This window comes from Enteroscipio rubneri (assembly GCF_002899715.1).
In the GTDB taxonomy this organism is placed as follows: domain Bacteria; phylum Actinomycetota; class Coriobacteriia; order Coriobacteriales; family Eggerthellaceae; genus Enteroscipio; species Enteroscipio rubneri.
Genome location: NZ_PPEK01000001.1, coordinates 519,045 through 576,715, shown reverse-complemented (window position 1 = coordinate 576,715; position 57,671 = coordinate 519,045). Strand labels below are relative to the sequence as shown.

The window sequence follows — 57,671 nt, the reverse complement described above, 5'->3', positions numbered from 1 at the left end:
GTGGTAGACGTTTTGCAGATCTTCGAGCTCCTCCAGCCTGTCGATGAGGCGCATGACCTTCTTCGCGTCGACCACGCTCACCTGGGCGGGCGTGGTGGGCTCCATCGTCATCTCGGCGCCCTTCACCTCGATGCCCTGCTCCTCGAGAGCCTTCTTCACGGCCATGAGGTCGGTCGGAGCGGTGTAGACGATCCACTCGTCCTCGGCGTCCTCATAGTCGTCGCCGCCGGCCTCGGCTACGGCCATCATGAACTCGTCCTCGTCCGCCGCGGCGCCGTTGGGGCCGATGGGGTTCTTCTTATCGCCGGTCTCGATCTCCTTAGCAACCATGACCTGGCCCTTGCGCTCGAACATGAACGCTACCGAGCCCGACGTGCCCAAGTTGCCGCCAGCATGGCTGAATGCGGCGCGCACATCGGCGGCAGTGCGGTTGCGGTTGTCCGTGAGCGCCTCGCAGTAGATGGCGACGCCGGCCGGGCCGTAGCCCTCGTAGATCACGGTCTCGTAGTTGGCGGCGTCCTTGCCGGTGCCGAACGCCTTGTCGATAGCGACTTTGATCTTGTCCTTCGGCAGAGAGTAGCCCTTGGCCTTCTCGATGGCGGCCGCGAGCGATGCGTTGTTGTCGGGGTTGGGATCGCCGCCTTCTTTCGCAGCCACCGTGATGTTGCGGCACAGCTTGCTGAACAGAGCGGAGCGCTTCGCGTCCACAGCAGCCTTACGATGTTTGGTTGTAGCCCACTTTGAGTGCCCTGACATATACGTCCCTTCCGTTGGTGCTTTTGCCAGCCGTTTATTTTAGCATACCCCTTCAAATCCCCCGGTCGCTTTCGCATGGTCTTCAAAAACGCGGAAACGAATTCGGAGCCGGTTGGACTCAGAACCCGAAAACTCGCAACCATCGGACGGACACGCGCGACGGAGGCGAGCGAACGGGCCGGAACGCCCACCCCGCACGCCCGGATGGCTCGCGGCGCGAGCCTTCTCTCCGGATGATCCCCAACGCGCTTCCAGCGCAGATCCCAGCGGCCGTCGATGCCTTGCCCGCTGTCCCCTCGCGCGCTTCCAACCCCTTTCCACCACGGATCCGTCGCAAATCAAGCGCGTTGTCAATGGGAGTAATATCAAAAAAATACCTGATCAAATACGCTATTTTGATATTGAAGAAAATTCGGGAACGTGATATTTTCACCCTATGGAACCGGCCCCTCTTCTCATATGCGACGCCTCGGCGCTCCTCTATTGGCGCTCCGTCGGAGCTGGCTCAGGCCCTCCTCCTCGTGCCATGCGTGCAATGCGCGCACCGGGAAACGGAAACGCGGGCAAACCAAGCCTTGATCGCATCGCATACTTCCTGCGCAGATATCCCGCACTCGCCCGCGAGCCGCTCCATCTTCTCGTATCGAGTGGCGAAGCCCGACTCCGCTGCAAGGGAATCCGGTGCTTCGTCCATGCGGGCGCATTCCCTTCCCGTTCTTTTTCCGAGATCGAAAAGGACATATTTGTGCTTTCGCCCGAGCTATGCTTTCTGCGCCATGCCTCCAAGCTGTCTCTTCCACACGCAGCTCAACTGGGTCTTGAGTTCTGCGGAGCCTACAGCTTGTCAGCTGGCGAAACGAGAAGCGCGCGAAAACGCGCTCCGATCACGAACACAGCCTTCCTCAAGTCATACGTCGAGAATTGCACCGGCGAGCGAGGAATCGCCGAAGCTCGACGCGCATTGCGATATGTTGAAGACGGATCGGAATCGCCGCGCGAAACGATGGTCGCTCTTTTGCTCGATCTGCCCGCTCGCCTAGGTGGCTGCGGAGACCCTCCACCGAAAATGAATTATGCGATTCCTCTGCCCAAGAACGCCCGCAAGGCAACCGGAAGGCGTTCGCTGCGATGCGATCTGCTTTGGCCGGAAGAAAAACTGGCCATCGAATACGACAGCGACCTCCACCATACCGGCTCTGAACGGATAGCCAGCGACGCAACGCGCAGAACTGTCTTGACTCATCTTGGCTTCGAGGTGGTGACGGTAGCCAACCGCCACATGCACAATACCGCCGAGTTCGAGGTGGTGGCCCGCCGCGTCGCACATCGCCTTGACAGGCGGTTTCGTCCTGATCGATCCTGGAGAGCAAACCATATTGAACTTCGCCGCCAGCTGCTTGATCCCCCTTAAGCCAGCACGCCACTTGCTGCTTTCCGCGGCTTCACGCGTCTGAACCATCTTCCATACGACTGCACTGCCGAAAAAGATGCCGGTTTGGCACGAAATTGCGCCCTTGGACATCCTCTACGTGCATCTCAGAAGCATCTCCCCAGGTCGTTTTTTGATTTACCAGGACAATCATGAGATTTCGTGCCAAACCGGCGTCTTTTTCGGCAGCAACTTGCCCTGCGCTTTAGCATGCTAAAGCGCAGGGAGCGGAAGAGGGAGCGGAAGAGGGAGCGGAAGAGGGAGCGGAAGAGGGAGCGGAAGAGGGAGCGGAAGAGGGAGCGGAAGAGGGAGCGGAATGCACGGCTTAAGCCAACTGCATACGTCTCGAAGCGCTTGCCGGCGCAAAAGCCCGTGGGCTGGGTTTCTGTTGACACCGCTACAAGCCCGGCGCATCATGTTCTAATGCACACGAGCGAGACGGCGACGCGGGCGAACGTCACGGCTGCCGCCGTCCATCCCGAAGGAGACCGACCACATGCGCTACATCCACTGCCTGAACAACATCTCCGCCAAGGGCACCGACCTGCTCACCGACGCCTACGAGCTCACCGACGACCTTTCCCGGGCCGAAGGGATCCTCGTCCGCAGCGCCGCCATGCACGATCTGGAGCTTCCCAAGTGTCTGCGAGCCGTCGCGCGCGCGGGCGCGGGCGTGAACAACATTCCGCTCGAGCATTGCTCGCAGAAGGGAGTTGTCGTATTCAACACGCCGGGCGCCAATGCGAACGCTGTAAAGGAGCTCGTCATCGGCGCGCTCATGCTGGGCAGCCGCGGCATCGTAGAAGGCATCGAGTGGTGCCGCGCCAACGCCGACGACCCGAACATCGCCAAGGCGGTCGAGAAAGCCAAGAAACAGTTCGCCGGACGCGAGATCCTGGGCAAGAAGCTGGGCGTCATAGGCCTGGGCGCCATCGGCGCGCAGGTGGCGAACGCGGCCGTCGACCTGGGCATGGACGTCTACGGCTACGATCCTTACGTCTCCCTTGGCGCGGCGTGGAGCATGTCGAGCGCCGTGCACCACGTCACCGAGCTCGACGAGCTGCTGCGCACCTGCGACTACTTCACCATCCACGTGCCCGCCGTCGAAGAGACCATCGGCATGATCGATGAGCGCGCCTGCTCGCTCATGAAGGACGGAGCGGTGTTCCTGAACTTCTCACGAGACACCCTCGTGGACAACGACGCCATGGCCGCCGCGCTCGAATCGGGCAAAGTCCATGCCTACATCACCGATTTCGCCACCCCCGAGGTCATGCGGATGAAAGGGGCCGTCGTTCTTCCTCACTTGGGCGCGTCCACTGAGGAAGCCGAAGAGAACTGCGCGATGATGGCCGTTCGCCAGATGATGGACTACCTGGAGCGCGGCGCTATCGTCAACTCCGTGAATTACCCCGCTTGCGATCCCGGCCCCATGCCGGAGATCGGCAGCCGCGTCTGCGTGCTGCACGAGAACGTGCCGAACATGATCAGTCAGATAGCCACCGCGTTCGGCGAGGCAAACGTCAACATCGGGAACATGGTGAACAAGGCGCGCGGCGAATACGCCTACACCTGCCTGGATCTTGACCAGGAGATGCCCTACGATGCCGTGAAGAAGCAGCTCGGCGGCATCGCAGGCGTGCGGCGCGTGCGCGTGCTCTAAAAGGCCGCTGAAACCCCAACGACCTCGCGGCCCCGTCGGATGATCCGGCGGGGCCGCATCCGTTGAAGACGCCTATGAGACGGAGGCCCCATGAGAACCACGCAGCTGGAATGCTTCGCATCGGTCGCGTGCCATCGCAGCTTCACGAAGGCCGCTGAGGAGCTGCACATCGCGCAGCCGGCCGTCAGCCAGCAGATTCAGGCGCTCGAGCAGGAGCTCGGATTCAAGCTGTTCGACCGCACGCATCAAGAGGTCGTCCTCACGCGCGCAGGACGGTCGTACTATCCGAACGCCCTGTCCGTGCTGGAAGAACTCGAGGCGGCGCGCGACATGGGAAGGGCCATTGCGCAAGGCTACTCGGGCGAGTTGAGCTTCGGCGTATTCGGCAGCTCGCAAAGCTCCGACATGCAGGCTATCAAACAGTTCCACCACGAGCACCCCGGCGTCAGGCTGCGCTTCAGGCGCGCGTTCTCCAAAGAGCAGCGCAAGCAGCTGGTCGCAGGCCAGTTTGACACATGCTTCACCGCCGTAGGGAGCATCTGCGACGACGAGCGCATCGCCGTCGCCGGCCGCAGATCGAACAAACCCTTCCTACTCGTCCATCAGAGCCACCCGCTCGCGTCCAAAAGCTCGATACGCGCGGAAGAACTCATCCGCTACACGAACATTTTCGCCGCACACGACGGGCGCGATGCGGAATCGGTGATCCCGCCGGTGCTGGGAGATGCCGCTCCCGAGAGCATCCTGTTCGCCGAGGATCAGGACATCGCCTGGCTCATGATGCGGCTCGGGCTGGGCGTACAGCTGGTTCCGGAAAGCGTCGTTTCGTTCAAGCAGGAGGATGTGCACGCCCTTGAGATCGAGGGCATAACCTGGTCGCTCGAGACGGCATGGGTCTATCTCAAGGACAACGAGAACCCCGCGCTGAAGGCGTTCGTCGACCTGCTGGACGGCGAAGGGCTGTGACGCGACGCGGCCGCATGGTTCGGGCGACATCGGCAAGTCTTTCCAGCAGGTATCATAAGCAAACGGCATAACGCCGTGCGAAACGGGTATTTCACACGGCGCTTCCCTCTTCCTACACTTGAGGGCATCGGAGCATCGACTTTCCCCACCTGCGGAGAAGGCCGAAGTGCGAAGACCATCACGTTTTGGAGGAGGGACCATGGAAACATCGAAGGGAATCTCGAGACGCAGCTTCATCGGAGGGGGCATGGCCGGGGCGGCGGGACTCGTCGCCGCAGGGCTGCTTTCCTCATGCTCGCCCGGATCGCAGGCAACGACCGAGCAGAGCGCGACCGAGGGTGAAGCTGCCCAGATCAAAACTGCCGACGAGACCGTCGAGTCGAACATCCTCATCGTCGGGTCGGGCGCGGCGGGCCTCATGGCGGCCTACGAGGCGGGCAAAGCAGGTGCCGAGAACATCCTTGTCATAGCGAACTGCCCGTCCATCGAAGCGAACAACGGCAATATGGTCAGCGGCACGGCGGCCGTCGAAACGCCCTACACCGAAGCCGCCGGACAGGACTACTCCATCGAGCAGCTGTTCGACCGCATGGTCAATTTCGCTCACTGGACCGTGAACGCGCGGCTGTTAAAGACCTGCGTGGAGCTGCTGCCAGGCAACATCGACATCTTCGACGAGCTGGGTATCGAGCTTACGCTGGGCGCCGACCGCTACAGCATCGGCTTCGAGGAGGTGCACCTGTTCGGCACCGAAAACAAGAGCGCCGTGTTCCAGAAGCATCTGGAGGATGCCTACGGCGTGCAGTTCCGCTTCTCGACCGAGGCGAAGCATGCGCTCATGGAGGACGGCGCCTGCGTGGGCGTGCAGGCCGAAGACGAGGACGGAAAAGTTATCGACTTCAAGGCGAAGGCCACATTGCTAGCATGCGGCGGCTACATCGACAACCCCGATATGCTCAAAGAGGTGTACGGCGACATGACCATCGTGGCATCGTCCACCGAATGGCAGAAGGGGCTCGGCGTCAAAATCGCCCAAGAGGCGGGAGCCTTCCGCGAGAGCACGCATGGCTTAGGCATGAACGACATCTTCGGATCGACCGAGGAGCTGGGCTTCAACCTAGGCAACCCGCTTCTGGGCGCCGCGTTCTACGGCGGGCTGATCGTCGACGAGCACGGCAAGCGCTTCATGAACGAGTACATGCTGGCCAACGAGTCCATGGCCGGCGGCGGCGAGGCCACGCTGCACGTGAAGCAGTACTACGCCATCTTCGGACAGCGCGTCATCGACGCGTTGAAGGAGCAGGGTTACTACCAGATCATCGGCAGCCCCGAGTTCTGGGTATCGGGCATGCTGCTGTATGGCCAGCCGTTAGAAGACCTGGACCAGAGCCTGCAGGACGCCATCGACACCGGCTGGGTGTTCAAGGGCGACACCATCGCCGACGTGGCCGCGCAGGCGGGCCTTGACGAGCTGGAGACGACGGTGGAAGCGTACGACGACATGGCGGCAGCCGGTGTGGACACGATGTTCGGCAAGCGCGCCGAGATGCTGATTCCCGTGGCAGACGGAGGCCCATACTACCTGTTCAAGTACAATCCAGGCGCCTTCAATACGTTCGGCGGATGCCGTACCGACGAATTCACGCGCGCGCTGCGCGCCGACTTCAGCCCCATCGAGGGCCTCTACATCGCCGGCGTGGAGAACGGCAGCCTCTACAGCCGCCCGTACTACGATGTGGGAGGCACCTGCTCGGGCCTGGCTTACAGCTCCGGGCGCCTTGCCGGCATGCAGATGGCGGAATACACGAGCTAACTGTTTCGGCGACTCGCCCTGCGAATGCAACCGCGAGTCGCGCACATTGGCCGGCTTCGGAGCCCCTCCCCGAAGCCGGCCTTGCACGTATCGATCGATTATCCGGAAACGAGCCGCGCAAGATAGTCGCGCGGCGATATGACCGGCACTTCGCCGCCTCGGCCATCCCTCTCATCGCGCGTGATGATATACGATAGCCGCGCTTCTTCGCTCGCGGCGAGGTCCAGATAGCGTTCGAGGTTGGACTCCATTTCGGTTGCCGTTATGACCATGGCCTTCGCCTTTGATCGAACCACCGGCCTACGAGCACCGAGGTGCTCCCGTCGAAGCCTTCATGTTGGCAGACCGAGCGCAGATTGTTTAAACCTTGCTTTACGGGCGCAATACGTTGAGCGCTTTCGGCTCCACGCTCACATCGAACGTGCGCGCCTCGATGCGCTCTCCATCGATCTGGGCAGGCGGCACCTCATCGAACTCCACGTGCAACGTTCGAAAGCGCCGCATGTCTATTTGTTCGAATCCCGTATGCTTGCCACCCTTCGCGCGCAGGAACAGATAGACGGCTCGCACCGTACCCAAAGGCGGATGCGCGATGCACGCATCGAGCAGGCCGTCGTCAAGATGCGCCTCAGGACAGATCTCGAAGCTGCCGCCGTAGAACGGCCCCACCTGCACGGCGAACGCGTAGGAACATCCCCGTTCCGACTCGCCTTCGTCGAACGACGCCTCATAGCGTCGCTCGTCCAAATGATGGAGCACCTGGTCGATGCCCGCCTCCATGTACAGGACCGTGCCCGTCCGACCGGTACGCACGCGGCGGTCCACGGTATCGAGCGCAATGGCAGCATCCAGGCCGAACGACAGCGTCTCCACGAACCACCGGCCGTTCGCCCATCCCACGTCCGTCGGGAGCGCCTCGGCCTTGAACAGCTGCGCGCATGCCTCGTCCACGTTGGCGGAGATGCCGAGAGCGCGGGCGTAGTCGTTGCCCGACCCCACTGGAATAATACCGAATGCAGGTCTATCTTCGATCGCACGACGCATAATGCCGTTCGCCGCCTCGTGGATGACGCCGTCGCCACCGAGGGCGATCACGGTCGAGCATCCTTTGGAGCGCTCGGCAATCTCGCTCGCGTGGCGGGGCCCCGCCGTTCGCGCAAGCACGACGGCGTCCTCCCCGAAATAAGCGCGCAAGATCGAAGCCGCCCGCTCCGCAGCGGCGGAACCGGCGCCGTTCTGCGCCGCAGGATTTGCTATGAGCAGGATCTTTCCCTCGTCCATTGGCTAGGACCGTCCTTCCGAGGCATGGAGACCGACTGCATGCCGATAAACGGCGGCGCAGCATCAGTATTATAGCGCGCCCGCAGCGCGTCACGGACAGGGCCCGGACACCACAGTGCCGCGCCTCGGATACCGGCGTGTTCCCGCGCGATACGACGCCGATCCCCAGGGACGTGCGACATTGAAGCCGCCTTACCGAGCGGCAAGCGCTCGGCAACGCGCGCGACCGCGCGCCGCGCAGCTTCCGCAGCCGGGCTACCATGCAGTCGCTGCAACCGATACCGACGGAAGGAGCTATATATGTCCGATTCCGCTCTTTTAGAGACCCAGCCCCCCAAAGCTGGCTATGCAATGGACGACACGCGCGAGAACATCAATCCGAAACCCCAGGTGGAAAGCGATTCGTATCGGCCTTCAGGCAAGCTTGAGGGTCGGGCTGCTCTCGTTACCGGAGGAGACAGCGGCATCGGGGCCGCCGTGGCCATCGCCTTCGCGAAAGAGGGCGCTGACGTGGCCATCGCGTACTACTCGTCCGACGACGACGCTCAAAGCATTGCCGAGCGCATCCGGCAGCTCGGTCGGCACGCGCTCGTATTCAAAGGCGATGTGGGCAACGAGGAATTCTGCCGCAGCATGGTCGACAGCATCGTGGGAGAGTGGGGCCGCATCGACGTGCTTGTGAACAACGCCGGTGAGCAAACACCGTGCAAGAGCATTCTCGATCTGACCGAAGAGCAGATCGTCCGCACGTTCCAGACCAACATCTTCAGCATGTTCTTCCTGGTGAAAGCCGCGTTGCCCCATCTGCCGGGCGACGGGGCCATCGTCAACACGACCTCGGTCACCGCCTACCAGGGCTCGCCCGACCTCCTGGATTACTCGGCCACCAAGGGCGCCATCACCGCGTTCACACGCTCTCTTTCCGAAAACGAGGAACTTGTCAAGCGCGGCATTCGCGTGAACGCCGTGGCGCCGGGCCCGATCTGGACCCCGCTCAATCCCGCATCGTACGGCCCCGACAGCGAGAAGGTGCGCCACTTCGGCGAGAGCGTGCCTATGGGCCGCGCCGGACAGCCCTACGAACTTGCTCCCGCCTACGTGTTTCTGGCCTGCGACGATTCTAGCTACGTTTCCGGCCAGGTCATCCATGTGAACGGAGGCACCGTGGTCAACGGTTGACGTCTCGAGCACTGGCCGCAGGGTCCGTCGGGCTCTGCGGCCGTGCACCTCGTTCGCCGCCAGGGACGCTCTGTTATACACCGCGCTCGATACGGCCGAATAAGCTCTCGGCCATATCCCTACCGTCACCGCTGTGGGAACGCTCTCCTATGCGCGTTCCCACAGCCCCGTTTTGCCGCCGTCCTTTTTCAGCAGACGAATGTCCATGATCTCCATGCCACGATCAACCGCCTTGCACATGTCGTAGACGGTGAGGCACGCCACGCTCGCGGCGGTGAGGGCTTCCATCTCGATGCCGGTCTTACCGGTGACTCCGCAGGTGCAGGTCACTTGGATGCCCGTGCGGCCGTCTGGGCGCTCGTTCGCAACCACGGGGGCGCATTCGACTTTGGCCTTCGTGATGTTAAGCGGATGGCACATGGGAATAAGCTCGCTCGTGCGCTTGGCAGCCATGACGCCCGCCACGCGCGCGCAGGCAAGCACGTCGCCTTTCGCGGCCGCGCCTTCCATGATAAGGGCCAGCGTCTCGGGCTTCATGCTGATGAAGCCCTCGGCCACGGCCACACGCTCGGTATCCGGCTTCGCGGACACATCCACCATGCGAACGTCGCCGCGCTCGTCGATATGGGTAAGGTGCTGCTCGATCATGCTAGCCGCCTATCTGGGACATACCCCGCTCGGTTCCTATCTTGTCGTGATGCTCGTCGGGCTTTGCGCCGATAGCTTGCGCTATCACGCGACGCACGTCTTCCTCGCGCCCGGTTGCGAGCGCAGTCTTTACGTCGTACTCCTCGTCCGAGAACAAACACGGCCTCAGCCTGCCGTCTGCGGACAGGCGCAGTCGATTGCACTCGCTGCAGAAGTGCCGCGACAACGGGCTGATGAAGCCAACCGTACCCTGCGCGCCCTCGAACTCGTAATAGCTCGCCGGCCCCCAGCCGCTTGGCCGGTGTTTGGCCGCAGGGCGCAGCCTACCCAGCCCTTCTTCGACGGCGCGCTCGTCAATGATCGCACGCAATTCCTCGCTGGGAACGACGTCCTGCTTCCCCCAGCCGCAGCCGTCGGTGCCGGAGCTTTCTCCCACCGGCATGTACTCGATAAAGCGCACATGGAGCGGCCGATCGAGCGAAAGCTTCGCGAAGGCAAGATAGTCCTGGTCGAGACTGCGCACGGTCACCGCGTTTATCTTGACGGGATCGAACCCCGCCTCGAGCGCAGCGTCGATGCCGTCGAGTGTCTGCTCGAGCTCGCCACGGCGGGTGATGCGCTTGAACTGGTCCGGATCGAGCGTGTCAAGCGATATGTTGACGCGTGAAAGCCCCGCCCGCCTGAGGCTTTCGGCCATCCGGGGAAGCAGCACGCCGTTCGTGGTCATGGCGATGCTCTCGATGCCGGGAATGTCCTTGAGTTCTCTGACGAGATGCTCCACGCCCTTGCGTACGAGCGGCTCGCCCCCGGTCAGACGCAGGCGCTTGATGCCCATCTGCGCCGCAACGCGTGCGATCTCGACGATTTCGCCGAACCGCAGAATGTCTTTATGGGACAGTTGATCCACACCCTCCTCGGGCATGCAGTAGATGCATCGGAAGTTGCAGCGATCCGTGAGCGATATTCTCAGGTAGTCGATCGTGCGACCGTGGGTGTCCTTCATGCGACACCTCCCTCCTCGTCTGAGGATATAATAGAGCATGGAGGGAGTGAAACAAGCGACTATCTTGATGCCGCGGCAGACGGCTTGGAATCAGCGGGCGCCCCGCTTCGCAGCAGAGCGCCCTGCTTGCCATACCGGTTGGTCCGTATCGAGCATCTACCGCTGATCTCGACGGCGACGATGCACCATGACTGCAGCAAGAGCGAGAGTCGCGGCCGCCGCAAGCACGGCAGCCGCGGTGCCGAACAGCACGAGCGGATCGCCGGTGGAGGCCGAGCCGCCGAGCGTGTTCGGAGCCGCGGAAGCGGGAGGCCGCTTCGCCGAATCTTGATCTCCTCCCGAATCCACGTGAGCCGGAGGCTGGCTGGTGTCGTCGGGCTTGCCCGGATCGCCCGTAGTGCCAGAATCATCCGGTTTACCCGAACCGGCTGCAGTCCACTTCGCGTAGAGCGTTGTCGGACGCTCTACCGATGTATTGAAATCGTAGACACTCGTCAATCCCTCGTCGGAGAACCACCCGCCGAACGTATAGCCTGCGCGCGTCGGGTCGGCCGGCTTGGTTGCGCGTCCGCCGAACGCCACCGTCTGCGAAGCAACCGCCGAACCGCCGTTGGACTCGAAGCCGACCGTCACCGTATCGGCCGCCAGCAGCGCGTAGGTGGAAAACGCGCTGGCGTGGAATCTCACGATGCCCTGCTCGTAATCCACGCTTTCAGGCACGATGATCTCCGTCGCGCCATCGTGCACGTGCGCGATGCGCGCGCTCTTGCCTGCAATGTCGTCCGGTTTCACCTTGAGCTCAAACAGCAGCGGCTCGTCGACTTCGTCGATGAGGACCGTTTTCTCGCTGCCGCCGTCCACCTTGACGGTCATCTCCACGGACAGCTCGAAGTACAGTGCGACCGTCTCTCCGTCATCCGAAACGTCCTCGATCGCACCCTTCTCATCGGGATCGACCACGCTTTCTTCTTTTAGTTCGGCCTTGAGGGAGACGACCACGGTCACATCGGCTCCGTTTGCGCCATCGATGAGGTCACGCACAGCCTGAGCCTCTTCGGGAGACATGCCGGCCGGCGTTTCGCCGGAGGCGATCTCCTGCACGGCTGCGGCTCCCGCTGTAGCCGCTGCGGCCACCGTCTGGTCGGGCGCGGCGAATTCGTCGGCCGCCGGCTGCTCGACCTGCACGATCACGTTCGCATCAGGAACGGCCGCGACCGTATCGTAGAAGAACGCAAGCTCCTTGTCGTAGGCATCGATGGTCACCGTCTGGGAATCGAGCCCGTTGACCACATAGCCGTCGATCTTCGGCGCGCGTTCCGAGTAGGTCTCGCCGAAGATTCGACCCGATACGACTGCGTCCTCGGCAATCTTGGCCGACGAGGAGCCCTTCAGGTAGTAATGCACGGTATAGGACGCGTCGGAGCGCGGCGTCCACACAGCCGTATAGGAACGATTGCCCGAGGAGCCCTTTGCGATGGCCGCATCTACGGTCGGAGCGGTCAGGCCGGTGCCCGTCCAGCCAGCGAAGTCGTACCCGGTTCTTGTCGGCTGCGGCAGCGCGATGTCATCCGAGAATGCAGTATAGGAGGCGGGCGCCTGCACGCCGCCGGCGAACGCTCCGCCGGCCAAAATGTAGTCGATCGCGAAGACCCGCGGCACTACGGCACCGGGAGCGTCGACCGCATCCTGAACGTTCTGCTGGTAGATACCTTCGTCGTAGTACGCGGTATCGAGCACCGTGTTGAACGTGCCGCCGGTGACGAAGTCCTCCTTGTCCTGGCTGTAGACCGCAAGCTTCCCGTCGTTGATAGCTTTGAACGTGCCGGCTGCCACCGAAAGGGAAACCTTTGCAAGGTCGTCGACGGAGTTGTCTTGCGGGTTGCTTTCGTAGATCGCCGAGAACCCGGAAATCGTACCACCCGATACATTCACGGCGATCGGAAGCTTTGTCGTATGTTGAGCGACCGCAATGCCAGCGCCTTCGGTCGTGCCACCGCTGCCGTTCGGATTGACCGTCGTCGGTTTCAGAACTCCTGCAACAACGGCGTCACCCGACAGGTCCAACGTACCAGCACGCATTTCGATGCCGGTGCCGCCTTCGATGTCGCCACCGTTGATGACGAGCGATCCCAGCTGCGGATGATAGATGGCGGCGTTGTTCTTATCGGCCCGGACGGTGCCGCTGTTGATGACGATCCTCGTGCCATGCTTGTTCCCATTACCCGAAATGGCAGCATACTTGTTGCCTTCCAGCGACACCACGGTACCGCCGTTCAGCGTCAGCGTATTGCGCATAGTCTGAGCATCGGACAACGACCCGTCTTCGGCTTCGCCCGCCGGATAGTAGCCGACTACGTATATGCCGGGCCCATGAGCAGCCTCAACAGAAGCACCCTCGTTGATAATCGCGTCGCCGCGATATCCGGTTGTCTGGTACATATTTCCAACTTGCACGCCATAGCCTGCGGCCTTGACGGCGGCGCCGTTATTTAAAACGAGTTTCGCATTCTGCACGTAGATTGCGATGGAATCGGAATTGGCGGCCTCGATCGTGCCGTTCTCCACAGTCAAAGAGCTGTTGACAACAGAGAACGGCATCGAGTCGTTGGAGTTCCGGTAGGTCTTTCCTCCCAGGTCGAGTGTAATGTCTTTTCTGACGTTGATCTGCTGCGCGTCTTCTATGTCTGCCAGCAGCTTCACCTTGTCGCCGGATTCAGCCTGCGCGACAGCACGCGTGAGCGTGTTGTACGAGCCCTTCGAAATGCCATCCGCGTCAATGACTTCGACCGCTTGGTTCTCCGCCACTTCGAACATCCCGTCGCCGCCCTCAACAGCGACGAAACCCTCCGCCAGATAAGCCAGCGGGTCGCTGGAGAACGTGCCTCCGGTGATGGCTTTCGCAGCATCGCCGGACAGAGCGGCCAACGAGACCGCGAGTTTGCCAACACCGCCGGAAACTCTAAGAGTCGCGCCTTCGGCTTGACCGATGGAAAGCGATTTGACGAGCGAATCTGCATCGGCAGCGGCATACTCTTGAATGGCGGCATTATTCTTGCTGGTCAACGTGCCGCCCGAAATGCCCACTTCCACCGTGCCCGAAGCTCCGTATCCACCGCCGCGTGAAACGAGGGAAAGCGCCGCGCCATCGGGAATCGAGGAACCCGTCTTCGTCGTGTCAGGCGTCTCAATCGTACTCGCCGTCGCCTCGATACTGCCGCCCTCGATGGCAAGCTTGCCCTCACCGCAGAACTGCACACCATTCGCGCCCGTCAGCGTGCCTTCCGAGATCGTCAGGTCGCCGTTCTGCGGATGATATACGGCGCACCCATCCGCATCCGTCGAACGCACGATGCCTCCCTTGATCGCAATGCTCGTACCGTCGCAGTCTCCGTTGCCGACAATACCGAAACTATTACCTTCGATGACGCCGTCTTCGACGGTCAGGCTTGATGGCGCGCTCGCATTGCTGCCGATTACGGCGATTCCCGCATCCGGCCCTTTGATATGCGTCGAAACACCTTTGATAGTCACGCGCGGATTGCGGGAATCGTTCGTTCCGAGTCCTACCCGAACGCCATATGAAGGCACGCCTGATGCAACGGAAGACGTATCGACGACTACGTTCTCAAGCGTCAGATCGACGTCCTGCCGCACTTGTATCGCGGTTCCGAACGGAAACTCCCCGGTGCCATCCGTCGAATTCAAAATCGTGCCGTTTTTAACAATGACGTTGATGGGGCCCTGGTACTTGTTCACGGATACGGTGGCGTACTTCGAGCCATCGATGCTATGGCCGTTCAGATCGAGCACGATCGAGTAGCCGATCTCGTACTTGACATTGCCCGCAGGAACATCTTTATGCAATGTGACGACATCGCCGTTCCTCGCCTTGATCACTGCCGTGCTCAAGGTGTCATACATCACCGAAGTCCCGTTTGGCTTGGTGACAGTCGCCACCTGGTCATTCTCCACGACGTACATGCCATCGGCGTTTTCCGTTACGATTCGTCCGGTCTCCAGGTATGCGGTCACGTCGCTGGAGAACGTGCCGCCGCGAACGGTCATGGTGCCGGGCGCCGCGAGGTTGAGCACGGGAACGCCCGCATCGGCTTCGACCAGACCACCCGATACGGTCGCCTTGCTGTTCGCTCCGTCGTAGTAGCCGCTTGCACCGTCGATGTGCACACCGTAGCAATTCTGCACGATCGCGCTGTCGCCCACCTTGCCGCTCGCGGTTCCGCTGGCGATCACCGCACCGTCCGTCATTTCCAGCGTGCCGCCTCGCATGAGGATACCGACGCCCCCATCGGCATAGACGGTACCACCGGCGATGCTCAGCTTCCCACGCTGGGGATGGTAGATGCCGCAGGCGATGTACCCATCCGCTTCGATACGGCCGATGACGGTGCCGCCGCTTATCGAAATCGACGTGTCGCCATAGTCGTCCCCTTCGGTACCGTTGCCTCCGATGGCGGCGTTGTCGTCGGCGACAACAACGCCGCCATTCATCTTGAGCGTCGCACCTGTGCCTTGCACGCCGATGCCGAACTCGGCACCGTGGATGTACCCGCCCTCGACCGCGAGGATCGATCCTTTGCCCACGAACACCGCATCGCTATCCTGCGATTCCACGATACCGCTTTCGATGGTGGCCGAGCCTCCGTTTTGAATGTGGAGCGCCTTTGCATAAGGACTGACTGTCGGCTCTTTGCCGAGGATCTTGCCTGCAACATACGAAACCGTACGACGGTCATCGCTCACGACGGATGCCGCGGGGGCGGTCGTGTCGCGTACCGCCAGCTTGCCTTCGACGGTGATCGTGTCGTTTATGTACGAATCATCGGAGCTTGCCCGCCCCGCGACGGTTCTACCGTTGAGGTCGAGCGCGACATCCTTTCCCGCAGGCACGACGACATTTTCCTGCACGTCCTCGAGCAGGACGACCGTCTCGCCCGCTTGAGCCGCATCGACAGCCTCTTGGAGCGTCGAGTACGCCGCGCCGTGCACGCTCGCCACCATCGTGCGGGTGAATACCTGACCTTCGGAAATCGATCCCATGTTCGGGCCCTGTGCGGTGCGGTACGTGCAGGTTCCAAGCGATGTGAGCGTGCGATTGCCAGCGCCATCCTCGCCCACTGCGAACTTTGCATTCGCGCTGTAGTTTGCATCGACTTCCGTTCGATACGGATTACCTGCGTGGTCGCAGACTATCGCCACGTCTTTGAAGGCGGAAACCGCAGGGCTTCCGTCAGATGCAACCTCGTCGGAAATCGCAATCGTGCGTCCGGCATCCGAGGTCGCAAGCACGATGGCCGTTCCGTTCTCGGCACGATAGACGCCCATGAGCGAGGCCGTTTCGAAATTGGCCGTTCCAGCCGCCTTGAACAAGTTGAAGCCCAGGTATGAGCCGAAGGCCGATCCGTGGATTTCCGGCGGCGCTCCATCCGTGGTCCATGAGACGGCGAAACGCTCGTACTCGCCGTTGGAAACGTTCTGCACGAGCGACGATGGGATATCGCACACGAGGGCATCGCCCTCCTCGCGTAGATCGATTCCGTACGAGAGAGTCATGCCGTCAGCTGTTACCGCCTGCCAGGAAACCGACACGTTCGTTATGCGCACATCGGCATCTGCGCTCAATGAATAGCCCTCTGCTGCGGAAATGCGGAGATGCAGCACGCCGAATGCTGCTGGGTCGAGACCCAACTCATCGAGAACGCACTGCTCTTCCCCGTTCAAACCGCTTCCGATTTCCTGCTCGATACCCTCGTCAAGCGCATAGAAGATGCGCAACGGCCCGATCGAATCCACGGCGTTTCGATTCGCCAACGCTCCCGCACCTGCAATCGAGAACCTCTGACCGCCGTCTCCTGAGATACCGTCGTCATGATCGGCGTTGCGGGACGCATTCACGTCGGATCCGTCTGTCGGCTTGTCGGTAGACGGCTGACCGGACGACTCGCCTTCGTCTTCGGATCCCGCCACGCTCGAACCATCGGCTTCCGACACCCCATCCTGCCCGCTCGTAACGAAGCTGCCAAGCGAATCTTCGTTATTGCTATGGTCGCCCCACGCAGCTGCGGGAACGTTCATGGTGAATGCCAGTGCAAGGGCGAGTACGATCGCCATCGACCGATCGGCCCGTTTCTTCCCCTTCATGCGGTACCCTTCTCTATGCTTATACGTTGTCGCACATGCTTCTTCGCGGCCGTCCTCATCCTCGCCGAGGGCGATACTGCCCACAATTGACCAATACTATTATAAATGACCTGATCGTAAGCATAGTTTTGAGGACAGCGCGTCGGGTCGCCTTCAAGAATAGGTTTACACCACCCCCCAGTCAATACGAGGGGCAAAGAAATTGGCAGCGGCGCGCCATTCTGGCGTCATGCTGATGCCTGAGAATGCGGTGCGCTTTCCCAGCATGTTCGACCGGCGCCGAAACGTATCTTGCGGCGGCGGCGGACGTGCGCTTCCCGCGCGCTTCCGGCTGCTAGCGCGTTACGAGATACACCTTATCGGGCGGGATGCGTATCCAGAGCTCCTCGCCCTCTTGGGGGAGGTCCTTGGCGGAGACGGCCAGCTTGTCGATGCGCCAGAACAGGTGCTGGTGCAGATACTTCATCTCATCGTCGGTGCGCTTCACCGTCGGCGCGAACGTCTCGTCGCGATCGAGAAAGCCCAGCAGCGCCGTGCGCTCGAAGCGCGAATCGCTCACCCGGTCGACGCGCACGCGGTAGACGTTCTCCCCCGGCCCTTCGACCTGCTCGAGATAGAACGCGCGGACGCCCAGGCACACCACGTCGCGCGGCACCTGGGCATCCGAGCTCGCTTCCACACCCCATTTCGGCAGTCGGACGCGATGCTCGTCCACGTACTCGGCCGCCGTCGCATTCTTGCAGCCCGACAGCTTGACGCCCGCCACCGACTTCGGCCTGTTCACCAGATCGTCGCCCGTCTCGATCTCCATGATCGAGCCGTTCTCGACGACCGCAATACGGTCGCAAAAGCGCAGCGCCTCGTCGATGTCATGGCTCACGTAGAGCACCGTGCCGTGGAACGCATCGAACAGGCTGACCAGGTTCTGCTCGAGCACGCTTTTCAAATGCGCGTCAAGGGCGCTGAACGGCTCGTCGAGCATGAGTATGCCGGGGCGGGCTGCCAGCATGCGGGCGAGCGCCACGCGCTGCTGCTGCCCGCCGGAAAGCTGCGCGGGAAAGCGGTTTGCGAAGGACTCCAGCCCGAAGCGCTTAAGCTCCGCTTCCACGATGCTTCTGCGCTCAGCCTTCGGAACGTCGCGCCCGATGCCCGCACCCACATTCTCGGCCGCCGTGAAGTTCGGGAACAGCATATAGTTCTGGAACAGCAGCGCAGTCTTGCGCTCCTGCGGCTTAAGATTGATCTTGCGCTCCGAATCGTAGAACACCTTCCCATTTACCACGATGCGGCCTTCATCGGGTGTTTCGATGCCCGCAATGCAGCGCATGGTCAAGCTTTTCCCGCATCCTGACGCGCCGAGGAACCCAAGCGTTTCGTCGCTCGCCTGAAACTCCACGTCAAGCGCGAACGACGGAAACGACTTCCGAATGTTAACTTCCAAGCTCACAGCGTGCTCCATCCCGATTTACATGAGTCTCCCGCAGGCGAATCCCAAGAAGCGTCGGCAAGGATGATCGAACGAAGGGTGCTTGGGCGCTACCTGCCAAGCGAGTTCCGCGCGAGCCGAACAGTCCAGCGGACTGTTCGCGCGAGCAGGGCTGTTCGAGCAACTGGCTACCGCCCAAGCACCCGCCAGAAAAGCCCATCATTCTTCGGTCCTCCTGCGGTACTTCGTCGTGCGCCTACCCCAGAGGTTGATGAACAGTATGACCACGAAACTGAAAACGAGAATGACGGCTGTCCAGAACAGCGCGACGTCGATATTGCCGCTCATCCATTCGAAGTAGATGGCAATGGGAACGGTGCGCGTAATACCCGCATAGTTGCCTGCCAAAAACAGCGTCGCGCCGAACTCGCCGAGTGCGCGAGCAAAGGAGAGCACCGTGCCCGCCGCGATGGACGACCACGACAGCGGAAGCATCAGCTTAAAGAAAATCTTCCGATTCGACCACCCCAACGTGCGCGCCGCATCGAGCATGTTCGGATCGAGCCCTTCAAAGGCGCCGCGCGCGCTGCGGTACATGAGGGGAAACGCAACCACGACAGCGGCGATCACCGTAGCCGGCCAGCTGAAGATGAGCGGGAATCCCACATCGATGAACCAGCGTCCCACCGGTGAGTTGTTTCCCAAGCCGAGCAGCAGCAGAAAGCCGCAGACCGTGGGCGGCAGCACCATGGGGATAGTGAACACAGCGTCGGCGACGTCCTGCGCGCGCTTCGGGATGCGCAGGGCGAAGTATGCAGCCGCGAGCCCCAGCACGAAAATGATCACGATGGCGGTGCCGGTGGTGCGCAACGTCACCCAGAGCGGCGAAAGATCGATGCCCTGCAAGAACTCGCCGAATGCCCGCACGCCCTCGGCCGGCGGCGCGATGTCGACGGCGCCAGGCGCGACGATCTTCAGGAAATCGACGTAGCTCGGACGCGCAACGCCCTCGACGGCGGCAGATACCACATCGTTGCCGTCCTCGCCGATGGCAGTGACGAAATAGCGGTTTTCGCCGGCCTCCACGGCAAAGTCGTACACGATGCCGCCCATCGCGTAACCCGACTCACTCGTGAAGTACCAGGGCACGTCGTCGTCCATGACGACGCCGCCCGAAAGCGACACCGCGTCGAGCGCGATGAAATAACGCTTGAGGTCGTTTCGCGAAGCAGGATCGGCTGCGTCGCACAAGGCATGGGCCGTAGGCGGGATAAAAACCAGCACGTAGTCCTCGGTGGCAATGGCAACTGCATAGTCGGGCGAACTACCCTGATAGTAGCTGTACCCAAGGTAACGGCCGTCCAGCTCGCGGTTCGAGCCCTTCTGCGCGCGGGAGAACGCATCGACCGCAAAGGATGCCCCGTCGATGCGCGCAGCCTCCCCATCGGCCGAAACGGCCACGCCGTCGGAGGAGGCCGTTTTAATGGCAGCCGCTGAAGCATCCTTCGCATCTTCGAGCGGGGCTTCCGCAGCGACGTTGCCCTCCCCGCCTTCAACGGCGAACGCTGTCGCGGGGCATAGGACGGCGCATGCCAGCAACAAGGCCAGCAGCAGAGCGCCAAAACGTGTTCCCGGTGTTGTTCCCACTCTCGATACCCCCAAGACCCGGCTCGCGCCTTCCGTATGGAGCCGATGCGCAAAGCAACGTTCGATGCCATCATACACAATGAAGGAGGATGGAAAGGCCAGGCCTCCCATCCTCCTTCATTGCGCCCGACAAGAGCAGGCGCGCAGATTTATGGCGGAATTCTAGGCGGCCAACTCGAAACCCCATTCCTGCCAAATCTTGATGGCGTCCTCGTCAGAGAACAGCCAATCGAGGAACTCCTGAGCGGCCTCGGCATTCTCTGAATCCGCGCACAGAGCGGCGGGGTATACGATATTCTTGTGCGTGTCAGCCGGAACCGTTCCGACGATCTTCACTCCGCCGAACCGGTACACGTCGGAACTGTAGACCATAGCCAGATCCACATCGCCGGAGTTGGCGTAGGAGCACACGTTGCCCACGCTGGAGCCTTCGGTAACCTTGCCTTCAAGCGGCGTTCCCTCGAAAGTGCCCTCCTTGCCCGCGCTCTCCCTGCCGATGGCGCCGTCGGCGCTCACCCAACACGCCGGATCGGTGGTGGAAAGCGCCTGCTTGGCATAGTTGCCGGCCGGCACGTTTGCGTCGCCCACGGCCACCGTGTAATCACCCGATGCCATATCGGCGAGCGTCACGTTGCTCAGCTCGGAATTCTCGCCGGCCACGATAACCAGCTCGTTGGTGAACAGGTCGAAGCGGGTTCCGGCATCAACGTAGCCTTCCTCGACGGCCGTATCCATGGTGGCTTTCGATGCCGTGATCAGAATATCGGCGGACGATCCGGCTCCGAGCATCTCGTTCAGCGTGCCGGACGCCTCGTACTGGGTGTCGGCGAACGAAACCCAGCCATGATCCTCCAGGTAGAGATTCTGCACCTCTTCCATGGCCTTCGATAGCGAGTTCGCAGCAAAAATTTGCAGCTCGACTGCCTCGTGGTCCTGTACGTCAGACGGCTCGTCTCCCGACGGCTCCTCGGCCGGCTTGTTCTCAGACGAGCAACCGGCCATCCCGAACGCGGCTGCCAATGCGAACGCGCATATCGCAGCGAGCACGATCCGGTACGTTTTCTTCATGGGCACATCCCTTCCCTCGCTCCTGATCGGGCCGCGGCATGCGTCCGAGGGAATCCCCCGCCAGCACTGGTCCGAATTGCCCATTATATTATTCTTTTATTAGTATATAGTCAACAAAAGATAATGCAGACGGATGATGTACGAGATCCCGCGGCACTCGCGGCCTGCCTCAAAGCGGCGCTATTCGGTTCGTGCGAGATCCACCACGCGCGTGGCTATGCGCTCGGTGAGCGCCGGCGAATGCGACACGAACACGACCCCGATGCCGCAGGCCTGCGTCTCGGACACGAGAAATCGCCAGATCTGGGCTTGGGTGACGGCGTCGAGCATCGTTGATATCTCGTCGGCAACCAGATAGCGCGGGTGCGCCGCTAAAGCCCGCGCGATGCAGAAACGTTGCAGCTCGCCCCCAGACAGTTCGTGCGGAAACCGCCCGAGCCATCGCTTCTGGATGCCCAGATCGTCCAGCAGACGCTGCGGCACCTCCCCCGCTTCGGCCAGCGTGTCGCGCATGCGCATGCGCGGATCGACGGCTTTTTCGGGATGCTGCAGGATCAGCTGCACCGGGCACGTACCGCGCCTCGGTAGCGGCTCGCCATCGACGAGCACGTTCCCTGCCTGCGGACGCTCGTATCCGGCAAGCATCCGACAGAGCGTGGTCTTACCGAATCCGGACGGAGCGGTAAGCGCCACACGTTCGTCGGTCCCTACCGCCAGATCGAACCCCTCGTACAGCAGCCGCTTCGCCCCCGGGTACTTGAACGAGACGCCCCGCGCCTCTAGCATGGCGAACCTCCTCCCGTTTGGAAGTCGTGTTCCGGCAACGCGTGCCACAGCGCACGGGAGAAAGGGTGTTCCAGGAGGTCGGGCGACGCGAAGTTCGCAACCGCCGTCTCCTCTACCACGGTGCCGTTCTCAAACACGGCCACGCGGTCCGCCACCTGGAGAGCCAGCTCGATATCATGCGTGATAAGCAGCACGCCGCCGCCCTCGTCGGCGAACGTCCTCAGATCGCCGAGCGCACGCACCGCAAGCTCCAGATCAAGTCCGGGCGTGGGTTCGTCGGCTACGATGACGCGCGGGTCGTCCATAAGCGCACAGCACACCAACACACGGCGCGCCATGCCACCCGACAGTTCGAAGGGGTACATGCCGGCCACCGCCTCCGAAAGGCCGTAGCGCGCAAACAGCTTCTCGCGACGTCGCCGGCGCACCGCGTGCGACTCGTCTGGATGCGCGAAGCCTTCCACCTGGCGGCCCACCTTCATGAGCGGGTCGAGGCTGTTCACGCTTTGCGGCACCAGCGAGATGCCGTGTCCGCGCAGCTTCTGCAAAGAATCGGCGTCCTGCAGCTCACCGTCGAACCATATGCGTCCGTGCACCGTGGCGTTCGGCTCGAACAGCCCCAGAACGGCGTCGGCTACAAGCGTTTTGCCAGATCCCGACGCGCCCACCACCGCCACGATTTCGCCCACATGCACCGAGATGTTCAGCCGATCGATGACCTCCGTTTCGCGTTGTTTCGCGCGAAAGTACGGTACATCTTCCTCGTACATGCGAAAACCCACGCTCAGATCCTCAACCTGCAGCACGTGGTGCCCGTGCTCATGGCGCGAGACCGGCGCGTGCGTATGGTGGTGATGCGCCTGCATATCCTCGTGCTTGATCGTCGCATGCCCGACCGGTATCGCAGACAGAGGGTTCGTCTTGCTCGCTTCGCCCACGGAAACCTCCTAGTCCTGCGAACTGTGCGGATCGACAAGCTTGCGCAGATTCGAACCGGCCGCATCGAACAGGAGTACGACGGCGACGAGCGCAAGTCCCGGGAACACCGCGAGCCACCACATGCCGGCCGACAGATACGCCATCGACTCGCTCAGGATGACACCGATAGCTGGCTGCTCGGGCGGCAGGCCGAATCCGAGGAACGTGATGGCAGCTTCATGAAGGATGGCATGGGGGAATAGTAGGATGAGTCCCACGATGAACTGAGGCAGCACGTAGGGAAGCATATGGCGCGTCGCGACGCGCACCGGTCCCTGTCCAAGCTTGCGCGCCACGGACACGAACGCCGCCTCTTTGCACTGGAGAACTTCGGCGCGAACGACGCGCGCAAGGCTTGGCCAATGCGTCACGGCTACGCCGATGGCAACACCCCAGAATCCTTTGCCGAGAGCGAACGAGATCAAGATGAGCAGCACGATATGCGGCACACCCATCATGAGGTCGATGAGCCAGGTGACTGCAGCGTCGGCGCGCTTGCCGCCGAGTGCTGCCACCGTTCCCAGCACGAGAGCGATCAGGGCCGATGCCGTCGCGGCCAACAGCCCCACGAGCACGCTCGTGGAAAGGCCCGCGAGCGTGCGCAGCAGCATGTCCCGCCCCATCCAATCGGTACCGAACGGGTGAGCTAGGCTGGGTGCAAGGTTCTTCTGCGCAAAATCGGTAGCCGTTGCCGCATCCCCCGCCGCGATCCCCGCCGCAACGACCGCCGCCAGCGCCGCCACGGCCGCCACGAACACGCCCAGCGTAAGCCGACGGTTGCCTATGCGGATTGCGTGCGGTGCATGAAGCACGGAGGCGGAGGCGCCCCCGTCGCAAGTCTCACAGATTTCTCTTTCGCTACGCACGGCCCGCCCCCTTCCGCATGCGCGGATCGACGACGCCGTACAGGACGTTCGCTATGAAGTTACCGGCGAACACGAAGGCTGCCGAGAATACGGCGATGCCAGCCAAAAGCGCCACATCGCCGCCGAGACCCGCCGTAACGGCCGCCTGACCGAGGCCGGGGTACGAGAACACCTGCTCCACCAGCACCGATCCGCCGAATATCTCGGAGATGGACGCAAACTGCAGCGTGATGGCCGGCAGCGCAAGGTTGCGCAGTCCGTGATGGCGCAGCACGCCCCAGGTGGACAGCCCGCGGGCGCGGGCGAAGCGCACGTAGTCGCTCTCCAGCACGTCGATGGTCTTCTCGCGCGTGTGCAGCGCAATGTTCGCCACGCCCACCACCGACAGCGTGAGCGCCGGCAGCGCAAGATGGTGCAGCGCGTCGGCCAACGTCACGTCGGCGGCCGACACCCCGATGGGCACGGAGAAGCCGAACGGGAACCACCCGAGCTGCACCGAGAACACGACAAGGAACACGAGTCCCAGCCAGAACGTGGGCACGGACGCCAGCAGAAAGCAGTACCCCTTCACGATACGATCGACGAGACGCCCGCGGTTCGCACCGGCCAGAATGCCGAGCGCAAAGCCCAGCACACCGCTCGCCGCCCAGGCCGTCGCCATGAGCGCAAGCGAGTTGAGCGCCCGCGCGGCGATGACGTCGGCAACCGGCGCGTTGTAGCGCAAGGACATACCGAGATCGCCTTGCACGAACGCCGTCAGCCAGTTTGCATAGCGCTCCCAAAGCGGCGTGTTTGCGCCCCAGTACTCGGCGAGCTGCGCACGCTTCGCCTCGCTCATGTTCACGAGCGCCGCCTGCCCCACGTTCGCCTGGACCGGATCGATGGGAGATACGCTCACCAGCGTAAACGCGACCAAGCTCACCGCAAGCAGGAGCAGCACGAATTTGACTATGTTCCGAGCGATGAACCGAGGCATGATGGAAACTACTATAACCTCACCTGTCCGAAAACCTGACGACAACACCCCTCAACGAGGGAAAACGCCGACCGACCCCGCCGCGCCGCAGGTTCGCGCCAGTCAGCGGAGGGGGCGGACGGCACCCACCAAGCGAGTTCCGCACGAGCCGAACAGCCCAGCGGGCTGTTCGCGCGAGCAGGACTGTCCGAGCGACTGGGCGCCGTCCGCCCCCTCCGCGTCGGCAACAGAACCCCTAAGCCCACGACCACTGGTCGACGTTGTTCACGAGCGACCAGCCATGTCCGTGCGGATGCGGCTTCTGCTCCGCCACCCGCAGGTTCTCCTTAGCGAAGTACAGATGGTCGATGTTCGCAAACCATACCCACGGGGCGTCGCCCTGCGGCGCAAACCCGGTCGAGCCGTCCCACTGCGCCTTCTTCCACAGCTCGAACGAATCCTCCACACGCGGCATGCCGAGCGCCTCATCGAGATACGCATCGGTCGAGGCGTTCTCGTAGCAGGCGTAGTTGCCTGAGCCTTTGGAGTAGAACAGGTTATATGTTTCGATGGGCGAGTTCGTCCCCCATCCCCAAACCACCGGATCGCTGAACTGGTGCGGATACAGATCATCCCAGCTCACGCCTTTAACGGCAAACTCGAGTCCCAGCTCTTTCATCTGGTTCGAAAACTCCTCGGCAATGCCTTGGCGCACGGTGTCGCCAGCCGAATAGTACAGATCCATGGAAGCGCGGACGCCGTCTTTTTCGCGGATGCCGTCCGCACCCGGAGTCCAGCCGCCTTCGTCGAGCAGCTTGTTCGCAAGCTCCTTGTCGGTGACGCACGCCATGTCAGGCGAGGACCACGGCATGCCGTCCCCCACGCTATAGGCCACGGTGCCGAAGCCGTTCAGCACGTTGTCGATCATGCGCTCGCGGTCCACGCCGTAGTTGATGGCTCGACGCACAGCCACATCGCACGTCACGTCGTTGCCGGCGACGGCGTCGCCCTTCTCGTCGGTCTTGGACGCGCCTGCGGGGACGACGGGCAGGGATATGCCGCGCGAGTCCACCGACGCGCAGTTCAGCAAGTCGTAGCCCGCCGGCTGCTGCGCCGCGAATGTGGCTGAAGTATAGGCCACGTCCACCTGGCCAGACTGCGCAGCCGCGAGCGAGGCATCCTCTTCCATGAACACCGCGACGAGACGCTTCATCTTCGGCGCCTCTCCGTAGTAGTCGGGGTTGGCACGCAAGATGACCTGCTGGCCCTTGTCCCACTGGTCGAGCATGTACCGACCCGATCCGATGGGATTCGATCCGTAGCCCTCGCCGTAGGCGTGCTCGGGCACGATGCCCACCACGGCCAAGGTATAGAGCAAGGCGTTGAACGGCTTCTCCATGGCGATGACCACCGTAGCGTCGTCGGGCGCCGTCGCCTCGCGCACCATGGAGAGGTCGCATTCGGAAGCTGCGGCGCTGCGGATGCCATTGATGGTGAAGGCCACGTCGCGCGCCGTGAGGGGCTCGCCATCGGTGAACCTCGCATCGTCGCGTATGGTGAACGTCCACGTCAGGCCGTCATCGGAACATTCGTAGGATGTGGCCAGGTCGTTCTCGAAGGCAAGCTCCGCGGTGGTGCGGATGAGCGTGGACTGGATGAGCGGCTCGTGCACATGCTCGCCGCAGCCCCACGACACCATCGGATCGAAGCCAGCGGCCGGTTCGGAACCGGGAGTCATCGACACGATCACCTCGTTGGGGACGTCGCCGGAATCCGTCGCAGTCGGAACCGCCTCGCTTTCCGAATTGTTGGCGCAGCCGGACAGCAGCCCGCCGAGCGTAAGCGTTGCCGCACCCGCTCCTGCCAGTTTCGCGAAATCGCGTCGCGTGATCACAGCCATGTTCACCTCTCCTCGCCGCTGCTCCGGCAAGCACCGGAACCGCACGACCAATCTGAGTTGTTACGGTTTTTCATTGCGTAACACACTATAGCATACGGCAGCGCCCCATGGTGTTACGATCTCTATTTCCGTAACTTCACGAGGCGAGCGGCGGAAACGAGCGGCGAGCGAAAGCTCGACACACGCCGGCTTCCGCCCGCGAGCCGCTCACCTCGCACAAAGCCGCTTGTTTTTAGTACCATGGATGTGAGAGCTAGGGGGGTCACCATGCAGGCAGCTAACAATACCGGCGCTCTTCTGCGCAGCAAGCGATGGCGACACATCGAGAAGCTTGTCGACGTCGTGCCATTCCTTGCATTCTTCGTCGTCCTCTTCTTCACGGAGTACGCTCTGTTCGGCATCGCGGACGCGCTGCTGGGTATCGTGTTTTTGTTCTTCTCTCGCACCATCGTGAGCGAACCCGGTCTCTCGTTCGCGAACTACCTGCGCCGCCTCGCGTGGTTCTTCGTTATGAGCATGATCGCGACGCTGGCCGGGCTGCATCCCGTATCCATGGTTGTGGTAAGCATGCTCTTTCTGCTCGTCATCACGATCCTTCACTCCGACGACTACCTGCCACGCAATTTCTTCTGGTTGGGCATGGGCTACTTGATGCTGCTCATTTACCCTGTCGGACCGGACGACATCGGATCGCGTATCGCGGCGACGCTGCTTTCCATGGCGCTTGCAACCCTGTTCATCTACGCGATGCGCGCCATCCGCGTTAAAACAGGCAAACTCGACGTGCTTGCACGCGATCGAGGGTACGTGCGCCGCGCGTTCGACGAAGTGGGCGGCCAGCTGTCCGATCTCGCGAAGCTCGCAGCCGCGGGCGCCGCGTCGGCGGCACAGGATGCCGTGGATGCACCGACGCGGGCCGATGCCGAGCGTATCGCCGAGGCGCTCCACCCCAAGCGAACCTTCCGTATCGCGCAGGAGTACGCAGAGCTCGAATACGGCACGGTATTCCGCCAGGGAGGCCTGCTCTCGGGGCGGCAATGTTACACCTTCGCCCTGCTTTTATGCTGTGAACAGCTTGCGGACATGGCGCATGCCAGCGCCAAGAATGTTCGCCGCATCGACGAAGACGAACGGCGCTACTTCGAGGATCTCGCCGACGTGTTCTTCGACTACGGCCGCGACAAGGTATCCTCGGTGCGGCAGATGGCCGAGCGCTTGCGCGGCTTCCTGGCGACGCACGAACTCGATATCGTCTGCCACGAGGAATCGTGGAGCGGCGTGCTGGAAACCATGCTGCGCACCCTGGAAGACGTGCGCCTCTCGCGCGACAATTCGACGCCGCTTCTGAAGAGCATCCGGTATCGCGCTCGCTTCATGAAGGACAACATCGGCCTCAAGCACGCGCAGACGCGGTTCGCGCTCCAGCTCGCCCTCATCGTGGGTTTCGGCATGGTGGTGGATCTGCTTCTAACCCGCTTCGCCGGCACGGCATTCGGCATCTGGATACCCATCACTGCGTTCGCAATCATGAACACCTACGCCGATGAGACGATGAAGGCCACGCTCAACACGACGGCGGGCACGCTCATCGGCATTGGCGTCTTCTCGATCCTTGTCCAGGTGCTGCCCGACGCGATCTTCATGCCCGTCATCGTCATCGGCGGCTACCTGATCGTGCTGATGAATTTCCACCAGATTGCGTCCGTGGCGGCGGTCACGCAGATGGCCATGATGGCGCTTCATTCCAGCACGGCGCTCATGGCTTCGGCCACCAGCCGGTTCACGCTCGTGGTCATCGGGGTGAGCTGCGCGATGGCGGTGATCTTCGTGTTCATGAACACGCGTCGCTCGACCACGATTCGGACGAAAGTTGCCGAGATCGAGCGTATCGACCTGCGTCTGGCCGAGAACATACACCAAGGTATCGAACACGGGCAGGTGAACCTGTGGCGCACCGTGCAACTGCTGTACTACCTGCATATGAGCGCAGGGCTCATGGCGAAGCTTGCGGCATCGCTTACCAAAGAGGGTGAACGGACGAGGCGCGCGCGGCGGCGGGCGGAAGAAAACCGGAGCCTGCTCGAAGATGTCGAGCGCGTACTGCAGGCAAACTACCAATTCGCCATGGATGCAGAGCATGCCGTGATGCTGCTCGATCCGCGGCGCGTCCAGAGCGCTTCGGCAGACGGACGCAGCGCACGGCCCGACACTACGGCACGCATCGAGCACATCGACGCAACTGTCGAGCGGCTTGAGAACAAGCTGAACCGCCTTGAACGCATGGGCTATCTGGAAGACGAGAAGTAGGATGCCGGTCGAAGCAGAGCCGCTGCAGCGAACGTCGGATGGGGCGATCCGACGTTCGGACGACAAACAGAAGCGGTTCGGCATGCCGAACCGCTGCGCTAGTCGACCGTCGGTAGCTCGGGAGCCTCGCCGGTTTCGAGGATGCGCAGCAGAGCCGCTTCATCCAGCACCGGAACGCCGAGCGTCACGGCCTTGTCGTACTTGGAGCCGGCGGCCTCGCCGGCCACGACGAAGCTCGTCTTCTTCGACACGCTGCCCGACACCTTCGCACCGCGCGCCTTGAGGGCGGCGCCTGCCTCATCGCGGGTCATCCCGCTTTCCACGAGCGACCCCGTCAGCACAAACGTGAGGCCCTCGAGCGTCTGCGGCAGCTGCTCGGCAGGGTCGCCCGCCTCGTCGGCCATCGCCACGCCGCGCTTGCGCAAGCGCTCGATGACGGCCACGTTGTCGGGCGTGCGCAGGAACAGGTACACGCTGCGGGCGATCTTCGGGCCCACGCCGTCTATGGCGGCCAGGTCTTCCTCCGAGGCCTCCATGAGCGCTTCGATGGACGGGTAGGCCGCCGCCAGCAGCTCGGCGATGGTCTTGCCCACGTGGCGTATGCCGAGGCCGAACAGCGCGCGGGCGAACGGGCGCGCGCGGCTCTCGTCGATGGCGGCCACGAGCTTCTTCGCCACGGTGGACCCGAGGCGGATGGGCTCGCCTTCCTTGTTCACGCGGCCCATGTCCAGCAGCGACAGCTCCACCTCATCAAGCGTGTAGTAGTCGGCCACGTCGGACAGGCGTCCGTCCTCCACCAGGCGCGACACGATCTCCTCGCCCATGCCGTCGATATCCATGGCACCCCGACTGGCCCAGTGCAGCAACCGCTCCAACGCCTGCGCCGGGCAGTCGATGGAGATGCAGCGGAAGTCCACCTCGCCTTCCTCGCGGATGACGGGTGAGCCGCACGACGGACACGTCGCCGGCATGTGCCAGAGCTCGGCGTCCGCAGGGCGCAGCGCCAGCACGGGACCCAGCACCTCAGGGATGACGTCGCCCGCTTTGCGCACGATGACGGTGTCGCCCACGCGCACGTCCTTGCGCTGCACTTCGTCCTCGTTATGCAGCGTCGCACGGGCCACGGTGGAGCCGGCCACCACCACAGGCTCAAGCTCCGCCACCGGCGTCAGCTTGCCGGTGCGGCCCACCTGTACGGTAATGTCGCGCAAGAGCGTCGTCTTCTCCTCGGGCGGGAACTTGAACGCGATGGCCCAGCGCGGCGCGCGTGCCGTGTAGCCCATCGATTCCTGCTGCGAGAACGCGTTCACCTTCACCACCACGCCATCAATCTCGTAAGGCAAGTCCTCGCGGCGCTCGATGGCGCGCTTGCAGAACGCGTGCACCGCCTCGCGCGTCTCGCACAGCGCGACGTCGGGGTTCACGTGGAAGCCCGCCTCGCGCAGCCACGCCAACAGCTCCCACTGGCCCTCGACGGCCAGGGCGCGCTCGTCGGCCACCGCGTAGATGAACGTGGACAGGTCGCGGTTCGCCGTGATGGCGGGATCCTTCTGGCGGAGGCTCCCCGCTGCGGCGTTGCGCGGGTTCGCGAACGCCTGCTTGCCATTGGCCTCGGCGGCAACGTTGAGGGCATCGAAGCTGGACTTCGGCATGTACACCTCGCCGCGCAGCTCAACCGGCGCCTCCGCGTCCCGCAGCCCGTCGAGGGCCGCCTCGCGCAGGCGCAGCGGCACGTCCTTCACCGTGCGCATGTTGGCGGTGACGTCCTCGCCGGTGGTGCCGTCGCCGCGCGTCGCCGCGCGCACGAGGCGGCCGTCCTCATAGGTCAAAGCGATGGACGAGCCGTCGATCTTGAGCTCGCATACCACGGGCACCATGCGGCCGAACGCCTCCACCACGCGCTCGATCCACGCGTCCAGCTCCTCGAGATCCATGGCGTTGTCGAGCGAATACATCCGCCGCTCGTGGCGCACGGGGGCGAACTGCTCGCCCACGTAGCCGCCGACGCGCTGCGTGGGACTGGACGGATCGATGAGCTCGGGATGGGCCGCTTCCAGCTCGCGCAGCTCGCGCATGAGCGAGTCGAACGCGGCGTCGGACAGCTCGGGCTCGTCCTGGGCGTAGTACAGGTAGCTGTGGTGCTCGATCTCGCGCCGCAGCGCCTCGATGCGCGCGGCCGGATCGCTGGTCGCTTCCGCGAGCGCCCGCTCGTCGAGCAAGGTTCGCTGTTCGTCTGCCATGTTCTCCACCATCGAATCTCGATTACCGGAAAAGGCCCCGAATCCGGGGCCTGTCGTCTTGCGAGCATTCTAACACGAGCATGATGAATGTAACGCTCTGGATCATGGTTCAGCGAACGATCCAGCCCTTCGCGCCCGTCAGAACACACGGCTACACCATCATCGCACGCCCCGTACTCCAACCGTAGAACAGCATGGACACGCCGCGCATAAGAATAAACACCGACAAGAAGATGCTGAAGGCCGCCGGCACGATGAAGAACGTCAGGCCGCACAGCGCACTCACGATGCCCGAGAACAGCATCCAGCCCCACAACTGCGCGCCCGCATTCCTGATCTTGAACGAGGCAATGGCTTCGAATACGCCGAACACGATGAAGAAGGCCCCGACGACCCAGGGAATGACCGCCGAAAAGGCGAGCGGGTGGATCAGGAACATGAGCCCGATGATGATGTCGAGGATGGCGTACGCAAGCGCCCAGCCCGAAAGGCTCATGGTGGAGCGGAACCGCACATAGTTGGCGATGTCGAAGATGCCGGACACGAGGAACGCCACCCCGGCGATGGCCGTGATGGTGACGAGCGTGAGACTCGGCGCAATCAGGAACAGCAAAGCGCAGAGCACAAGCAGAATGCCTGCGATGATCAAGCCCCAGTCATGTTTCTTCGTCATGTCCATAGCGCGCTCCTTTTGCCGCCCGCGTTCCGTCGGGAAACGATCCTGAGATTGTACCGCGCCGACGGTTCGCGCGCCGACGTACAATGATCTGTTTCCGCATTGTTACACGCCAGAACGCGCAGGCGCAGCCTGCGCGCCGACCGACGGATCCTGCTCGCCGACCGCGCATCTAGAACGAGCGGAGGGCGGCAGGGATGGCGTCGATCACGTCCTCCGCCGTCGTCGCGATGGACGTCATGAGCGCTTCCGCAGCGCGGCCGGCCCGCGCATGGAGCGTCGCGCCAAGCACGGCAGCATCGAGCGGGTCGAGCCCCTGCGCGAGCAGCGCGCCTACCATGCCGGCCAGCACGTCCCCCGTCCCGGCCTTCGCAAGCGCCGGCGTACCCTCGGCCATGCGCACGATCTGCTCTCCATCGGATACAAACGTCTCCGGACCCTTCACTGCGGCGATCACGCCGTAGGCGAGTGCAATCGCGTGGGCAAGTTCGGCATGATCGTCCACGGGTAAATCAAAGGGCTTCGCAAGCCGTGCGGCTTCGCCTGCGTGGGGCGTGACCACCGTTGGCCATCCGTTGACAAACCGCCGTCTGAGCAGCCGTCGTCCCTTCGACGACGCAAGCGTCTGCAGCGCGCCACCGTCGACGAGCACGGGAGCAGCCGCATGTTTGAGCACCAAATGAACCAGCGACGCGCTTTTCTCGTCGTTGGGATCGAAGCCGCAACCCACAACGCACGCGGCCGGATGACCGTCCCGCGCGACGGGAAGGTCGGCGGCGGCCAGACCTTCGAACGACCGCACGACGAGCGATGGGCTGCACGAGCGCACAAGATCCTCCGCTTCGGGCGCCGTGGTGACACGCGTGTATCCTGCGCCCGTCCGCTGACCGGCCGTTCCCGCAAGGCAGGCCGCACCCGGATACTGAGCGCTCCCCACCACCGCGAACAGCACGCCTCGCGTGTACTTGTTTGCCTCGCGCTCCGGAAGAGGCAGAAGCGCCGTCAACTCGTCAGACGTGTATGAGCGAACATCGGCCATGGAAACCGCCCTTCGTCGTGGTTTCGCGCTATTGTAGCGCGGTCGAGGGGAGGCTGCATGGAGAAACAAGACTGGACCCTCTTTCGTTTTCAGAGCGAAGCCGACAGATTCCCGACAAAAGCCAAACGCCGATCCGGCGGGAACCAAGCGGGTTTCCAGCGCGAATCCAATGAGGGCAAAATGCGGCTCCGATGCGAATCCAGCACTCGAAAATTCTATATGTTCCCAGTTCAAACCTATGATACATTCTCACCATGAAACTTGTCCTCAGCCACGACACCGCACTCGAGTACCTGCGTTCAACCAGCGCGGAGCGATCTTCGCGCCCCCAGGCATCCCGATCGCTCGTCGCAGGATGCTGCGCGGATTACGAGCAGGCGCTGCGCCTCGGAAAGTCATGCGGGCTATCGCTTCCCGTACACCTGCTCGTCGACCGGCTGGAGAAGCGCCCGAGCACTGGCTGGGCCGTATACCACACGCGCAACGCCCCGCTGCCGCGAGGCTCGTTCTTGCACGCCGGCACTGAGCTCTTCGTCGCATCGCCGGAGCTCTGCTTCACCCAGCTGGCAGCCTCCCATCCCCTTCCCGACCAGGTGAGCATAGGACATGAACTCTGCGGGTCATACCGCATCGGCAAAGGCTACGACCTTCCGCCTCTCACCACCGTCGCGAAGCTGAAGGCATACGCACAACGAGCGGCCGGCATGGACGGTATCGTCCAAACGAGGAGGGCGCTGCGCTACGTGCTGCCCGACTCCGCGTCATCAATGGAGACGACTCTTGCCATGCTCTTGGACCTGCCCGCCATGATGGGCGGGAACTCGCTTTCGTTTCCGCAGCTCAATAAGCGCATCGATCCGACCAGGCGCACGAGGGGCCTCGCGAGCCAGTCGTTCTACAAATGCGATTTGTACTGGGAAAAGGCGCATCTCGCCGTCGAGTACGAGAGCAACCTCTGCCATACGGGCGCGCATCGATTGTCGAAGGATTCGAAGAGGCGCGACGAGCTGACTGCGATGGGCGTGACCGTCATCACCGTCACGGCATCCCAAGTTTACAACCTGCGCGAATTCGACAAGCTCGCCAGAGTCATAGCGCGACATCTAGGCGAACGCCTTCCCAAGCGCGATAAGAAGTTCACCGAACGACAACTCGAGCTGCGCGCCATCCTGCTCGGACCTTGCAAACCCCGCACTTGACCGCAACAAGGACGATACTCCGGGACCGGCGCGGCTGAAATTGCGTTTTCTGCTAGAAAATAGAGGTATGGGAAGATCCGAGATTGAAAACATGAGGTTCGAGCGCAAGCCGCCGGCGGCCGTTCGGCATAAGCCCAGTTCAGAAGTTTTCACTTGCGCAAGAAACACAACTCTTCCTCCGCATGGCTTCCCATACCTCGTTTTTCTTGCAGAATGAGGGGTTGGAGCTGCGCTTGCGTGCGCCCAGTTGGCCGAAACTGCTCGGCCGGCAGGCGAGCGACGTGATCGGGGGGCACGGCTGGGGCAAGGGCGCTAGAAAGGCGTTTGAAGGTCGAGGACGCTTGGACCTGCGAGAGGCGCATGTTCGAACTCGATCCGAGATCGAACATGCGCTCGGTCAGAAGGCCAAAGCCGCCGCCCGCCGTCGGTCAGTCGACGGCGGGCTTGGGGGCTTCCATCTCGTCGAGAAGACTGCGGGCTTCCTTAAACCTGCGCGCGAGTTCCTCCATGGGGTCGACGCGCCCCTCCGAGGCGCGCACGGAGTCTTCGGTGATGGCCATGGCGCATGCCACCGCGTCGGTATGCGTATAGGATAGCGAAAGCGGAAGCTCCCGTACGCCTCGCTCCGCCGCGATCGCCTTCGCGCGACCCGTGAGCACCGCATAGGGGCGCCCTTTCGCGTTGCGCCGCACCTCGACATCGCGCACGCCGATGCCCTCCGCGAAGCCCGTGCCGAGCGCCTTGAGCACGGCCTCTCTGGCCGCGAAGCGGGTGGCGTAGTGCACCTCAGGATTGGCCGTGCCGTCGCAATACGCGCGTTCGCTCTCCGAGAACACGCGTGTACGGAAGCTCGGCGTGCGCTCGAGGATGCGCCTCATCCGCGCGATCTCCACGATGTCCACCCCCAGCCCCACCTGCCCCTCGGCGGCAGGAAACGCTTCGGCACCGGGGTCCTCTGCACTGCCCTCCTGCGAGTCCTCGCCGGTCCCCAGGTCCTTCGATCCGCTGCCGCTTAACGGCAGCCCCCTGCGCCCCGCTTCGCGGTGCTCGGCATTCGGCGGTCCGGCGGACTGCCGAATGCCTGGGATGACATTCTCACTCACAGGCAAACCCTCTCTCTTCTCCCTGTCCAATCCGGCGAAATCCTCGACACCGGAAGCACCCGCCAAACGAGTGCCGCACGAGTCGGAATCTCCTGCGGAGCTTCCGTGCGAGCCCGGGACCGCCCGAGCGGCCGGACACTTCCGGAGCAGTTGCGCACTCGCACGTTGAAGCGCGTTACTCTACCGTCACCGATTTCGCCAGGTTGCGCGGCTGATCCACGTCGCAGCCGCGCTCGATGGCGATGGCGCGCGCGAACAGCTGCAGCGGCACGCTTGCCGTGATGGCGCTGAACGCATCGCGCACCTTTGGAATGTAGATGACGTGGTCGGCATGGGCGCGGATATCTTCGTCGCCCTCGGTCGCAACAGCCACCACCATCGCGCCGCGCGCTTTCGCCTCCTGAAGGTTCGACACAAGCTTGTCGTAGACGGGACTCTTGGTGGCCACGGCAATCACCGGGAAACCCTCATCGATGAGCGCAATGGGGCCGTGTTTCATCTCGCCGGCTGGATAGGCCTCGGCGTGCAGGTAGCTGATCTCCTTGAGCTTGAGCGCGCCCTCGTTCGCGATGGCCGCTCCCATGCCGCGGCCTACGAACAGCGCGCTCTTCGCATCCTTGCATGCGCAAGCTGCCTCGTCGATGGCGGCCGTATCCGATAGGATGTGCTCAACCTGCTCCGCTGTGTCCGCCAGCTCGCGGAACAAGAGGCGCACCTGGTTTGTTTTGAATTTCCCTTTGACCTGGGCGAGCAGCAACGCCAACAGGGTAAGTGACACCACCTGACCCAAAAACGATTTCGTGGATGCGACCGCGATCTCCTTATTTGCCTTCGTGTAGATCACGCCATCCGACTCGCGCGCCACGGGCGAGCCCACCACGTTGGTAATGCCGAACACCTTGGCACCCTTTACACGCGCATCGCGTATGGCAGCCAGCGTATCGGCCGTCTCGCCGGACTGCGACACAGCCACCACGAGCGTCGTAGGCGTGATGATGGGGTTGCGGTAGCGGAACTCGCTCGCCACCTCCACCTCACAGGGGATACGCGCCCATCCTTCGATGAGGTTCTTCGCTATGAGCCCGGCATGGTAGCTTGTGCCGCAGGCGATAACGTACACGCGGTCGATGAGGTTGAGTTCCTCGTGAGTGAGATCCAACTCGTCGATGGACAGGCGACCGTCCGCAAGACGGCCCGACAGGGTATCGCGTATGACGCGCGGCTGCTCATGAATCTCCTTCATCATGAAGTCGGGGTAACCGCCCTTCTCGGCAACATCGACATCCCAGTCGATATGCGTCGTCTGCGGAACGAACCGCTCACCGTACGCATTGTAGTAATCGATGAAATCCGGTCGGAGCTTGGCGATCTCGCCGTCTCCAAGCATCACGACGTCGCGGGTGTCGTCGATCAGCGCGATGATATCCGACGCCACGAACGAGCCGTCAGTCCCCCGCCCCACCACAAGCGGAGAATCCTTGCGGGCCGCGATGATGGTACCCGGCTCCCGATCACTGATCACCGCGATGGCGTACGCGCCGATCAACCGCTGTGTAGCCTCGCGCACGGCCTCAAGCAAATCATCCTCGTACAGCTCCTCAACCAGATGGGCGATGGTCTCGGTATCCGTATCGCTCGTGAAGGCGTGGCCTTCGGCCTCAAGCTCCTCGCGCAGTTCGGTGAAATTCTCGATGATGCCGTTATGGACGACCGCGATGTGCCCGTCGCAGGACGCGTGAGGATGGGCATTCGCCTCGCTCGGTCGTCCGTGGGTGGCCCAGCGCGTATGGCCGATGCCGCACGTGCCCGCAAAATCGAAATGGTCGACGGTGTGCGCAAGGCTCGCCACCTTGCCCTTACGATGGACGATCTGCAGCCCATCTTCTTCTTCGACCGCTATTCCAGCCGAATCGTAGCCACGATACTCGAGCCGCTCGAGACCAGAAATGAGAATATCCTTCACAGGGCGCGATCCTGTATATCCGACGATACCGCACATAGTGAGTTCCTTCGCGTCGTTGGCTTCATCTGCGTACACGTGCTCGTCGCATCCGGACGCGGACGGGGCAGGAGAAGCGGGCCCGTACCGAAAAGAAGACCGTCCAGACCCAGCTGGGAGATCAGCGGAAATCCGCCGCGCAACCGTACGCCGTCCGTTCGTTCTGCAGGCGATACCATAGTAAAACAACAAGCCGAAGCGTCCGGCCGTACGTCCTATGAAGTCGCGAATCCGCTCAATAAATGCATCTTTGCCGACACCTCGGAGCAAGCGGCAGGCGCACCCTACCCCAGTCGCAGCACGGGGTGCAGATCATCCATGCGCACGGTGCGTTTCCGCCACGCGACCATGCTCGTAAGCGCGAAGCACGCCGCACCAAAACCAGCAAGCACAAGACAGGCGAAGGCCACGACGCCGTAATCGAGCCCCGTCATGATCTGGCGCATGGCCTCGACCACATACGTCATGGGCAGATAGGGATTCACCGCCTGGAAAAAACCTGGGGTCGTTTGGATGGGGAACGTGCCGGCGCAGGTTGTAAGCTGCAGCATGAGCAGGATGATGGCCAGAAACCTGCCGGGGAAACCGAACGCCGCCATGAGCAGCTGCATGATGGCCGCGAACACGAGCGAGGTGAGATAGCCCACCGCGTAAAACGCTGGCACGTTGTCGATCTGCAGCTGCAGCCCGTATTGCAGCACCACCATGAGCAGCGTGGCCTGGATCAGCGAGAAGACCGCCATTGGCAGATAGTTCGCAAACGCGGCGGAGACAGGATTCGCACCCGCAAGAAGGAGTCTGCCGTTGAGCGGCTTGAACACGAAGCCCGCGACAAGCGCACCCACCCACAGGCCCAACGCCATGAAGTACGGAGCGAAGCCGGTTCCGTAGTTTTCGACGAACGTGTAGTAGTCGTTTGCGAGCTCTACCGGGTCGCTCATAGCCGCAGCCTTCGCGGGAATACCCGTCGTTTGACGCGCGGCCTCATCGGCCCCTTCCGAGAGCTTCGCGGCCAGCTCACCCGAGCCGTCCACGGCATCGGATAACCCCGTGACGAGCGCGGAGGAACCCTCCTGAAGCTGACCGGCGCCTGATGCGAGCCGCGCCGACCCCTCGTCGGCCGACTGCGCGCCTAAGGCCAGCCGCCCCGCGCCGTCGACGGCGGCCGACGCACCATCAGCCAACTCGGATGCACCTGCAGCGGCCGTGGCCGCGCCCTGAGAAAGGCTCGAAGCGCCTGCGTTCGCTTCCCGAACGCCTCCTCGCACCCGATCGGCGCCCGTCGCCGCAGCGCCTATGCCATCGGCCAGCTCTTGCGATGAGGCCACCAGCGCATCCATGCCGCGCAGCAGCTGGGCGACCGAGCCGTCGACAGCCGGATCGTCCGCCGAAAGCGATTGCTGCATGCGGGCCAAACCGCCGCTCACATCCGATGCGCCCGACGAAAGCGCGCCGATGGAAGCGGCGGCTGCAGCAAGGCCCGATCCGCTCTGCGTCGATCCCTCGACCGCATCGAGACCGATCCTGATCGAGTCGGCCTCCCGACCGGCCGTTCCAAGCGCGGTGCCGATCTCGTCCAGCGCGGCTTCCATCGCCGCTTGATCGCCCGATCGCGCAGCTTCCTGCGCCTGAGCCTGGAGCCCGGCGAGAGCATCCGAAAGGTCGCCCGATGCGCGCGCAGCCGACGACACGCCTCTGCTGGCTGCGGGCAATCCCGCAGCATCATCGGCCAGAGCGGCGACGCCGGCTGCAACATCCTGCGAGCCCGCCACGAGACCCGGGTTCGCCGCGGTGCCATCGCCGTCCAATGCGCCCCGCAGCGAGCCGACGAGGTCGGCCACCCCGTCGCGCAGCTTCTTCGTCTCGCCCGGAAGCCCGACCGTCCCGGCTTCGAGCGCATTGAGTCCGGCCGACAGATCCGAAGCCCCGCTGCCGAGCGCCGAGTTCCCTGCCGTGCCCGCAACAAGCGCATCTGCGCCGCGCTCGAGCGCAGCTGTGCCGGACGCGAGATCGTTGGCCCCGCTCGCCAGCCGGCCACCCTTCGACGAAAGCTCGAGCGCGCCGTTTGCCAATACGTTGAGGCCGCGCTCGAGCGCAAGCGCGCCGTCGTCCAGCACGCCGAGTCCCGTCGCGATCGTCAGACCGCCCTCCTGCGCCGTTGCGAGGCCCCGTTCCAGATCGGCCGCCCCGCCGGCGGCCGTCCGTATCTCCCTGCCCGAGGCGGCCACGCGGCTCAGGACTGTCGTCCAGTACTCGGCAGCCACCGTATCGCTCACCTGCTTGCGCACCTCTTTCCATACCGTCTGCCCGATCTGGGAGGCCAGCATGTTCTCGCTCTCGTTGTACGTCACTTTGAGCTGCGCCCGGCGCGGCGCGTCACCATCGACCGATGCCGCGCTCGCGGAGAAATCGGACGGAATCGTGCATGTCATAAAGTATGTGCCGTCCTCAAGACCCGCCCGCGCCTCGTCGGCCGACACGAAATGCCAGCCTAGCCCATTGTCGGTGCGCTTGAGATCATCCACCACGTCATCGCCGAGGTTTCGGTTCTCGGCCGCGATGACCGCGCCTTCGTCTTCGTTCACCACCGCGACGGGAAGCGAGTCCAAACGGCTGTACGGGTCTTGGAACGCAGCCAAGTACAGCGCACCGTACAGAAGCGGGATGATGGCGATCGCCCCAATGACCACCCACATCACCTTCGACGCCGCGAGATTGCTCCATTCCAAGCCGGCGAATCGCAGGCCTTTGAACGCCATGGTCACTCGCCCTCCTTCGCCACGTACACGCACGCATCCGCTCGACAGGCCAGTTCGCGTTCCACCACGCCCACCACCACGGCTGCATCATGTTCGCGCGCCGCACGGGAGAGCAGCTCCATCAATCCCCGAGACTGTGACGTGGTCAACTGGTCCTCCACATCGTCGACCGCCACGGCATCGGGTTCGCCGACGAACGCGAGCGCGATGCCCAGCTGCGCCAGCTTCTCCGAGGTGAGGTCCTTGACTCGAATCTCCATGACATCCGCCAGGCCCCAGGCTCGAAGATAGTCCGCCGACTCGCGGCGCGAGTCCAGCCCGTGCAGCTCGAACTCCGCTTGCGCCGCGCGGGCCGCACTCAGGTTCTCCTGCAGGTCGTTGAGCCCCTTGAACAGACCGAGGCCCACGTGGCGCTCGGCTTTGGCGCGCTCGCGCGGCAGCTCGAAGCCGCCCACGCGAAGCGTTCCCGCCGTAGGCTTCATGCGTCCCGCCAGGGTGAGCAGAAGCGCCGTTTTCCCGCTTCCGTTTCGTCCCCGCACCGCGGTAACCTCGCTTTTACGTGCGTCCACGTCGACGTCTCGGTACACGTATCCAGCGTAGGTTCGAAGCCCAAGGCCCTGCGCACTGATATAGGGCGTGCATTCGGCACGCGCATGCTCGGATTCCATAGCATCCTTTCCCTGCACAACGGGTTACAGCGGCGAACAAACGCACGCGAACACACCGCGTTCGTATCGAGCGCCGAAGAGGCGATGCGGCCGCGAAAGCGGCAACCGCCTGTCTGTTAGGTTGTATACGGAAAGCACGGCATGCCGCGAATCCGACGACGAACCGCAGCGAAACCGTTAGGAAACGGGCACGGGAGAGGGCGCCGAAGACAAGGCGCTCCCTCCGCACGCCCTTACGCTAGCACCGCGTCGTATGCGGCAACCTCGAACGCCTCGCTGGTTGCATCGAGAGCGCGGCGCGCCTCGACGGCATCTCCCACGATGCGAACATCGAAACCCGCTCGGACGAGCTCGGCAGACAGCGGATCGTATCCGACATAGCCCATGGCGAGCACGACCGAGTCGAACCCGCGCAGCTCGCATCGCCGCCCATCCGACGTCTCGAACGCAACGCCGTCAGCGAGAAACGCGCGCACCTTCGCCCCGACGACCTGCTGCACCCCGTATTCGGCAAAATCCCGCATGAGGAGCTTGCGATGCTCCTCCGCCATATCAGCGCCCAGGGAGTCACGGTATTCGACGACGGCCACCTCATGTTGGAGTTCGGCGAGGAAATCGGCCGTCTCGCAGCCAACCATGCCCCCTCCGACGACGAGTACCTTCCTCCCCGCCGTGCATCTGCCCTCCAGCAGATCCTCGGCCGCGATGACAGCAGGATTGTTGGCGCCCTCGATGGGAGGCACGAGCGGACGGGAGCCGGTGGCCACGACGACCACGTCGGGACGCTCTCGGCTCACGACGGCTGCATCGGCCTCGCAGCCCATCTTGAACGTCACGCCGGCTTTGCCGCAACGAACGATGTAGGAGCGGATCATGCCGGCGATATCGCCTTTTCCGGGGGGATAGGCGGCCGTATGCATGCCACCGCCCAGCGTCGACCTCCGCTCGTACAGCACGACGCTATGGCCACGCTCGGCTGCAGTGAACGCGGCGCACAGGCCGCCGGGGCCCCCGCCGACCACCACGACGCGCTTCGGGGAGGCTGCCTGCAACGGAGGATCCGCCTCATGGCCCAGAAGCGGGTTGGCCAGGCAGCGTATGGGCTCACCGCGGTACATGCGGGCCACGCAGCCCTGCAGGCATGCGATGCAGGGGACAACGTCCTCCGAGCATCCCTTCTTTGTTTTCAATGGGAGATGCGGATCAGCCAACGACTGGCGGCCGAAGGCGATAAGATCGGCGCGTCCTTCTCTGACCAGAAGCTCTGCATAATAAGGATCGGTGAAGCGACCCACCGCGATGACGGGGACATGCACTGCGCGCTTGATCTCGCTCACCAAGTCGGCATTGAAGCCGCCATGGACGGCGGTAGGTGCCCACATGTATTCGTCCTTGATGTGGACGGCGCGAGAGACATGCAAGCACGCTACGCCGCAGGCCTCCAGATACGAGGCGACGGCGGCTGCATCGTGCACATCCAGGCCGCCAAGCATCTCATCGCTCGCGTTGATGCGGGCGATGACGGCTGCCCGGTCGCCTACGCGGCGGCGAACTTCCTCGACGATGAGGCGCGGAAACCGCATGCGGTTCTCGAAGCTGCCGCCGAACTCGTCAACGCGCTTATTCGTGCGCTGGGAGATGAACGAACCCACCAGGTATCCGTGCGCCATGTGGATTTCAACCGCGTCAACACCAGCACGGAGAGCGCGCTCGGCCGCATCGCCGTAGCCCCGTACCAATTCGTACACCTTTTCGGCGGGTACCTCCCGGGGCACGTCGCGCCCGCAGGCGGAGGGGATGGGCGAAGCGGCCTGCAGAGGCGCACCGGCATTCTTGGCATTGCCCTCGGGACCGGCGTTCTGCAGCTGCACCGACACCTTCGCGCCATGCGCGTGGCACGCCTCGGCGATACGGGACAGGCTGGCGACTGAACCGTCGTCGTAAAGGCACGGCTTGCGCGGGCCGCCTTTCGCTCCCTCATGCACAACGGTCGCCTCAACCGTGACCAGCCCAAATCCTCCCCGGGCACGCTCGGCATAGTAGGCGATGGACTGTTCCGACCAGGTGCCATCCGTGTTTGCAAAATTATTGCCCATCGGCGGCACCACGAAGCGATTCTTCACGGTCATAGAGCCTATCTCGATAGGCGAGAACATGGTTTCGAAGCTCATCGTCCCTCCAATGCGCAGCTGCGCCACCGTGTCGCCATCTGGGCGGCGAAGGGCGGCTGCCCGATCACCTGCTGGTTTTCTCCGCAACCCAGTCTAGCAGACGGCGGCCGCACATTCGGCCGAGGCGGAGGGAGCCCATGGTGCGCGGCCGTAGCGTCGGGTATACTGCCTTCGAGAAAGCGCAAGGGCACGCTGAAGGAGGCTACCATGAAAGCCAAGATGATACACGAGTGCATTCACGTCCTCGATCAAGAGAAATCGCTTGCATTCTACGAGCGCGCGCTCGGTCTTAAGGTGCAGCGTCGCATGGGGCCCGACGATGGCTCGTGGGAGAACGTGTTCATCGGCAACGACGAGACCGACTTTCAGCTGGAGTTCACGTGGAACCGCGGGCGCACCGAGCCCTACGACAACGGTGGACGCGACACACACCTTGCGTTCGAAGTGGACGACATCGACGCGGCGCGCGCCTTGCACGAAGACATGGGCTGCGTGTGCTTCGTGAACGAGCGCATGGGCATCTACTTCATCGAGGATCCCGACGGGTGCTGGCTCGAGATCCTTCCGGCGATGCGCACGGAGTAGCATCACGTGGCCGAATTCTCCTCCATCGAAGAACTGGCAGCCGACGATCGCAGCGTGCACATCGAGTGCAGCCGCGAGACGTCCGCCGCCCTGTTGGCGGTCGTGCGCGCACGCTACCGCACGCAGCGCTGCGCGTTCGTCCTGGAGACCGACCGCGGCTTCGAGCGCGACTCCGTGGCCTCGCACCTGCGCTTCTATGGCAGCATCGCGCGCAGCTCGGTGCATTACGAGGACGCCATCTCGCACTTCAACCTGCGCGGCGTCGCGAAACGCAAGATGGGCGGCCTCTCCCCCTCGGCGCTCGCGCTCGTGAACCTGGCGCGCGCGAGCCTCTTCGAGCCGGAGATGTGCTTCCTCGAACGCCCGCTGTCCGACCTCGACGCCGAAGGGCGTTCCATCGCGCTCGCCTGGATCGCCGATCGGATGGAGCAGGGCTGCCGTTTCATCACGACGGTCGAGCCGCTGCGCGAGGCGCTGCTCATGCCCGGCGTGGCCTGCTGGCACGAAGAGGGACGCTTCATCGCGGTGGACCAGGACGACGACGAAGACGAGGACGGGGGCACCGCGTACGAGGGCGACGAGGTGCACGTGCTCAAGATCCCCGCGCACACCGAGACGGCCACGCTGCTGTTCGACCCCCGCGATATCGACTTCGCCGAGAGCATGAACAAGGCCACGTACCTCTCGGTGCGCGGCGAGCGCTACCAAACGCCGCGCACGATGGACGAGCTGGAGCGCGAGCTGTCGCGCGCCGGGTTCTTCCGCTGCCACCGATCGTTCCTCGTGAACGTGCAGAAGGTGGCGAAGGTGGAGCGCTACACGCGCAACAGCTTCAACCTCACGCTGAGCGACGCCGCGCACTCGTCCATCCCGCTGGCGAAAGGACGTGCTGAGGAGATGAGGGAGCGTTACCGATGGTGAACGCGAAGCAGGCCGCCGCCCGCCCGGGCATCTTAGGTACGCTCGTGCGAAAATTCTTCATGAACGTGGTGAAGAGCCCCGGGCTGCTCGCATGCTGTTTGTTCCCCGCTCTGTTCCTTCTCTTGTTCCGCTTCGTCGTCATCGAGCCCATCGCCCACGACGACGCGCGCATGTTCCTGCTCGTGACGGGCATGCTGTTCTCCACCAGCATGGTGCCCGGCACGACGACCGTCTACCCCATGGCCGAGGCGCGCGAGAAGCGCACGCTGCGCACGATGGAGCTGGCCGGCGTCGGCCGCGCCCAGATGCTCGCCGCGCACGGCATCGTCAGCACGCTGTGGACCGCGCTCGTAGCGGCGGCGTGCTTCCTGGTGTCGGGAGCATCCTTCGATTCGATGCCCCCCTTCATGCTGGTCACGGTACTGTCCAGCATCCCGCTGATCGCGCTGTCGCTGGCATTGGGCCTCGCCTCGCGCAACCAGATGGCGGCCAGCTTCTCCAGCCTGCCCATCATCCTCATCGGCATCGCGCCCATGCTCTTCGTGTACGCCGAAGCCACGTTCCAGGCGCTGCCTCTCCTGCCCACCGGCGGCGGGTTCGCCCTCGTCTACGCGCTGGCGGAAGGGACGCTGTTCGCCTCCGCGTCCATCGTGCCCGCGCTTGCGCAGCTCGCATGGATCGTCGTGAGCCTCGTCGCGTTCATCATCGTCGCGCCGCGCATCCCCTGCGACGAGTAGCGCAGGCGGCTCCCTCCCCAACCCGGCCGCCGCGCCCGCGCCCATGCCCTTGACGCGTGCTCCTGTCGTCGCGCCTCACGCTCCTCTCGTCGCGCGGCGTGCTCCCGACGTCGCGTTTTCCTTGTTCAGGAGCTTGCGTCGGAGGAAACTGCTCCCCGTCGAAAACGAAAGGAGCATCTACATGAACCCCCTGCTGTCCATGGACGACGTGTCCCTCAGCTTCAAGGCGAAACGCGTGCTGAACCACCTTACCTTCGAGGTGGAACGCGGCGAGTGCTTCGGCTTCCTGGGTCCCTCGGGCGCCGGCAAGACCACTACCATCAAACTGCTCACGCGTCAGCTCGTCAAGGATTCCGGCCGCATCATGCTGTTCGGGCGCGCCATCGAGCACGCTGCGAGCAGCGACTACGAGCGCATCGGCATCCTCTCCGACACGAGCGCACTCTACGAGCGCATGACCATCGATGAGAACCTGCGCTTCTACGCGAAGATCCGCGGCGTGACGGGGAACAACATTCCCGCGCTGCTCGAGCGCATGAACCTGGATGCGGATAAGAAGACGCTCGTCAAGAACTGCTCGAAGGGCATGCGCCAGCGCGCCGCGCTTTTGGCCGCACTCGTGCACGGACCCGAGCTGCTGTTCCTCGACGAGCCCACGAGCGGACTCGATCCCGCAGCGCGCGCCGAGGTGCACAAGATGCTGCGCGAGCTGAACGTAGCAGGCACCACGATATTCCTCACCACGCACGATATGGCCGAGGCAGAAGACCTATGCCAGCGCGTGGGCATCCTTGACATGGGCCGTCTTATCGCCTGCGATGCCCCGGAGGAGTTGCGCCTACGCTTCGCCAAGAACGAGGTGCTCATGCGCTTGGCCGACGGGCGCGTGGTGCATGCGTCGAAAGACTCTGCAGGCGCCGCCGCCGTGGCCGAGGCGCTGGCCTCGGGCGCCTGCCTGTCTATCCATTCGGTGGAGCCGAACCTGGAGGAAGTGTTCTTAGAGCTGACGGGAAGGGAGTTTTAAATGGAGACAACGCTGCGTAAAACGGGGGCTCTTTTGGGCAAAGACCTCAAGGATCTGGTGAAGAACCCCACCATGCTCATCTGCACGCTGCTGCCCATCGCCTTCGTTCTTCTGTACGCGCAGATGTCGGGCGGATCCCCTGAAGAATCCGAGATGCTGTCACGGTATTTGGTTTCCATGGCGTTCTGCATCACCGCAGGCATGGTGGGCAGCATGACGGTCCTCACCGCCATCGCCGAAGAAAAGGAGAAGAACACGCTGCGCACGCTCATGCTGGCGAACGTGAGCGCCGGGCACATTCTCGCGTCAAGGGGCATCGTCGCGTTTGCCTCCATTGCAGTCGTGGACGCCGTCTGCTTCGCCGTGCTGGACGTTCCCGCCGATCAGATGGGTTCCTACCTGCTGATCAGCCTTTTGGGCAGCGTTCCCATCGTAATGATCGCATTGCTTCTCGGCCTGGCGGCGCGCGATCAGATGACGGCCGGGCTCTACAGCCTGCCCATCGTGCTCGTCGCGTTTTTGCCCTCGTTCTCCATGGCGAACGACACGCTCGAAAAGCTGGCACCCTTCTTCCCCACAGGCGAGGCAAGCGAGCTCATCGAACTGTCGGCGCAGGGCAGCCTCTACACTGGCGACGCCCTCCAGCCGCTCCTTGTAACGCTCGCCTGGATGGTCATCTCGGTCGTCGCATTCGCGCTCCTCTTCCGGCGGCTTTCGCGCGACAACTAGCGGACGAACATCGTCTTTTACATGGGAAACGGTTGTAACATGGTACTATGCAGTAGGAACCATATACCCCTCTGTGCGAAAGGCTCCCATGCGGTCGAAGGTCGTCGCAACCGTTATCATGCTGCTCCTCGGCGTCTGCATGCTCGTGTTCATCATGGTGCAGACGCAGAACTACGCAAGCATCATCAACGACGCCGGCGTCGTTCGGGGTGCCACGCAGCGGGCCGTGAAGCTCGAGATAGCGAATCTTCCGAACGACGAGGTTGTGGAGCGCGTCGACGAGACGCTCGCCTCGCTTTTCGACCGCGAGGAGCAGCGCCCGGTCGTGAACCAGGACACTGGGGAATTCATGGACGCGCTGTTGCGCGTGCAGGATAAGTGGGATAGCATCAAGCAGCAGTTCGATGCACCCGATGCGGAGAAATCCTCGGAGCGACTGCTGACTTTAAGCGAAGAGCATTTCAAGCTGGCTGACGAAACGGTACTCTTGGCGCAGCGACGCGCCGAGAGCGACTTCATATGGATCACAGCCATCGGCATCGCGCTCATTCTCAGCTCTGCGCTCTTCTTCTCGCTCCTCGAACGGCAGCATCGCCTCAAGATGAGAAAAGCCCTCACCACGGATCAGCTGACTCGCGGGCGCAACCTCTACGCGTTCGAAGAGGAAGCCGCCCGGCTCGTGCAGGCGAGCGAACCGGGAGCGTATCTCGTGGTATACACCAATGTCGTCGGCTTCCGCGCCATCAACGAGTCGTTCGGCCGTTCAGCAGGCGACGACGTGATCCGCACGCTTCAATCGCTATTCGAACTCGCCTGCGAGCCAGGCGAGTTCGTCGCGCATGCCAACGCCGATCACTTCGTGCTGCTGCTTCGCAACGGAAAGACGCGCGCCGAGCAGCTTGCCGCGCTGACGGCCGCGCGCTTGCGTGCGAACGAGACGCTGCCGTTCTCGGACAGAATCGTCTGCGGCTACGGCGTCTTCGAGCTGACCGATGCGCATGAGGACATCGCCACAGCGGTCAGCAACGCGGCGGTCGTTTTGAAGGAGGGCGTCGTCGACAATCTGATCGCCCGCTATGATGACGAGTTCAAGTCGAAGCTCGCATTCGAGCGCAGCATCGAACAACACATGCGCGATGCCTTGACCAACGGCGAGTACGCCATCTATCTGCAGCCGCAGTTCTCTCTCGAGGACGGATCGCTCGTCGGCGCCGAGCTGCTCTGCCGGCGGGATTCGCCCGAACTGGGGTTCTTGGCGCCCGACCGGTTCATCCCCCAGTTCGAGCGGAACGGATTCATCTCCGAGCTGGACTTCTACATGATGGAGCAGGCCTGCAGCCTCTACCCGCTTGTCGACCATCCAAGGTCCGACGGCACCCCCGTCCATCTGGCGGTCAACTTCTCACGCGTCACCATGCTGCAAAATGATTTCGTCGAGCGGTTCGACAGCGTGGTGAGGCGCTTCGACATACCCGCATCCTTCCTGCACGTCGAGATCACGGAAAGCGCGTTCTCGGCCGACGAGAAGGTGATCATCGATATCATCGCCGATCTGCAGGAACGCGGTTTTCCCATCGCCATGGACGACTTCGGTACCGGGTATTCGTCGTTGTCTCTGCTCAAAAGCATGCCCATCGACGTCCTGAAAATTGATCGCGGCTTCCTTTCGGCAAGCGAGGACGACGTGCGTTCTCGCCGCGTGCTCGAATACGTGATCCCCCTCGCAAACGCCCTCGGCATAGACACGGTGTGCGAGGGAATCGAGACGGCCGAGCAGGCCGCTCTGCTGCGCAGCCTCGAATGCGACATCGGACAGGGCTACTACTTCGCCCGCCCGATGCCCCTCGCCGCCTTCCGCGAGCGCTACGCCTCCGCCCGATAAGCTCGCCCATTGCGCAGCGTCGCTCTGCGGCGCGGCTGCACTCAACAGCGCTCTCCCCACGCCCATCAGGCGCGCTAGAACGACGTCGGACGCGCGTCGCATACGCGTTGGAGATCGGGCGGATGCCTGGCCGGAATGCGACGCAGAAAGCTCGACGATCGGTCTCCCCTGCGAACGACAGGCGGCGGCGAGGGGCAAGACGTGCGCCATCGCGACGCCAGCTCTGCTGATTATGATGGGTTCACGGCATCGCGCAGATGCCGCCATCGGCCAGGGAGGGAGCTGCCATGGAACGGCATCGCGCATGTATCGAAGCCCGCAGCGGACGCGAGGGCGGAAGCACCGGAATCGCCCGCTGCGGGTTGTCCCTCATCGCGAAGAGAACGCGAAGCGCGGCGGAGCATCCCGGCGCGCAGGGATGCACAAGAACGTCGCAAGCCGCGCGCAACACGCGTCCGAAGGCACGGACAAGCGCACGGCCTCATACGGCACACGGGGCGAAACCCGCGCATCGCCCCTGCGGGAAGACGAGGCGCAGATGCGCCGCGCCACTCCTGGTCGTGCTGCTCGCAGCGGGGATCGCGCCCATCGTAGGGTCGCAGATGCAGGAGGCTCACGCAGCATCCGCCCCCGCCCTCGGCACGAAGACGAGCGGAATCTGCTACATCGAGAATTCTTGGCGCACGAACGGCCAAACCTACTTCAATGTGAGCGGGTTTTCGGGAGAACTTTCGGGAGCATGGGCCGTTTCGCCGCTCGAATGCCTCAACCATACTGCAGCCGCCCCAACGTATACGAGCGCCTCTTACGAGGCCGCCGTGTCGGCGGTCGACGTGCGGGCGGGATGGGTGGAATACAGTGTGCGCATCACCCCGCCGGGCGTGACCGACGGCGTCTCGAAGAACGAGCACGGCCTGATCGGCTACCAGCGCGTGGGCGGGACCGTGCGCGTTTCGCGCAGCTTCGCTGGCGGCATCGAACTCGTCAAAACAAGCAATGACGAGCAACTATCCGGCAACAACCCCTGCTACTCGCTGGCTGGGGCCTCGTATGGCGTATACGGCGACGCCGCGTGCTCCGACCGTCGCTTCACCATGTCAACCGACGGTGCGGGCCGCTGGAAGACCGCACTCGACGTGCCGGTGGGAACCTATTGGATCAAAGAGGCCACTCCTCCTGCCGGCTACGCGCTCGACGGCACGACCTACCGGGTTGTCGTCGACGCCGACCGGTACGTCCGCGTCAACGCGAGCACAGTCGCAGACGAACCGCAGGTCGACACCGCGGACATCCTCCTCGAAAAGCGCGACGCCGAACTCGAGCCTGATGCGGATGGCGCGCGGCCCCAGGCTGGAGCCTCACTTGCGCGAGCGCGATACGAGATCGGCTTCTACGCAGGCCTCCATTCGACCACCGACTTGAGTTGGATCGAGAGCACGAAACCCCAGCGTACCTGGATCATGCAGACCGACGAGCGGGGAACTATCCCGCTTGCCGGAGCCGACGGCACGTTCGCGGACTCGGAAGGACGCGAATATCCTTACAAGGTGGCGGGAGACGACTTCTATCGCAACGCTCGCGGGCGCATCGTGTTGCCGCTCGGCACGGTGACCGTGCGAGAGACAACGGCGCCCGAGGGCTACCTTCTTCCCGAAGGCGGACGCGTCCATGTACGGCAGGTGACAGGCGGCGGCCCATCCGAAACCGTGCGCACCTATGTAGCCCCCGTCGATCCCGAGCAGGTGGCGCGCGGCGATGTGGCGCTTACCAAGATTGCAAGCGCAGAGCCATCCCAAGGCGACGGCGGCATCAAGGACACGCTTGTCGGCGTCGATTTCCAGATCGTCAACGATAACGACGGCGCCGTGGTTCGAACAGACGGCACGCTTGCGACTCGCGGGGAAGTCGTCACGACGATTACGACCGACGACCGCGGCTACGCCTCCACGGCAGAGGGTGCGCTCCCCTTCGGCTCCTACATCGTCCGCGAGGTTGCGAGCACCGTGCCAGCCGGTTACGCGACCGTGGAGGACTTCGGTATAACCGTGACCGACAACGGACAGGAACTCTACTACGTGCTCGAAGACGGAACGGGTACCCCCCTGCGCGTAGTCAAGGTGGATGCCGAAACCGGCAAGGCAATCGCCGGGCAGATGACGTTCCGCATCCTGGACGAGCACGGGCAGGTGGTTTCGTTTACGCGTCACTACCCCGCCCTATCGCATCTGACCGCCTTCACCACCGACACCCGAGGCACCTGCATGCTGCCGGAAAAGCTCAACGGCGGAAAGACCTACTTTCTTCAGGAGATCGCAGCCCCCGAGGGCTACGTGCTCGGCCCGGACCCCATCCCGTTCACGGTCGACGGTTCCGCCGGCTGGACATGGGCGGATCCTCTTACGGTCACGATGCCCGACATGCCACAGAAAGGAAGGATTGTCGTCTCGAAAACCGACGCCGAACGCGGCGGCCCCGTCGCGCACTGCATCTACGAGGTACGAGCTGCATCGGATATCGTGACGGGCGACGGAACGGTACATGCCGTGGCCGGCGAGCCGGTGGCCTGCATCGAGACTGGCGCGGACGGAGCGGCGCAAACCGACGAGCTGTACCTGGGTTCATACGTTGTAGCCGAGACGCAGCAGGCCGACGGCTATCTCCTGGACGCAGAGCCGCACCCTGTGACGCTTAACTACGCGGGACAGTCCGTCGCCGTGACAACTGCGGCGCTCGACGTGACCGATGCATCAACGCGCATCGAGGTGAACAAGGCGCGCGCGGGCGATGGCGCGCCCGTCGAGGGCGCGCGGTTCGCCTGGTGGAACGTCGCCGACGAGCGCGAGGAGAATGCGCCCGACCTCATTGACGATTCCGAGCACGCGGAGAATCCGGATGGTGCGCTCTCGCCGCTCGACCGAGTGGACGAGGACCGCGTCTCCTCCGGTACGACCGATGCCGACGGCAGGCTTATCGTATGCCGCCTGCCACCTGGCACGTACGGATTCGCCGAAGTCGAAGCCCCTCCTGGCTACTTGGCAGACGGGTCGGTGCAATACATCACTATCGGGAAAGACGGCCTGATCGACGGCGAGGCCGCAGGCATCCTTCGATTCGAGAACGATTGCACCAAGGTGCTGGTCTCCAAGACGGCCGCCACGACGGGCCAACCGCTTGAGGGTGCAACGCTCGAGCTATACGCGCTCACGGAGGGAGAAGACGGCGAGCCGCTCCGCGCTCTGGTCGAACGATGGACGTCCGAGTCGGAGCCCCATGCTATCGAGGCGCTTCCCCCGGGCGACTATGCATTGCACGAAGAGCAGGCCCCCGATGGGTACCTGCCGGCCGAAGACCTTGTATTCGCAGTTGAAGCGACCACCGAGGAGCAACATGTCGAGCTTGAGGACGACTGCACGAAAACCGACATCGTAAAAGTGGATGCCGCAACCGGCGATCCGCTGCCTGGTGCCGTGCTCGCTCTCGTCGACGCGAAAGGCGCCTGCATCGATCCGCGGAACCACCTGACAAGCCCCGCCGAAGTCGAAGTGCACGAACTCGGCCCCGACTGGACTTCCCAGGATGGAGGGAAGGCGATCGGATGGGTGTCCGAAGATGGGCCGGTGCGCTTCGAAGGCCTGGCGGAATCCGAGCTGCACCTGGTGGAGATCGAAGCACCTACAGGTTATCTTGGAGCGGAAGCCGTAGCTTTCACGGTCGAGCCGACTGGTACAGCACATACGGTGACCATGGCCGACAAGGCGGAAGGGTCTTTGTACGGCCGCACCGGGGCCGAACTTCCCCCGAGTTTCGCCGCAGCTGCCTTCATCGCGCTTGCCACAGCTTGTGCAGGAGCGGCGGCATGGCGACGCCTGCGGTTCGCGGGATAATCCCCGTGTTCGGAACGGCGCAGCGGCGGGGTGCTCCAAGCCAGACGCGGATCGCACGAGATCGTCGGCGAAGCCGGATCGTCCGGCATCGGCGGGCTCGGTTGATCAAGTCGCTCCGGAACCGCAAGCGAAGGCGGTTCGCCGGAAGGGCGCGCCGCGGCGACCCTCGAGGAAGGTACACTTGTCGTGCGATGCGCGCCCTCGCCGTCTGCGCGCTGACGGCGGCGATCCTCGCCGCGTTGCCGGCATACGACGGCGAAAACGGCATCGTCTCCGGTGTTTCGCTCGAGAAGGGAGGTGTGTGCGACGTCCGTGCGTCGAATATCGACTGGGCGTACTGGACGTCCGTCAACCCCGATGTGATCGGTTGGATCGAGGTGCCGGGCACCTCGATCGATGGGCCGATCGTGCAGGCGCCCGTCGAGGACCCCGAATACTACCTGAAACACGACGTCTACCGGAAGCCTTCGGCAAGCGGCTGTTTCTACCTCGACGCTTCCTGCCCCGAAGGGCTGAACAGCCCTCAGCGTATCATCTTGGGCCACAACATGGCGGATGGTTCCATGTTCGCGCCCGTGCGCGGCTACCTGGATGCGTCGTTTGCTGCCGACCATCGCACGATCGTCGTGAGCGAGCCGAACGGCGCGCACGTATTCGAAGTCGTGGCGGCGCGCATTATCGACGGCAGCGAACCGGCCAAGCGCACAGCCTTCGCATCCGAGGCGGCATTGCGCGCCTGGCTTTCCGAACAGGTCGGAAAGGCGGCGATGGTGCTCGATGCGCAGGCAACGGAAGAGGCGGACGGGGTCACGACGCTCGTCACCTGCATGCCCGGCGGAGCGCAGCGCGTGCTCGCATTTGCCGTGGAGCGAGCTGCCGCCCTTTGATGCTGCACCCTCGGCTTCGGGTCCTGTTTCGGCGTCCCCGAAGCTTTCCGGTCGAGAGACGACGGGAGGACGGCCGTATCGGCCGCCCTCCCGTCTTCATCCGTCGCCCGCAGAGGCGACGGAACCCCGAGTGTTCAGTTGCCTGCAGCGCGCGCAGCCTGGTAGGCTTCGACAAGCTTTTTCGTCACATCCACCGGAGCAGGCTCGTACCCTTCGAGCGAAAGCGAGTACGAACCCGAGCCGCGCGTGATGGCGCGCAGATCCTTCGTGTATGTGACCACCTCGGCGTACGGCACGCGTACCATGATGACCGTTTCTCCTGCATCGTTGGAGTCGGTGCCCACGATGCGGCCGCGCCTTGTAGAGATGTCACCCATCACGGCGCCGGCGTATTCCTCGCCCACTGTCACGTCGAGGTTGGCCATGGGCTCGAGCAGTATAGGATCAGCCTTCTCACATGCGGCCCGAAAACCGATGCGCGCTGCAGTCTTGAATGCCATTTCGTTGGAGTCGACCGAGTGATAGGAGCCGTCGTACACGGCGCACTTGATGTCCTCCATAGGATAGCCTGCCAGAAAGCCCTCCGCCATGGCGTCCTGCACGCCCTTGTCGATGGCGGGGATGAAGCCTCGCGGGATTCTGCCGCCCACGACTTCGTCGAGGAACTCGTAGCCGCCGCCCGGATTCGGCTCGATGCGCAGCCAGCAGTCGCCGAACTGGCCGGCGCCGCCCGTCTGCTTCTTATGGCGGCCCTGCGCCTCTGCTTTTTTGCGAATGGTCTCGCGGTACGGGATGCGCACGGGCACGAGTTTGGCCGTGACCCCCGTCTGCTCCTTGAGGCGCGCAAGCAGCGTTTCCACCTGCGCTTCGCCCATGGCAGTAATGACCGTTTGATGAGTTTCTTCGCTGCGGCTGATCGAGAGCGTCGGATCGTTCTCGGCGGCGCGGGCCAGGAAGGTGCCCAGTTTGTCCTCGTCGTTCTTGTTCTCCGCCTCGATTGCCACCGGATACTGCGGCACGGGCAGCGGCAGCGGATCGATGGCCACTTCGCCCGACTTCGACAGCGTGTCACCGGTACGCGTCTCGTTGAGCTTCGGCACCACGATAATGTCGCCTGCCTTGGCGCTCTTCACGTCGGTGTTCTCCTTGCCCATCATGACGTAGAGATGCCCCAGGCGCTCCTTTTTGCGCGTGCGCGCGTTGAGGAGCTCCATGCCGGGCTCGAGCACGCCCGAGATGACCTTAAAGAAGCTCAGACGTCCCACGAAGGGATCGGAGACAGTTTTGAACACGAAGGCTGCAGGCTCGCCCGTCTCGTCGACGAGCGTTTCCTCGCCGTTGGCCAGACGGAAGCGACCGTGATGGCGCGGATGCGGGAAGTAGGTGGCGATATCTTCCATGACGCCCTGGATGCCTTGCTCGATGATCGTAGAACCCACGAACACAGGTATGAACAGCTCCTGCGCGATTGCCTTGTCCAGCAGCGACTCAAGCTCCTCCTGCGTGAGCTGCTCCTCGCCGTCGAGATACTTCATCATGAGATCGTCGTCGGCCTCGGCCACAAGGTCGCATAGCTTGTCGCGCGCGGCCTGCGCAGCGTCGGCGTAGTCGGCGGGGATGTCTTCGACGCGCTCGGAGCCCCCCTCGAAGTAGCGCGCCTTCATGCGGATAACGTCGATAACGCCCTTGAAGTCCGCATCGACGCCAATAGGAATGGTCACCGGACCCAGACGCGAGCCGAAGCGCGCATGCAGAAGCGCCATAGCCGTGTCGAAGTCGGCGTTCTCGCGGTCGATGTGGTTGATGAACACGGCGCGAGACAGGCGCATATCCTCGGCCTCGCGCCACAGCTTCGTCGTCATAACCTGCGGTCCTGCAACTGCGTCGACCACGAACAACGCCATCTCGGCAGCCTGCATGGTAGCTAGGGTATCGCCGATGAAATCGGGATGGCCTGAGGTATCGAGCAAGTTGATCTTATAGTCTTTGTAGGGAATGGGGGCGATGGACGTGCCGATGGTGAACTTGCGCCGGATCTCCTCATCGTCGTAATCGAGATAGGATTTCCCGTCGTGGGTCGTGCCCATGCGGGGCGTGCGGCCGGAGACGTGCAGCATCGCCTCGGCGAGCGATGTCTTGCCGGCGCCGTCTTGGCCGACCAGCACAATATTTCGCACGTGTTCGGTAGCAGGAGCTGCCATGTTGACCACCAACTTTCCTGTCGCGTGGTCCTGCGCCGTCGCCGAAGAGCCTCAGGCGCGAACCACAGTCGAGCCTTACCAACGTCCTCATAGAAGCAAGCGGTAACTTCATGGCTCACAGTGTATCGCATATGACTCGCAGAGCGTTGGAAAACGGAGGATTTCGCTCGTCGTCCGGACGGGAAGAAGCGCGAACCTGAACATCACGGTCTGTCCAGGGAGCCGAACTACCCTGCCGAAGCAGCAGCACACAACGGCAGGGCGCAAACTGGACAGCGTACCGATCGCAGAGAACCTCGAACCGTGCAGACACGCATCGCCCTTTCCGCGCAACGTTTGTAGAACTCGCGGAAGCTGCGTTACCGAACGGTGACGATTCGCATGCATGCATCCATGCATCAGCTCACAGAGTTCCCGGCTCCCCGTATAATCGAAGGGTACGCACAGAACGAAACGAAACGTTGACAACCGGGAAGTCGAACAATCCCGGCTCGAACGCGAGCGAGGAGCATCCATGAGCAAGCACGAGCCCATCATCGACGTCGCCCCCATCGCCAGCGCGAGCGCCAAGGCAAAGGACGCGGCCGCAACCGCGGCCGATGCGTTCCAAGCCCCGTCGTTCGGCAAGAAGGCCACCCGGGCGGCCGCAGCCGCGCCGAAGGCGGCGGGCGCCGCCAAACAAGCCACGCACGACGTCGCCGCCACGATCATCGACGGCAAGGGGCAATCCGGCAAGAAGCCGAGCAAGATCGCCGGGGCCGTGCAGACGGCGGCAGGCGGAGCCATCATGCTCGTCGGCGTGCCCATGCTCATTCTTCCAGGACCCGGCCTGCTCGCCATCGGAGGAGGCGCGCTCATCGCCGCCAACGGCGTGAAGAAACTCATCGGGAAGTAAGCGCGCGGATCGCGCCGGAGACCCTTTCCGACCGCTCGATCGCCGTTTTCCGCAGAAAAAACGAGGTATGGGAGCCGGTTTCGCCCGCTTCGGCTCCCAATCGTGCGCGAGGCTTGAATGACTTTCGCAAAAGCGCAGGTCGCCGAACATCTCGTCGCTCCGCTCGGATCCAAAGACGCCCTTCGGACTCCCATACCTCGAATTTCCAGCAGAACGACGCCATTCGCCTGCAGCCGCCCGCTCGCCGGTCGTTGCCGCGGGAGCGAAAACGCCCCGGCACTTCTTGCCGGCCGCGCGGTTCGCGCGTTCTTTACAGCTCGCCGACGATGCGCTTCGTGCGGGCGTCCACCTCGGCTTTCGCGCGCTCCACGTCGAGCGTGGGCCACGCGCCGTCGTGGTAGACCGTCCGCCCGTCGCACATCGTGAGGCGCACGTCCGCGCCGTGGCCCGCGTACACGACGTTCACTAGCGGGTTCGTCATGGGCGCCCACGAGGGGCCGGTAACGTCGAGCACGCAGAGATCGGCCTTTGCCCCGACCGCCACCAACCCGCAGTCCTCGCGCCCCTGCGAGAGCGCGCCTGCGCGCGTGGCGGCGCGCAAAGCCTGCTTCGGCTCGACCGCGGCCGGATCGCCCGTCGATCCCTTGTACAGAAGCGCCAGCAGGTAGAGGTCCTGCATCAGGTCGTGGTTGTTGTTCGAGGCCATGCCGTCTGTGCCCAGGCACACCTCCACGCCGCGCTCGAGCATCTTCGGCACGGGCGCGAACCCGCTGCCCAGCTTCATGTTGGAGGCGGGATTGACTGCCACGAACACGCCGCGCTCGGCCAGGATGTCGATGTCGCCGTCGTCCACCCACACGCAGTGCGCCGCCGTCACGGGCACGTCGAACAGGCCCAGGCTGTCGAAGTAGCGCACCGGCGTCAGGCCGCCATGGCGCTCTTTGCACTCCTCGTGCTCCAGGCGCGTCTCGCTGACGTGCACCTGCACGCGCAGGCCCTCTTCGCGGGCGAATGCCGCGAGGTCGGCCACAGCGCGCGGGTTGGAGGTGTACTCGGCGTGGATGTTGCAGTCCACCACGATGCGCCCGTCGCCCGCACTCTGCAGATCGCGCAGCAGCCGCCGGTTCTCCCCATCCACCGGCAGGTCGGCGAGCCCCTCGCCCTTGAACGCCAGAAGCGAGTCGGACAGGTTGAGCTTCAGCCCCGCGTCGAGCGCCGCGCGGGCCACCTGGTCCATGTGGT

Annotated in this window: 40 protein-coding genes (2 of these 40 cut by a window edge); 16 read left to right on the top strand and 24 right to left on the bottom strand. The window is 63.3% G+C overall.

Annotation, left to right across the window (positions count from 1 at the left end; translation table 11 throughout):
* Window positions 1-756, bottom strand: partial view of a YebC/PmpR family DNA-binding transcriptional regulator gene (locus C2L71_RS02365; protein ID WP_103264158.1) — the 5' portion only. The gene continues 45 nt to the left of window position 1, outside the view; only the first 756 of its 801 coding nucleotides appear in the window; its start codon is at window positions 754-756; its stop codon lies off the left edge, out of view.
* A gap of 745 nt (window positions 757-1,501) precedes the next feature.
* On the opposite strand from C2L71_RS02365, the gene C2L71_RS11900 reads away from it, so the two are divergent.
* From C2L71_RS11900 to C2L71_RS02340, 4 genes are all read left to right on the top strand, one after another.
* Window positions 1,502-2,167: a hypothetical protein gene (locus C2L71_RS11900; RefSeq protein ID WP_129588465.1), complete on the top strand. Its 666-nt coding sequence runs from the start codon at window positions 1,502-1,504 to the stop codon at window positions 2,165-2,167.
* A 514-nt stretch (window positions 2,168-2,681) separates the two neighbouring features.
* Window positions 2,682-3,848, top strand: coding sequence for a phosphoglycerate dehydrogenase (locus tag C2L71_RS02350; RefSeq protein ID WP_103264155.1), 1,167 nt, complete (start codon window positions 2,682-2,684; stop codon window positions 3,846-3,848).
* Window positions 3,849-3,938: 90 nt separating this feature from the next.
* Window positions 3,939-4,814 carry a LysR family transcriptional regulator gene (locus tag C2L71_RS02345; RefSeq protein ID WP_103264154.1) on the top strand — a complete coding sequence of 292 codons (876 nt, stop codon included), beginning with the start codon at window positions 3,939-3,941 and terminating at the stop codon, window positions 4,812-4,814.
* A gap of 199 nt (window positions 4,815-5,013) precedes the next feature.
* Window positions 5,014-6,627: an FAD-dependent oxidoreductase gene (locus C2L71_RS02340; protein ID WP_103264153.1), complete on the top strand. Its 1,614-nt coding sequence runs from the start codon at window positions 5,014-5,016 to the stop codon at window positions 6,625-6,627.
* Between the two features lie 98 nt (window positions 6,628-6,725).
* Here C2L71_RS02340 and C2L71_RS11990 read toward each other — a convergent pair whose 3' ends face one another.
* Together C2L71_RS11990 and C2L71_RS02335 are read right to left on the bottom strand one after the other, a co-directional pair.
* On the bottom strand, window positions 6,726-6,899 hold the full coding sequence (locus C2L71_RS11990) for a hypothetical protein (protein ID WP_157938918.1): 174 nt from the start codon (window positions 6,897-6,899) through the stop codon (window positions 6,726-6,728).
* 100 nt (window positions 6,900-6,999) lie between these two features.
* Entirely contained in the window at window positions 7,000-7,908 is a 909-nt protein-coding gene (locus tag C2L71_RS02335; RefSeq protein WP_103264152.1) for a diacylglycerol/lipid kinase family protein, read from the bottom strand.
* Between the two features lie 300 nt (window positions 7,909-8,208).
* Between C2L71_RS02335 and C2L71_RS02330 the strand changes: the two genes are divergently transcribed.
* Complete coding sequence (locus C2L71_RS02330; protein WP_103264151.1) at window positions 8,209-9,087, top strand: glucose 1-dehydrogenase; 879 nt, start codon at window positions 8,209-8,211, stop codon at window positions 9,085-9,087.
* Between the two features lie 147 nt (window positions 9,088-9,234).
* Here the strand turns inward: C2L71_RS02330 and moaC are convergent, their stop codons facing one another.
* From moaC to C2L71_RS02270, 11 genes are all read right to left on the bottom strand, one after another.
* Complete coding sequence (gene moaC / locus C2L71_RS02325; protein ID WP_103264150.1) at window positions 9,235-9,735, bottom strand: cyclic pyranopterin monophosphate synthase MoaC; 501 nt, start codon at window positions 9,733-9,735, stop codon at window positions 9,235-9,237.
* A gap of 1 nt (window position 9,736) precedes the next feature.
* Window positions 9,737-10,738 carry a GTP 3',8-cyclase MoaA gene (moaA, locus tag C2L71_RS02320; protein ID WP_103264149.1) on the bottom strand — a complete coding sequence of 334 codons (1,002 nt, stop codon included), beginning with the start codon at window positions 10,736-10,738 and terminating at the stop codon, window positions 9,737-9,739.
* A 156-nt stretch (window positions 10,739-10,894) separates the two neighbouring features.
* On the bottom strand, window positions 10,895-16,897 hold the full coding sequence (locus tag C2L71_RS02315; RefSeq protein WP_103264148.1) for an InlB B-repeat-containing protein: 6,003 nt from the start codon (window positions 16,895-16,897) through the stop codon (window positions 10,895-10,897).
* Between the two features lie 334 nt (window positions 16,898-17,231).
* Window positions 17,232-18,344, bottom strand: a complete 1,113-nt coding sequence (locus C2L71_RS02310) for a sulfate/molybdate ABC transporter ATP-binding protein (protein WP_103264147.1) — start codon at window positions 18,342-18,344, stop codon at window positions 17,232-17,234.
* A gap of 198 nt (window positions 18,345-18,542) precedes the next feature.
* Window positions 18,543-19,985: a molybdate ABC transporter permease subunit gene (modB, locus tag C2L71_RS02305; protein ID WP_239926239.1), complete on the bottom strand. Its 1,443-nt coding sequence runs from the start codon at window positions 19,983-19,985 to the stop codon at window positions 18,543-18,545.
* A 147-nt stretch (window positions 19,986-20,132) separates the two neighbouring features.
* Window positions 20,133-21,038, bottom strand: a complete 906-nt coding sequence (gene modA, locus C2L71_RS02300) for a molybdate ABC transporter substrate-binding protein (RefSeq protein ID WP_103264145.1) — start codon at window positions 21,036-21,038, stop codon at window positions 20,133-20,135.
* Between the two features lie 180 nt (window positions 21,039-21,218).
* Entirely contained in the window at window positions 21,219-21,824 is a 606-nt protein-coding gene (locus C2L71_RS02295; protein ID WP_103264144.1) for an ABC transporter ATP-binding protein, read from the bottom strand.
* On the bottom strand, window positions 21,818-22,762 hold the full coding sequence (locus tag C2L71_RS02290) for an ATP-binding cassette domain-containing protein (protein ID WP_239926237.1): 945 nt from the start codon (window positions 22,760-22,762) through the stop codon (window positions 21,818-21,820). The genes C2L71_RS02295 and C2L71_RS02290 overlap by 7 nt, the downstream gene beginning before the upstream one ends.
* A gap of 9 nt (window positions 22,763-22,771) precedes the next feature.
* Window positions 22,772-23,668 carry an ABC transporter permease gene (locus C2L71_RS02285; RefSeq protein WP_204600442.1) on the bottom strand — a complete coding sequence of 299 codons (897 nt, stop codon included), beginning with the start codon at window positions 23,666-23,668 and terminating at the stop codon, window positions 22,772-22,774.
* The gene (locus tag C2L71_RS02280) at window positions 23,661-24,644 is read right to left on the bottom strand and encodes an ABC transporter permease (RefSeq protein WP_103264143.1); all 984 of its coding nucleotides are present in this window, start codon (window positions 24,642-24,644) and stop codon (window positions 23,661-23,663) included. Before C2L71_RS02280 ends, C2L71_RS02285 begins: the two co-directional genes overlap by 8 nt.
* 235 nt (window positions 24,645-24,879) lie before the next feature.
* On the bottom strand, window positions 24,880-26,523 hold the full coding sequence (locus tag C2L71_RS02270; protein ID WP_103264142.1) for an ABC transporter substrate-binding protein: 1,644 nt from the start codon (window positions 26,521-26,523) through the stop codon (window positions 24,880-24,882).
* A gap of 267 nt (window positions 26,524-26,790) precedes the next feature.
* Between C2L71_RS02270 and C2L71_RS02265 the strand changes: the two genes are divergently transcribed.
* Complete coding sequence (locus tag C2L71_RS02265) at window positions 26,791-28,830, top strand: FUSC family protein (protein ID WP_103264141.1); 2,040 nt, start codon at window positions 26,791-26,793, stop codon at window positions 28,828-28,830.
* A 98-nt stretch (window positions 28,831-28,928) separates the two neighbouring features.
* Here the strand turns inward: C2L71_RS02265 and ligA are convergent, their stop codons facing one another.
* The 3 genes from ligA to C2L71_RS02250 form a co-directional block, all read right to left on the bottom strand.
* Window positions 28,929-31,070: an NAD-dependent DNA ligase LigA gene (gene ligA, locus C2L71_RS02260; RefSeq protein WP_103264257.1), complete on the bottom strand. Its 2,142-nt coding sequence runs from the start codon at window positions 31,068-31,070 to the stop codon at window positions 28,929-28,931.
* 151 nt (window positions 31,071-31,221) lie between these two features.
* Window positions 31,222-31,749 (bottom strand): HdeD family acid-resistance protein, encoded by a 528-nt coding sequence (locus tag C2L71_RS02255; protein ID WP_103264140.1) that lies wholly within the window; start codon window positions 31,747-31,749, stop codon window positions 31,222-31,224.
* A gap of 169 nt (window positions 31,750-31,918) precedes the next feature.
* Complete coding sequence (locus tag C2L71_RS02250; protein WP_103264139.1) at window positions 31,919-32,785, bottom strand: NAD(P)H-hydrate dehydratase; 867 nt, start codon at window positions 32,783-32,785, stop codon at window positions 31,919-31,921.
* Between the two features lie 254 nt (window positions 32,786-33,039).
* Here C2L71_RS02250 and C2L71_RS02245 point away from each other — a divergent pair, with 254 nt between their 5' ends.
* Window positions 33,040-33,984, top strand: a complete 945-nt coding sequence (locus C2L71_RS02245; protein WP_103264138.1) for a hypothetical protein — start codon at window positions 33,040-33,042, stop codon at window positions 33,982-33,984.
* Window positions 33,985-34,412: 428 nt separating this feature from the next.
* Here C2L71_RS02245 and acpS read toward each other — a convergent pair whose 3' ends face one another.
* From acpS to C2L71_RS02220, 5 genes are all read right to left on the bottom strand, one after another.
* Entirely contained in the window at window positions 34,413-35,087 is a 675-nt protein-coding gene (gene acpS, locus C2L71_RS02240; protein ID WP_239926235.1) for a holo-ACP synthase, read from the bottom strand.
* A 175-nt stretch (window positions 35,088-35,262) separates the two neighbouring features.
* Entirely contained in the window at window positions 35,263-37,086 is a 1,824-nt protein-coding gene (gene glmS / locus C2L71_RS02235; RefSeq protein WP_103264137.1) for a glutamine--fructose-6-phosphate transaminase (isomerizing), read from the bottom strand.
* A 284-nt stretch (window positions 37,087-37,370) separates the two neighbouring features.
* On the bottom strand, window positions 37,371-39,845 hold the full coding sequence (locus C2L71_RS02230) for a YhgE/Pip domain-containing protein (protein ID WP_103264136.1): 2,475 nt from the start codon (window positions 39,843-39,845) through the stop codon (window positions 37,371-37,373).
* Between the two features lie 2 nt (window positions 39,846-39,847).
* Complete coding sequence (locus tag C2L71_RS02225) at window positions 39,848-40,513, bottom strand: ATP-binding cassette domain-containing protein (protein ID WP_103264135.1); 666 nt, start codon at window positions 40,511-40,513, stop codon at window positions 39,848-39,850.
* 233 nt (window positions 40,514-40,746) lie between these two features.
* Window positions 40,747-42,684, bottom strand: a complete 1,938-nt coding sequence (locus C2L71_RS02220; protein ID WP_103264134.1) for an oxidoreductase — start codon at window positions 42,682-42,684, stop codon at window positions 40,747-40,749.
* Between the two features lie 207 nt (window positions 42,685-42,891).
* Between C2L71_RS02220 and C2L71_RS02215 the strand changes: the two genes are divergently transcribed.
* The 8 genes from C2L71_RS02215 to C2L71_RS11985 all read left to right on the top strand — a co-directional run bounded on the left by C2L71_RS02215 (window position 42,892) and on the right by C2L71_RS11985 (window position 53,333).
* Window positions 42,892-43,269: a VOC family protein gene (locus C2L71_RS02215; protein ID WP_103264133.1), complete on the top strand. Its 378-nt coding sequence runs from the start codon at window positions 42,892-42,894 to the stop codon at window positions 43,267-43,269.
* A 6-nt stretch (window positions 43,270-43,275) separates the two neighbouring features.
* Window positions 43,276-44,190 carry a LytTR family transcriptional regulator DNA-binding domain-containing protein gene (locus C2L71_RS02210; protein ID WP_103264132.1) on the top strand — a complete coding sequence of 305 codons (915 nt, stop codon included), beginning with the start codon at window positions 43,276-43,278 and terminating at the stop codon, window positions 44,188-44,190.
* Window positions 44,184-44,927: an ABC transporter permease gene (locus tag C2L71_RS02205; RefSeq protein WP_103264131.1), complete on the top strand. Its 744-nt coding sequence runs from the start codon at window positions 44,184-44,186 to the stop codon at window positions 44,925-44,927. The genes C2L71_RS02210 and C2L71_RS02205 overlap by 7 nt, the downstream gene beginning before the upstream one ends.
* Before the next feature lie 181 nt (window positions 44,928-45,108).
* A complete protein-coding gene (locus C2L71_RS02200; protein WP_103264130.1) occupies window positions 45,109-45,951 on the top strand; it encodes an ABC transporter ATP-binding protein in 843 nt (280 codons plus the stop codon).
* Window positions 45,952-46,680 (top strand): ABC transporter permease, encoded by a 729-nt coding sequence (locus C2L71_RS02195; RefSeq protein WP_103264129.1) that lies wholly within the window; start codon window positions 45,952-45,954, stop codon window positions 46,678-46,680.
* An 88-nt stretch (window positions 46,681-46,768) separates the two neighbouring features.
* Entirely contained in the window at window positions 46,769-48,562 is a 1,794-nt protein-coding gene (locus C2L71_RS02190; protein ID WP_103264128.1) for a GGDEF domain-containing phosphodiesterase, read from the top strand.
* Window positions 48,563-49,164: 602 nt separating this feature from the next.
* Window positions 49,165-52,446 carry a SpaA isopeptide-forming pilin-related protein gene (locus C2L71_RS02185; RefSeq protein WP_129588463.1) on the top strand — a complete coding sequence of 1,094 codons (3,282 nt, stop codon included), beginning with the start codon at window positions 49,165-49,167 and terminating at the stop codon, window positions 52,444-52,446.
* A 191-nt stretch (window positions 52,447-52,637) separates the two neighbouring features.
* Window positions 52,638-53,333 (top strand): class B sortase, encoded by a 696-nt coding sequence (locus C2L71_RS11985; RefSeq protein WP_103264126.1) that lies wholly within the window; start codon window positions 52,638-52,640, stop codon window positions 53,331-53,333.
* A 134-nt stretch (window positions 53,334-53,467) separates the two neighbouring features.
* Here the strand turns inward: C2L71_RS11985 and fusA are convergent, their stop codons facing one another.
* Window positions 53,468-55,534, bottom strand: a complete 2,067-nt coding sequence (fusA, locus tag C2L71_RS02175; RefSeq protein WP_170042412.1) for an elongation factor G — start codon at window positions 55,532-55,534, stop codon at window positions 53,468-53,470.
* Window positions 55,535-56,048: 514 nt separating this feature from the next.
* Between fusA and C2L71_RS02170 the strand changes: the two genes are divergently transcribed.
* Window positions 56,049-56,429 (top strand): hypothetical protein, encoded by a 381-nt coding sequence (locus C2L71_RS02170; protein ID WP_103264124.1) that lies wholly within the window; start codon window positions 56,049-56,051, stop codon window positions 56,427-56,429.
* 310 nt (window positions 56,430-56,739) lie between these two features.
* On the opposite strand, the gene C2L71_RS02165 is transcribed toward C2L71_RS02170, so the two are convergent.
* Window positions 56,740-57,671: the 3' portion of an amidohydrolase family protein gene (locus tag C2L71_RS02165; RefSeq protein ID WP_103264123.1), read on the bottom strand. It continues 370 nt past the right edge of the window; only the last 932 of its 1,302 coding nucleotides appear in the window; the start codon falls outside the window, past its right edge; it ends in the stop codon at window positions 56,740-56,742.

Bases quoted from the DNA above. Each gene is read 5' to 3' on its own strand.
- C2L71_RS02350 (WP_103264155.1), top strand. From the start codon at position 2,682: ATGCGCTACATCCACTGCCTGAACAACATCTCCGCCAAGGGCACCGAC.
- C2L71_RS02345 (WP_103264154.1), top strand. From the start codon at position 3,939: ATGAGAACCACGCAGCTGGAATGCTTCGCATCGGTCGCGTGCCATCGC.
- C2L71_RS02340 (WP_103264153.1), top strand. From the start codon at position 5,014: ATGGAAACATCGAAGGGAATCTCGAGACGCAGCTTCATCGGAGGGGGC.
- C2L71_RS11990 (WP_157938918.1), bottom strand. From the start codon at position 6,899: ATGGTCATAACGGCAACCGAAATGGAGTCCAACCTCGAACGCTATCTG.
- C2L71_RS02335 (WP_103264152.1), bottom strand. From the start codon at position 7,908: ATGGACGAGGGAAAGATCCTGCTCATAGCAAATCCTGCGGCGCAGAAC.
- C2L71_RS02330 (WP_103264151.1), top strand. From the start codon at position 8,209: ATGTCCGATTCCGCTCTTTTAGAGACCCAGCCCCCCAAAGCTGGCTAT.
- moaC (WP_103264150.1), bottom strand. From the start codon at position 9,735: ATGATCGAGCAGCACCTTACCCATATCGACGAGCGCGGCGACGTTCGC.
- moaA (WP_103264149.1), bottom strand. From the start codon at position 10,738: ATGAAGGACACCCACGGTCGCACGATCGACTACCTGAGAATATCGCTC.
- C2L71_RS02315 (WP_103264148.1), bottom strand. From the start codon at position 16,897: ATGAAGGGGAAGAAACGGGCCGATCGGTCGATGGCGATCGTACTCGCC.
- modA (WP_103264145.1), bottom strand. From the start codon at position 21,038: ATGAAGAAAACGTACCGGATCGTGCTCGCTGCGATATGCGCGTTCGCA.
- C2L71_RS02295 (WP_103264144.1), bottom strand. From the start codon at position 21,824: ATGCTAGAGGCGCGGGGCGTCTCGTTCAAGTACCCGGGGGCGAAGCGG.
- C2L71_RS02280 (WP_103264143.1), bottom strand. From the start codon at position 24,644: ATGCCTCGGTTCATCGCTCGGAACATAGTCAAATTCGTGCTGCTCCTG.
- C2L71_RS02270 (WP_103264142.1), bottom strand. From the start codon at position 26,523: ATGGCTGTGATCACGCGACGCGATTTCGCGAAACTGGCAGGAGCGGGT.
- C2L71_RS02265 (WP_103264141.1), top strand. From the start codon at position 26,791: ATGCAGGCAGCTAACAATACCGGCGCTCTTCTGCGCAGCAAGCGATGG.
- ligA (WP_103264257.1), bottom strand. From the start codon at position 31,070: ATGGCAGACGAACAGCGAACCTTGCTCGACGAGCGGGCGCTCGCGGAA.
- C2L71_RS02255 (WP_103264140.1), bottom strand. From the start codon at position 31,749: ATGGACATGACGAAGAAACATGACTGGGGCTTGATCATCGCAGGCATT.
- C2L71_RS02250 (WP_103264139.1), bottom strand. From the start codon at position 32,785: ATGGCCGATGTTCGCTCATACACGTCTGACGAGTTGACGGCGCTTCTG.
- C2L71_RS02245 (WP_103264138.1), top strand. From the start codon at position 33,040: ATGAAACTTGTCCTCAGCCACGACACCGCACTCGAGTACCTGCGTTCA.
- glmS (WP_103264137.1), bottom strand. From the start codon at position 37,086: ATGTGCGGTATCGTCGGATATACAGGATCGCGCCCTGTGAAGGATATT.
- C2L71_RS02230 (WP_103264136.1), bottom strand. From the start codon at position 39,845: ATGGCGTTCAAAGGCCTGCGATTCGCCGGCTTGGAATGGAGCAATCTC.
- C2L71_RS02225 (WP_103264135.1), bottom strand. From the start codon at position 40,513: ATGGAATCCGAGCATGCGCGTGCCGAATGCACGCCCTATATCAGTGCG.
- C2L71_RS02220 (WP_103264134.1), bottom strand. From the start codon at position 42,684: ATGAGCTTCGAAACCATGTTCTCGCCTATCGAGATAGGCTCTATGACC.
- C2L71_RS02215 (WP_103264133.1), top strand. From the start codon at position 42,892: ATGAAAGCCAAGATGATACACGAGTGCATTCACGTCCTCGATCAAGAG.
- C2L71_RS02205 (WP_103264131.1), top strand. From the start codon at position 44,184: ATGGTGAACGCGAAGCAGGCCGCCGCCCGCCCGGGCATCTTAGGTACG.
- C2L71_RS02200 (WP_103264130.1), top strand. From the start codon at position 45,109: ATGAACCCCCTGCTGTCCATGGACGACGTGTCCCTCAGCTTCAAGGCG.
- C2L71_RS02195 (WP_103264129.1), top strand. From the start codon at position 45,952: ATGGAGACAACGCTGCGTAAAACGGGGGCTCTTTTGGGCAAAGACCTC.
- C2L71_RS02190 (WP_103264128.1), top strand. From the start codon at position 46,769: ATGCGGTCGAAGGTCGTCGCAACCGTTATCATGCTGCTCCTCGGCGTC.
- C2L71_RS02185 (WP_129588463.1), top strand. From the start codon at position 49,165: ATGCAGGAGGCTCACGCAGCATCCGCCCCCGCCCTCGGCACGAAGACG.
- C2L71_RS11985 (WP_103264126.1), top strand. From the start codon at position 52,638: ATGCGCGCCCTCGCCGTCTGCGCGCTGACGGCGGCGATCCTCGCCGCG.
- fusA (WP_170042412.1), bottom strand. From the start codon at position 55,534: ATGGCAGCTCCTGCTACCGAACACGTGCGAAATATTGTGCTGGTCGGC.
- C2L71_RS02170 (WP_103264124.1), top strand. From the start codon at position 56,049: ATGAGCAAGCACGAGCCCATCATCGACGTCGCCCCCATCGCCAGCGCG.